The sequence below is a fragment of the Salipiger marinus genome (assembly GCF_035481585.1).
Taxonomy (GTDB): Bacteria; Pseudomonadota; Alphaproteobacteria; order Rhodobacterales; family Rhodobacteraceae; genus Salipiger; species Salipiger marinus.
The window spans coordinates 112500-165128 of sequence record NZ_JAYKSL010000003.1 but is presented as its reverse complement, the minus strand read 5'-3'; the positions used below and the strand labels follow the sequence as shown (position 1 = coordinate 165128).

At 66.1% G+C, this 52629-nt stretch carries 68 protein-coding genes and 2 tRNA genes (1 of these 70 cut by a window edge); 18 read left to right on the top strand and 52 right to left on the bottom strand.

Annotation, left to right across the window (positions count from 1 at the left end; all coding sequences use genetic code 11):
- Positions 1-193 carry the 3' portion of a cold-shock protein gene (locus VK682_RS05615; protein ID WP_089843501.1) on the top strand. 14 nt of this gene lie to the left of the window's left edge, so 193 of the gene's 207 nt are visible here — the last part of the coding sequence; its start codon lies beyond the left edge, outside the window; its stop codon occupies positions 191-193.
- 121 nt (positions 194-314) lie between these two features.
- Here VK682_RS05615 and VK682_RS05610 read toward each other — a convergent pair whose 3' ends face one another.
- Positions 315-476, bottom strand: coding sequence for a hypothetical protein (locus VK682_RS05610; RefSeq protein ID WP_165616720.1), 162 nt, complete (start codon positions 474-476; stop codon positions 315-317).
- A 208-nt stretch (positions 477-684) separates the two neighbouring features.
- Here VK682_RS05610 and VK682_RS05605 point away from each other — a divergent pair, with 208 nt between their 5' ends.
- Positions 685-1809: a geranylgeranyl reductase family protein gene (locus VK682_RS05605; protein ID WP_230795967.1), complete on the top strand. Its 1125-nt coding sequence runs from the start codon at positions 685-687 to the stop codon at positions 1807-1809.
- On the opposite strand, the gene VK682_RS05600 is transcribed toward VK682_RS05605, so the two are convergent.
- From VK682_RS05600 to VK682_RS05570, 7 genes are all read right to left on the bottom strand, one after another.
- Complete coding sequence (locus VK682_RS05600) at positions 1806-2411, bottom strand: CDP-alcohol phosphatidyltransferase family protein (RefSeq protein ID WP_230795969.1); 606 nt, start codon at positions 2409-2411, stop codon at positions 1806-1808. The genes VK682_RS05605 and VK682_RS05600 overlap by 4 nt on opposite strands.
- Positions 2412-2414: 3 nt before the next feature.
- Entirely contained in the window at positions 2415-3110 is a 696-nt protein-coding gene (locus VK682_RS05595) for a glycosyltransferase family 2 protein (RefSeq protein WP_230795971.1), read from the bottom strand.
- Positions 3107-3688: a DedA family protein gene (locus tag VK682_RS05590; protein WP_230795973.1), complete on the bottom strand. Its 582-nt coding sequence runs from the start codon at positions 3686-3688 to the stop codon at positions 3107-3109. Before VK682_RS05590 ends, VK682_RS05595 begins: the two co-directional genes overlap by 4 nt.
- Before the next feature lie 4 nt (positions 3689-3692).
- The gene (locus tag VK682_RS05585; protein WP_269061985.1) at positions 3693-4808 is read right to left on the bottom strand and encodes a ceramide glucosyltransferase; all 1116 of its coding nucleotides are present in this window, start codon (positions 4806-4808) and stop codon (positions 3693-3695) included.
- A 2-nt stretch (positions 4809-4810) separates the two neighbouring features.
- A complete protein-coding gene (locus tag VK682_RS05580) occupies positions 4811-5638 on the bottom strand; it encodes a UDP-2,3-diacylglucosamine diphosphatase (RefSeq protein ID WP_089843524.1) in 828 nt (275 codons plus the stop codon).
- Between the two features lie 210 nt (positions 5639-5848).
- Positions 5849-6628: an SDR family oxidoreductase gene (locus VK682_RS05575; protein ID WP_230795975.1), complete on the bottom strand. Its 780-nt coding sequence runs from the start codon at positions 6626-6628 to the stop codon at positions 5849-5851.
- Complete coding sequence (locus VK682_RS05570; protein WP_230795976.1) at positions 6625-6948, bottom strand: nuclear transport factor 2 family protein; 324 nt, start codon at positions 6946-6948, stop codon at positions 6625-6627. The genes VK682_RS05575 and VK682_RS05570 overlap by 4 nt, the downstream gene beginning before the upstream one ends.
- 99 nt (positions 6949-7047) lie before the next feature.
- Between VK682_RS05570 and VK682_RS05565 the strand changes: the two genes are divergently transcribed.
- Positions 7048-7962 (top strand): LysR family transcriptional regulator, encoded by a 915-nt coding sequence (locus VK682_RS05565; protein WP_230795977.1) that lies wholly within the window; start codon positions 7048-7050, stop codon positions 7960-7962.
- A gap of 159 nt (positions 7963-8121) precedes the next feature.
- Here the strand turns inward: VK682_RS05565 and VK682_RS05560 are convergent.
- The 4 genes from VK682_RS05560 to VK682_RS05545 all read right to left on the bottom strand — a co-directional run bounded on the left by VK682_RS05560 (position 8122) and on the right by VK682_RS05545 (position 11867).
- Positions 8122-8198: transfer RNA gene (locus VK682_RS05560), tRNA-Arg, on the bottom strand.
- Positions 8199-8294: 96 nt separating this feature from the next.
- Entirely contained in the window at positions 8295-9677 is a 1383-nt protein-coding gene (locus VK682_RS05555; RefSeq protein ID WP_089843540.1) for a sensor histidine kinase, read from the bottom strand.
- Between the two features lie 19 nt (positions 9678-9696).
- Positions 9697-11121 (bottom strand): dihydrolipoyl dehydrogenase family protein, encoded by a 1425-nt coding sequence (locus tag VK682_RS05550; RefSeq protein WP_230795978.1) that lies wholly within the window; start codon positions 11119-11121, stop codon positions 9697-9699.
- 17 nt (positions 11122-11138) lie between these two features.
- On the bottom strand, positions 11139-11867 hold the full coding sequence (locus VK682_RS05545) for a TVP38/TMEM64 family protein (RefSeq protein WP_324781547.1): 729 nt from the start codon (positions 11865-11867) through the stop codon (positions 11139-11141).
- A 297-nt stretch (positions 11868-12164) separates the two neighbouring features.
- Between VK682_RS05545 and rpmH the strand changes: the two genes are divergently transcribed.
- The 10 genes from rpmH to VK682_RS05495 all read left to right on the top strand — a co-directional run bounded on the left by rpmH (position 12165) and on the right by VK682_RS05495 (position 20293).
- Positions 12165-12299 (top strand): 50S ribosomal protein L34, encoded by a 135-nt coding sequence (gene rpmH, locus VK682_RS05540; RefSeq protein WP_008884025.1) that lies wholly within the window; start codon positions 12165-12167, stop codon positions 12297-12299.
- 16 nt (positions 12300-12315) lie between these two features.
- Entirely contained in the window at positions 12316-12768 is a 453-nt protein-coding gene (rnpA, locus tag VK682_RS05535) for a ribonuclease P protein component (protein WP_230795980.1), read from the top strand.
- Entirely contained in the window at positions 12765-12986 is a 222-nt protein-coding gene (gene yidD, locus VK682_RS05530; protein ID WP_089843553.1) for a membrane protein insertion efficiency factor YidD, read from the top strand. The genes rnpA and yidD overlap by 4 nt, the downstream gene beginning before the upstream one ends.
- A gap of 9 nt (positions 12987-12995) precedes the next feature.
- Positions 12996-13865: a tRNA 2-thiocytidine(32) synthetase TtcA gene (gene ttcA / locus VK682_RS05525; protein WP_089843556.1), complete on the top strand. Its 870-nt coding sequence runs from the start codon at positions 12996-12998 to the stop codon at positions 13863-13865.
- A 61-nt stretch (positions 13866-13926) separates the two neighbouring features.
- Positions 13927-15471, top strand: coding sequence for an EAL domain-containing protein (locus tag VK682_RS05520; protein WP_230795981.1), 1545 nt, complete (start codon positions 13927-13929; stop codon positions 15469-15471).
- Positions 15472-15614: 143 nt separating this feature from the next.
- Positions 15615-17435 (top strand): membrane protein insertase YidC, encoded by a 1821-nt coding sequence (gene yidC, locus VK682_RS05515; RefSeq protein WP_089843561.1) that lies wholly within the window; start codon positions 15615-15617, stop codon positions 17433-17435.
- Complete coding sequence (locus tag VK682_RS05510; RefSeq protein ID WP_324781545.1) at positions 17432-18175, top strand: MOSC domain-containing protein; 744 nt, start codon at positions 17432-17434, stop codon at positions 18173-18175. The genes yidC and VK682_RS05510 overlap by 4 nt, the downstream gene beginning before the upstream one ends.
- Positions 18172-18825 carry a ribosome biogenesis GTP-binding protein YihA/YsxC gene (gene yihA, locus VK682_RS05505; protein ID WP_089843569.1) on the top strand — a complete coding sequence of 218 codons (654 nt, stop codon included), beginning with the start codon at positions 18172-18174 and terminating at the stop codon, positions 18823-18825. The genes VK682_RS05510 and yihA overlap by 4 nt, the downstream gene beginning before the upstream one ends.
- A gap of 81 nt (positions 18826-18906) precedes the next feature.
- The gene (gene argB / locus VK682_RS05500) at positions 18907-19800 is read left to right on the top strand and encodes an acetylglutamate kinase (protein ID WP_089843574.1); all 894 of its coding nucleotides are present in this window, start codon (positions 18907-18909) and stop codon (positions 19798-19800) included.
- A gap of 7 nt (positions 19801-19807) precedes the next feature.
- Positions 19808-20293: a SixA phosphatase family protein gene (locus tag VK682_RS05495; RefSeq protein WP_089843578.1), complete on the top strand. Its 486-nt coding sequence runs from the start codon at positions 19808-19810 to the stop codon at positions 20291-20293.
- A 36-nt stretch (positions 20294-20329) separates the two neighbouring features.
- On the opposite strand, the gene VK682_RS05490 is transcribed toward VK682_RS05495, so the two are convergent.
- From VK682_RS05490 to rpsM, 13 genes are all read right to left on the bottom strand, one after another.
- Complete coding sequence (locus VK682_RS05490; RefSeq protein ID WP_324781544.1) at positions 20330-21121, bottom strand: amino acid ABC transporter ATP-binding protein; 792 nt, start codon at positions 21119-21121, stop codon at positions 20330-20332.
- 11 nt (positions 21122-21132) lie between these two features.
- Positions 21133-22449, bottom strand: a complete 1317-nt coding sequence (locus tag VK682_RS05485) for an amino acid ABC transporter permease (protein WP_089843586.1) — start codon at positions 22447-22449, stop codon at positions 21133-21135.
- A 1-nt stretch (position 22450) separates the two neighbouring features.
- Positions 22451-23683 carry an amino acid ABC transporter permease gene (locus tag VK682_RS05480; RefSeq protein WP_230795984.1) on the bottom strand — a complete coding sequence of 411 codons (1233 nt, stop codon included), beginning with the start codon at positions 23681-23683 and terminating at the stop codon, positions 22451-22453.
- Positions 23684-23824: 141 nt separating this feature from the next.
- On the bottom strand, positions 23825-24847 hold the full coding sequence (locus VK682_RS05475; RefSeq protein ID WP_089843594.1) for an amino acid ABC transporter substrate-binding protein: 1023 nt from the start codon (positions 24845-24847) through the stop codon (positions 23825-23827).
- A 197-nt stretch (positions 24848-25044) separates the two neighbouring features.
- The gene (locus VK682_RS05470; RefSeq protein WP_230795985.1) at positions 25045-25758 is read right to left on the bottom strand and encodes an ATP12 family chaperone protein; all 714 of its coding nucleotides are present in this window, start codon (positions 25756-25758) and stop codon (positions 25045-25047) included.
- A complete protein-coding gene (locus VK682_RS05465; RefSeq protein ID WP_230795986.1) occupies positions 25755-26432 on the bottom strand; it encodes an HAD-IA family hydrolase in 678 nt (225 codons plus the stop codon). The genes VK682_RS05470 and VK682_RS05465 overlap by 4 nt, the downstream gene beginning before the upstream one ends.
- Positions 26433-26435: 3 nt before the next feature.
- Positions 26436-27488, bottom strand: coding sequence for an RluA family pseudouridine synthase (locus VK682_RS05460; protein ID WP_230795987.1), 1053 nt, complete (start codon positions 27486-27488; stop codon positions 26436-26438).
- Positions 27485-27862 (bottom strand): fluoride efflux transporter CrcB, encoded by a 378-nt coding sequence (gene crcB / locus VK682_RS05455; protein ID WP_089843609.1) that lies wholly within the window; start codon positions 27860-27862, stop codon positions 27485-27487. The genes VK682_RS05460 and crcB overlap by 4 nt, the downstream gene beginning before the upstream one ends.
- A gap of 45 nt (positions 27863-27907) precedes the next feature.
- Entirely contained in the window at positions 27908-29284 is a 1377-nt protein-coding gene (locus tag VK682_RS05450; protein WP_230795988.1) for a trypsin-like peptidase domain-containing protein, read from the bottom strand.
- A gap of 116 nt (positions 29285-29400) precedes the next feature.
- Positions 29401-29826, bottom strand: coding sequence for a 50S ribosomal protein L17 (gene rplQ, locus VK682_RS05445; protein WP_089843613.1), 426 nt, complete (start codon positions 29824-29826; stop codon positions 29401-29403).
- A 128-nt stretch (positions 29827-29954) separates the two neighbouring features.
- Complete coding sequence (locus VK682_RS05440) at positions 29955-30971, bottom strand: DNA-directed RNA polymerase subunit alpha (protein ID WP_230795989.1); 1017 nt, start codon at positions 30969-30971, stop codon at positions 29955-29957.
- Positions 30972-31086: 115 nt separating this feature from the next.
- Positions 31087-31479 carry a 30S ribosomal protein S11 gene (gene rpsK, locus VK682_RS05435; protein ID WP_089843617.1) on the bottom strand — a complete coding sequence of 131 codons (393 nt, stop codon included), beginning with the start codon at positions 31477-31479 and terminating at the stop codon, positions 31087-31089.
- A gap of 15 nt (positions 31480-31494) precedes the next feature.
- A complete protein-coding gene (rpsM, locus tag VK682_RS05430; RefSeq protein ID WP_324781543.1) occupies positions 31495-31863 on the bottom strand; it encodes a 30S ribosomal protein S13 in 369 nt (122 codons plus the stop codon).
- Between the two features lie 280 nt (positions 31864-32143).
- Here rpsM and VK682_RS05425 point away from each other — a divergent pair, with 280 nt between their 5' ends.
- Positions 32144-32536 (top strand): BLUF domain-containing protein, encoded by a 393-nt coding sequence (locus VK682_RS05425; RefSeq protein WP_230795991.1) that lies wholly within the window; start codon positions 32144-32146, stop codon positions 32534-32536.
- Between the two features lie 47 nt (positions 32537-32583).
- On the opposite strand, the gene VK682_RS05420 is transcribed toward VK682_RS05425, so the two are convergent.
- From VK682_RS05420 to VK682_RS05310, 23 genes are all read right to left on the bottom strand, one after another.
- On the bottom strand, positions 32584-33234 hold the full coding sequence (locus tag VK682_RS05420) for an adenylate kinase (RefSeq protein WP_230795993.1): 651 nt from the start codon (positions 33232-33234) through the stop codon (positions 32584-32586).
- On the bottom strand, positions 33231-34595 hold the full coding sequence (secY, locus tag VK682_RS05415) for a preprotein translocase subunit SecY (protein ID WP_089843632.1): 1365 nt from the start codon (positions 34593-34595) through the stop codon (positions 33231-33233). Before secY ends, VK682_RS05420 begins: the two co-directional genes overlap by 4 nt.
- A gap of 109 nt (positions 34596-34704) precedes the next feature.
- Positions 34705-35169, bottom strand: coding sequence for a 50S ribosomal protein L15 (gene rplO / locus VK682_RS05410; RefSeq protein WP_089843635.1), 465 nt, complete (start codon positions 35167-35169; stop codon positions 34705-34707).
- A gap of 134 nt (positions 35170-35303) precedes the next feature.
- A complete protein-coding gene (locus VK682_RS05405; protein ID WP_324781542.1) occupies positions 35304-35876 on the bottom strand; it encodes a DUF2585 family protein in 573 nt (190 codons plus the stop codon).
- Positions 35877-35957: 81 nt separating this feature from the next.
- Positions 35958-36146, bottom strand: coding sequence for a 50S ribosomal protein L30 (rpmD, locus tag VK682_RS05400; protein WP_089843642.1), 189 nt, complete (start codon positions 36144-36146; stop codon positions 35958-35960).
- Between the two features lie 5 nt (positions 36147-36151).
- Positions 36152-36733, bottom strand: coding sequence for a 30S ribosomal protein S5 (rpsE, locus tag VK682_RS05395; protein ID WP_089843646.1), 582 nt, complete (start codon positions 36731-36733; stop codon positions 36152-36154).
- 187 nt (positions 36734-36920) lie between these two features.
- Entirely contained in the window at positions 36921-37280 is a 360-nt protein-coding gene (rplR, locus tag VK682_RS05390) for a 50S ribosomal protein L18 (protein ID WP_089843651.1), read from the bottom strand.
- 11 nt (positions 37281-37291) lie between these two features.
- The gene (gene rplF / locus VK682_RS05385; protein ID WP_089843655.1) at positions 37292-37825 is read right to left on the bottom strand and encodes a 50S ribosomal protein L6; all 534 of its coding nucleotides are present in this window, start codon (positions 37823-37825) and stop codon (positions 37292-37294) included.
- A gap of 10 nt (positions 37826-37835) precedes the next feature.
- Positions 37836-38228 (bottom strand): 30S ribosomal protein S8, encoded by a 393-nt coding sequence (gene rpsH, locus VK682_RS05380; RefSeq protein WP_089843660.1) that lies wholly within the window; start codon positions 38226-38228, stop codon positions 37836-37838.
- Positions 38229-38241: 13 nt separating this feature from the next.
- Positions 38242-38547: a 30S ribosomal protein S14 gene (rpsN, locus tag VK682_RS05375; protein WP_089843663.1), complete on the bottom strand. Its 306-nt coding sequence runs from the start codon at positions 38545-38547 to the stop codon at positions 38242-38244.
- A gap of 12 nt (positions 38548-38559) precedes the next feature.
- Positions 38560-39120: a 50S ribosomal protein L5 gene (rplE, locus tag VK682_RS05370; protein WP_089843670.1), complete on the bottom strand. Its 561-nt coding sequence runs from the start codon at positions 39118-39120 to the stop codon at positions 38560-38562.
- Complete coding sequence (gene rplX / locus VK682_RS05365; RefSeq protein WP_230795996.1) at positions 39113-39424, bottom strand: 50S ribosomal protein L24; 312 nt, start codon at positions 39422-39424, stop codon at positions 39113-39115. The genes rplE and rplX overlap by 8 nt, the downstream gene beginning before the upstream one ends.
- Positions 39424-39792 carry a 50S ribosomal protein L14 gene (rplN, locus tag VK682_RS05360; protein WP_038073566.1) on the bottom strand — a complete coding sequence of 123 codons (369 nt, stop codon included), beginning with the start codon at positions 39790-39792 and terminating at the stop codon, positions 39424-39426. The genes rplX and rplN overlap by 1 nt, the downstream gene beginning before the upstream one ends.
- Positions 39793-39866: 74 nt before the next feature.
- A complete protein-coding gene (rpsQ, locus tag VK682_RS05355; protein WP_089843676.1) occupies positions 39867-40097 on the bottom strand; it encodes a 30S ribosomal protein S17 in 231 nt (76 codons plus the stop codon).
- Positions 40098-40109: 12 nt separating this feature from the next.
- Complete coding sequence (gene rpmC, locus VK682_RS05350) at positions 40110-40316, bottom strand: 50S ribosomal protein L29 (RefSeq protein WP_089843680.1); 207 nt, start codon at positions 40314-40316, stop codon at positions 40110-40112.
- Between the two features lie 202 nt (positions 40317-40518).
- Positions 40519-41139, bottom strand: a complete 621-nt coding sequence (locus tag VK682_RS05345; protein ID WP_324781540.1) for a TIGR02466 family protein — start codon at positions 41137-41139, stop codon at positions 40519-40521.
- Positions 41140-41272: 133 nt separating this feature from the next.
- Positions 41273-41686 (bottom strand): 50S ribosomal protein L16, encoded by a 414-nt coding sequence (gene rplP / locus VK682_RS05340; RefSeq protein ID WP_089843687.1) that lies wholly within the window; start codon positions 41684-41686, stop codon positions 41273-41275.
- Positions 41687-41699: 13 nt separating this feature from the next.
- Positions 41700-42410: a 30S ribosomal protein S3 gene (gene rpsC / locus VK682_RS05335; RefSeq protein ID WP_089843691.1), complete on the bottom strand. Its 711-nt coding sequence runs from the start codon at positions 42408-42410 to the stop codon at positions 41700-41702.
- Complete coding sequence (rplV, locus tag VK682_RS05330) at positions 42410-42790, bottom strand: 50S ribosomal protein L22 (RefSeq protein WP_089843695.1); 381 nt, start codon at positions 42788-42790, stop codon at positions 42410-42412. The genes rpsC and rplV overlap by 1 nt, the downstream gene beginning before the upstream one ends.
- A gap of 3 nt (positions 42791-42793) precedes the next feature.
- Complete coding sequence (gene rpsS, locus VK682_RS05325; RefSeq protein ID WP_089843698.1) at positions 42794-43072, bottom strand: 30S ribosomal protein S19; 279 nt, start codon at positions 43070-43072, stop codon at positions 42794-42796.
- A gap of 3 nt (positions 43073-43075) precedes the next feature.
- Entirely contained in the window at positions 43076-43918 is an 843-nt protein-coding gene (gene rplB / locus VK682_RS05320; RefSeq protein WP_089843703.1) for a 50S ribosomal protein L2, read from the bottom strand.
- A gap of 367 nt (positions 43919-44285) precedes the next feature.
- A tRNA-Ser gene (locus VK682_RS05315) sits at positions 44286-44375 on the bottom strand.
- Positions 44376-44460: 85 nt separating this feature from the next.
- Complete coding sequence (locus tag VK682_RS05310) at positions 44461-46107, bottom strand: electron transfer flavoprotein-ubiquinone oxidoreductase (RefSeq protein WP_324781539.1); 1647 nt, start codon at positions 46105-46107, stop codon at positions 44461-44463.
- Between the two features lie 260 nt (positions 46108-46367).
- Here VK682_RS05310 and greA point away from each other — a divergent pair, with 260 nt between their 5' ends.
- The 4 genes from greA to VK682_RS05290 all read left to right on the top strand — a co-directional run bounded on the left by greA (position 46368) and on the right by VK682_RS05290 (position 48957).
- The gene (gene greA, locus VK682_RS05305; protein ID WP_089843712.1) at positions 46368-46838 is read left to right on the top strand and encodes a transcription elongation factor GreA; all 471 of its coding nucleotides are present in this window, start codon (positions 46368-46370) and stop codon (positions 46836-46838) included.
- A gap of 15 nt (positions 46839-46853) precedes the next feature.
- Positions 46854-47864, top strand: a complete 1011-nt coding sequence (locus VK682_RS05300) for a hypothetical protein (protein WP_089843716.1) — start codon at positions 46854-46856, stop codon at positions 47862-47864.
- Between the two features lie 68 nt (positions 47865-47932).
- On the top strand, positions 47933-48634 hold the full coding sequence (locus tag VK682_RS05295) for an AzlC family ABC transporter permease (protein WP_230795998.1): 702 nt from the start codon (positions 47933-47935) through the stop codon (positions 48632-48634).
- Positions 48631-48957, top strand: a complete 327-nt coding sequence (locus tag VK682_RS05290; RefSeq protein WP_089843722.1) for a branched-chain amino acid transport AzlD family protein — start codon at positions 48631-48633, stop codon at positions 48955-48957. Before VK682_RS05295 ends, VK682_RS05290 begins: the two co-directional genes overlap by 4 nt.
- Here the strand turns inward: VK682_RS05290 and VK682_RS05285 are convergent.
- The 4 genes from VK682_RS05285 to VK682_RS05270 are packed head-to-tail and all read right to left on the bottom strand — an operon-like array spanning position 48942 to position 52595.
- Entirely contained in the window at positions 48942-49577 is a 636-nt protein-coding gene (locus VK682_RS05285) for a hypothetical protein (RefSeq protein ID WP_207543539.1), read from the bottom strand. The two genes, VK682_RS05290 and VK682_RS05285, sit on opposite strands and share 16 nt — an antisense overlap.
- A 49-nt stretch (positions 49578-49626) precedes the next feature.
- Positions 49627-49761, bottom strand: a complete 135-nt coding sequence (locus tag VK682_RS05280) for an aa3-type cytochrome c oxidase subunit IV (protein WP_089843725.1) — start codon at positions 49759-49761, stop codon at positions 49627-49629.
- 24 nt (positions 49762-49785) lie between these two features.
- Positions 49786-50895: an MBL fold metallo-hydrolase gene (locus VK682_RS05275; protein ID WP_230796000.1), complete on the bottom strand. Its 1110-nt coding sequence runs from the start codon at positions 50893-50895 to the stop codon at positions 49786-49788.
- Positions 50895-52595: an acyl-CoA dehydrogenase gene (locus VK682_RS05270; protein WP_324781538.1), complete on the bottom strand. Its 1701-nt coding sequence runs from the start codon at positions 52593-52595 to the stop codon at positions 50895-50897. Before VK682_RS05270 ends, VK682_RS05275 begins: the two co-directional genes overlap by 1 nt.
- Positions 52596-52629 lie beyond the last annotated feature (34 nt).

The window sequence follows — 52629 nt, the reverse complement described above, 5'->3', positions numbered from 1 at the left end:
CGTGAAGTGGTTCAACACCACCAAGGGCTACGGCTTTATCGCTCCCGATGGCGGCTCCAAGGACGTTTTCGTCCACATCTCCGCGGTCGAGCGTTCGGGCCTTACCGGCCTGAAGGACAATCAGAAGGTCACTTATGACCTGCAGGCAGGCCGGGATGGCCGCGAAAGCGCCATCAACATCCAGCTCGCCTAATTCGGTTCAGGTGGGGCGCCCAGCCCCGCAAGGAAGGGGCGGTCCACCGGGGCCGCCCCTTCTGTTATAGCAAGGTGCCGGGTTTGACCACCGGTCAAAGCCGCGTTCTGAAAAAGAATGGTCAGAACTTGCGGCGCGCCAGCCGCAGCGCCTGCGACACAAGCTGCGCCTTACCGCTGCGCCCGCGCTTGACCGGCTGGTGCCGCACCGGGCGGTTCGCGCCGCGCATCTTATGGCTGGCAAAGGCCTGAGCGGCCCGGCGAACGATCTTTCCAAGCGACATGCGGATCTCCTTCCTGTGGATCTGCGGCCCCATGGGGGCGATGCCGATCAACGGCTGGATGCAGGAATGGGTTCCCCAAGGCCCAGCCCTGCCGAATTTCGGCGCAGACCCGCCGGAAAACGCTTCCCCCCGACCATGCCCATGCGCGAGATTGCGCGCAGAGAGCCCCGCATTTCGGCTCCCGCCCTTTTTCCGGAGCAGCCCCGCCATGTCCGCGCCCCGCTATGACCTTGTGGTGATCGGCGCCGGCCCGGCGGGATCGGCGGCGGCGCTTTGCGCGGCGCGGGCGGGGCTGCGCGTGGCGCTGGTGGACAAGGCGCGCTTTCCCCGGGTGAAGCTCTGCGGCGGGCTGGTCACCGGCCGCGCGCTGCGGGCGCTGCGCCAGCCGCTGCCCGCCGACCTGCTGGAACGCCGCGACAGCCTGTCGTTTTTCGACCGTGGCGCCCCGCTTGGCCAGATCACCGGCGGCCCGCCCGTCTACCTGACCACCCGGCTCGGGCTTGACGCGCATCTGCTGGCGCAGGCGCTGCAGGCCGGGGCGGAGGATTTCACCGGACATCCCGTGGCGGGCCTTGCGCCCGGTTTCGTGCAGCTGCGCAACGGCGCCGCGCTGCGGGCCCCGCTGATCCTTGGCGCGGACGGGGTGAACAGCGCGGTGGCGCGGCATCTGTTCGGGCGCGCCTTCGATCCCGCCACCATCGGCTTTGCGCTGGAAATCGAGGCGCCGCCGTCAGAGGATCAGAGCCTGCAGGTGGATTTTGGCGTGGCGGCATGGGGCTATGGCTGGCGCTTCGCCAAATCCGGCAGCACCACCATCGGCGTGGGCGGGCTGCAGGCGCGCAATCCTGACATGAAGGCGCGGCTGGCGGCCTATCTGGCGCTGCTCCCCGATCAGGCGGGGGCGCGGGTGATGGGCCATCACCTGCCCTTTGGCGAACTGCGCCGGGTGCCGGGGCACGGGCGGATGCTGCTGGCGGGCGATGCGGCGGGGCTGGTCGATCCGATCACCGGCGAAGGCATCGCCCATGCGCTCCTGAGCGGCCATCTGGCGGCAGAGGCGGTGATCGCCGCCTTGGCCGCAGGGCGCCCCGACAGCGCCCTGCCCCGCTATGCCCGCGCGCTGGCCCCCACGCTGCGCGCGCTGCGCCACGCCCGGATGCTGCGCCCGCTGGTGTTTTCCGACCGTTGCGGCGGGCTGTTCCGGCAGGCCTTTCGCGACTCCGCCACGATGAAGCTGCGCTACATGGATCTGCTGGCCGGAGAGGTGGACTATGCCGCTCTGCTGCGCCGGGCCGCGTGGCGCCTGCCGCTCCGGCTGCTGCGGGGGCGTTAGCCGAACATCCGCCAGCCCGCCAGCAGGCGCAGCGCCGTGGTAAAGGTGCAGGCCGCAGCAAAGATCAGCGCCAAGGGCGCAAAGGCCTGCGGAAACAGGCAGAAAGCCACAAAAAGCGCGATGGTCTCTGCCCCCTCGGTCAGACCGCCCAGATAATAAATGCCCTTGCTGGGATAGTCCGCCGCTTTCAGCCCGCGCCGGTCCGCGATCAGCGAAAAGGCCAGAAAGGACGATCCCGTGCCGATGAAGCTGGCGATCAGCACCGCCGCAGGCAGCGCGTTCGCGGCGGGATCGGCAAGCGCAAATCCCAGCGGGAACAGCGCGTAGAACAGGAAATCCAGCGCGATGTCCAGAAAGGCGCCGCGATCCGTGGGGCCTGCCAGCCGCGCCACGGCCCCATCCAGCCCGTCCGCCAGCCGGTTGGCCAGCAGCCCCGCCAGCGCCAGCAGCGGCAGACCCGCCGCCGCAGCCCCCACCGCCAGCAGCCCCAGCGCAAAGCCCGCCAGCGTAAGGGTGTCCGCCCGCACGCCCTGCGCATGCAGGTGCTGCGCCAGCGGCTGCAGCAGGCGCCGCTGCAGCGGGGCAAGCCTTGCGTCGAACATGGGTTACGGCAGGCGGCGGGCGCGCAGCGCCATGACCTGCCGCAGCGTCTCGCGCGGGGGCACGGTGCGGAAGATGTCGCCCAGCATCGCCACATCGGCGCGGATCCCCGCCACCCAGCCGCCGCGCTTGGCGTGTTTCCACGGGCTTTCGACCTCGGGCCAGCGCACCACGGCGACCTGCAGCCCCGCCTCCAGCCAGAGCCGGTTGATGAACACCTCCAGCCCGAAGCGCGGCAGGGCGCGCAGCCGGTCGGTGCGCCCGGTCAGCAGCGCGCGCGGCATCACCCGTTCGCCCGAGATGTAATCAATGCCGATCAGCCGCCAGATCAGCGGCGCGTTGCGGCGCAGGCTGATCGCGGCCCCGGCGCGGCCCGACAGCACCGGCTCTGCCAGCGCGGTGATCTGCGCGGCATCAAGGCCCAGCAGGTCACTGTCCAGCAGCAGCAGGCAGCGGCCCTCTGCCGCCTCGATGCCCGTGGCCACGGCGCGGCTCTTGCCGCCGTTCTGCGGCTGACGCAGCACGCGCAGCTGCGGATGCTGCGCCAGATACCGCTCCGCCACCTCCGCCGTCTCGTCCTGCGAGCCGTCATCCACCACGATCACCTCGGTGATGAGCGGATGCGCCAGCACCGCCTCCAGCACTGCGGCGATGCGCGGCGCCTCGTTATAGGCGGGGATGATGCAGCTCAGCTCGGTCACCGGCGCAGGCCCTTGACGCTTTTGCGGAACACCCATGCCGCCCCGGCCAGCACCATGGCCCCCAGCACCACCAGCGAGGCGCGGGCGATCCAGTTGTCGATCTGGCTGTAGGCGGAGCCCAGCGTGTAGCCCAGCACCACGAAGAACAGGCTTTTCGGGATGGTGGCCAGCAGGTTGACCCAGAAGAACCGCCACAGCGACATGCGCGCCAGCCCCGCCGCCACAAGGATCGGCGCCCCGGCGGTATGGGTCAGCTTGCCAAAGACCAGCGTACGACCACCCTTTTCGTGGAAATGTCCCGCCAGCGAGGCAAGCCGGACCCGGTTCAGCCCCAGCTTCACCAGCCAAGGCTGCGGCAGGCGGTTCAGCCCCCAGCGCCCCAGCGCGTAATACAGCATGTCGCCCACGATATCGGCGACGATGACCACGATGGCCACGCTCCAGATGTCCAGCAGGCCACGGCTGGCCAGCCATGCGGCGATGACCGTGACGATGGGGCCTTCCAGCATCGCGATGGGTGCAAGAATCGCGAGGCCGTCCTTCACGATCAGCGCGGTTACCGTTTCTAGTCCGATCACACCGTTACTCCGACGTGCCGGAAATCCGCTCCGGCGTCATATCCGTGCCGCGCCAGGTGATGCCGCGCCCTGCCCATGTGGCGATCCACAGCGGCAGCAGCAAGAGGTCACGCAAAATCATCGCGGCCAGATCCCGCGCCCCGGCGGGCCAGCCCGCAAGCCGGGCCAGTCCCAGTTCCGCCATATACCAGAGCAGCATCAGTCCTGCCAGAGCAGGCACCAGAGGCACAACGCCCGTCAGGCCAAGTCCCGCCACCGCGACCAGCGGCAGAACCGGGCCCTGCGCGATCTCGGCCAGAAACAGCATCGGGAAGCCGTCGCGCCGCACCCGCGACCAGCGCAGCTGCCGGTCCCAGACGCTGCGGGCGGTGCGATGCCCCACCGGCTGCGCAAAAAGCCGCTGCGCCAGCCGCACCCGCAGCCCCTGCGCGCGCACCAGCCGGGTGGAGGCCACGTCTTCGGCCAGCTTGCGCCCCAGCGCGGCCAGCCCGCCGCCCGCCTCCAGCACCTCGCGGCGCCAGAACAGCGTCTTGCCCTGCGCAAAGCCCTGCCCCAGCTCGTCCGCCGCCAGCTGCCAGCGCGCCTGGGAACTGTTCAGGAAGGCGCATTCCACCGCCCCCCAGAAATTCGCCGGGCGCGTGCCCACCGGCGGGGCCGAGACCAGCCCGGTATCCTCGCGCCAGACCGCCATCAGGCGGCGCAGATAATCGCGGTCCAGCAGCAGGTTGCTGTCGGTCATCACCAGCCAGTCGCTGGTGGCGGCCTCGTAGCCCTTGAACAGGTTGTTGAGTTTGGGATTGCCCGAAAGCCGCGTGTCGCCGATCAGAAGCTGCGCCCGCACCTGCGGATGGTCGGCGATCAGCCGCCGCACCAGCGGCACGGCGGCGTCACTGTCGCGCGCGGCGCAGAAGATCACCTCGTATTCGGGGTAATCCTGCTCGAAGGAGGACCGCAGGGTTTCCTCGTCAAAGGCATCCAGCCCGCAGATCGGGCGGATCAGCGACAGGGACGGCAGGTGCTGGGGGTCGGGCGGCTCGGGCCGCAGATAGCGCAGGGCGGCCAGTGCCGCGCTCAGCAGATGCACGGCAAGGGTGAAGGCCAGAATGCCCGCCAGCAGCAGCGTCACGTCGCAGCCCCCCCGGCCAGTGCGCCCCCTTCGGCAGAGGTGCCGCTGCTGGGGCGGCTTGCCGGAACCGGCACCCGCTCATAGGCCAGAAGCTGCAGGCGCCCGTCAAAATCCTCGACCAGCGCGGTCAGGCTGTCGACCCAGTCGCCGCAATTGGCATAGGTCATCTGGCCATGGGTGCGCACGCCCGGCTTGTGGGAATGGCCGCAGATCACCCCGGTGGCGCCTGCCGCCTCGGCAAGCTTGGTCAGCTTGGTTTCGAACCCGTCGCCCATGGCCAGCATGTTGTAGGACCACGCATAGATCCGGTCGATGAAGCTGCGTTCCCAGTCGGTGAGCCCGGCGCGGCGGCGCATCCAGCCATCCACCTGCCGCATGCTGGCATCGATGCGGCTGCCCAGCCGGGTCATCAGATGCCAGCGCAGGAAACGCGGATCGCACTGGTCGCCATGCAGCACCAGATAGCTGCGGCCATCGGCGGCGCGGTGCAGGGCGGCCTCGCAGATCTCCCAGCCTTCGACCCGGGCTCCGGGGGTGCGCATCGCCGCATCGTGGTTGCCGGGCAGATAGACCACCCGCGTGCCCCGGGCCGCGCGCGCGCGCAGATCGCCCAGCACTGCATCATGACGCGGGGTCCAGTGCAGGCGCCCGCCATGCCACAGGTCGAAGATGTCCCCCACCAGATAGATCGTCTCGGCCTCGACCCCGCGCAGAAATTCCTGAACCGGTCCGACCCGGCAGGCCCGCGCGCCCAGATGAAGGTCCGAGATGAAGAGACTGCGATACGATTTGGGGGCATTCCTGCCAACGGAACGGGATGGCATCCGGGCCTCTTCCTTCGTTATGCGCCCGCGTTATCGCGGCTTCGTGTATCGTGCATGTGACGATATCTGGCGAGAAACGCGAAGCCTTGTCCGTTGGTTCCGCACTGCGGCAAGATTTTCGCACCCACAGGACCGCCGAAAGGGCGCGCGGGGCATCCACCCCGCACGCCCCCGCAAAAGGAAACGCCCCGCCCGGCGCGGGGCCCTGCGTCACACCGTCGGCACCGTCCCGCCGTCGATGGTGTATTCCGTGCCGCTGATCGTGGGCGCGCGGTCAGAGACCAGAAAGGCGATGAGGCTCGCGACGTTCTCCGGGCTGGACGGGCGGCCAAGCGGAATGCCCCCCAGCGACTGCATGATCAGCGCCTTGCCGCCCTCGTAATCGGTGCCCGCTTCGGCAGCCAGCCGCTCGGCCAGCCGGACCGAGGCATCGGTCTCGATCCAGCCCGGAGAGACCCGGACCACGCGGACGCCTTTCGGGGCCACCTCTTTCGACAGGCTCTTGCTGTAGGTGGACAGCGCCGCCTTGGCCGCCGCATAGGCGGTGGTGGCTTCCGGCAGGGGCAGCACGCTCTGGATCGAAGTGACGTGGATCACCACCCCCCGCCCCCGCGCCACCATCCCGGGCAGCAGGACGCGGTCCAGCCTGACCGCCGGGAACAGGTTCAGATCCAGTTCGCGGTGCCAGATCTCGTCGGTCAGCGCGGCATGGCCGCCGCCCGGGGCAGAGGATCCACCCAGCATGTGCACCACGATGTCGATCTCTCCCAGCCGGTCATGGACGGCCTGCGCGACGCTGGCGCAGCCTTCGGGCGTGGTCAGATCGGCGGCCACGAACAGCGCCGGGTCAACCCCCTCCGGCAGCGTCCGCGCCGTGGTCAGCACGGTCGCGCCAAGCTCGCGCAGCAGCGCCACGGTGGCCGCGCCGGCGCCCTGCGTGCCGCCGGTGACCAGCGCCCGCGCCCCGGTCAGGTCGAGAAAGCCGCTCATCCGCGAATCTCCAGCCGCGAGATCCGGTCGCCCGCCAGCGCGAAGGTGAAGGTCAGGACCGCAGGGCTGCCCGGAAAGGTGCCGGTGACTTCGGCGCGGACCACCGACCCGCCCTCGGTGACGCTCTGTTCCAGCGGGGTGGCGGTGGCGGCATAGTCGGCCTTGGCCTTCTGCCACCACGCCCGGATCGCCTCCGGCCCCTCATGGGTCTTGCCTTCGTCATGGACGATGGCATCGGCGGCAAAGGTCTGGGCCAGCGCCGCGCCATCACCGCGCGCATCGGCCTCGAAATAGCTCTGAATCGGCTCGGGAAGGTTCATTGGTCCACTCCTTGTCTTGGTTGCCCTCACTATCTACCCCTTGCCCGGCATCCCGATTAGAGGGACAAAGCGGCATGCGCTGATGAGGGAACCGGGATAATGCGGGGCGTCGGGCTGAAAGATCTGGAGGCGGTGCTGGCCATCGCGCGCAACGGTTCGTTCCGGGCGGCGGCGCTGGATCTGGACATGTCCAGCACGGCGCTGTCCCACGCCATCGCGCAGCTGGAATCCGGGCTGGGGGTGCGCCTCTTCAACCGCACGACGCGCAGCGTGGCCCTGACCGAGGCGGGGCGGCAGTTCGTCGACCGGATCGGCCCCGCGCTGTCGGATATCGGCACCGCGATGGAGGAAGCGCGGTCGCAGGCCGAAACGCCCTCGGGCATGGTCCGCATCAATGCCTCGGCCTTGGCCGGGCAGCAGATCCTGTCCGGTCTGGTGCTGGAATTCCTGCGGCGCTATCCCAAGATGCAGGTCGATCTGGCCACGGACGAGCGGCTTGTCGACATCGTGGCGGAAAATTTCGACCTTGGGGTCAGGGTCCGCGATCTGGTGCCCAGCGACATGATCGCCCTCTCGCTCGGGCATCCGCAGCGCTATGCCGTGGTGGCCTCGCCCGACTACTTCGCCCGTCACCCGCCGCCACAGAATCCCGCCGACCTCAAATCCCATGCCTGCCTGCGGGCGCGCCTGCCCAACGGGGCGCTGTTCCGCTGGCATTTCGAACGGCAGGGCGAAACGGTGCTGGTCGACGTGCCCGGTCGGCTGACGCTGGACGAGGCCGGCGTGGCGCGGCGTGCCGTGCTGGAGGGGGCGGGAATCGGGATCTTCCTAGAGCAGAGCGTGACGGACGATCTGGCCGCCGGGCGGATGATCCGCTGTCTGGAGGACTGGACGCCGCCGCGGTCGGAGCTTTGCCTCTATTATCCCGGTCGGCGCCATCCCTCTGCCGGGGTCGCGGCCTTTCTCGCGCTGGCGCGCGAGGTCACGTCGCAGCAGCGCCCGCCACGCAGCTGATCCGGAAGGCCAGACAGCAAAAAGCCGCGCGGAGCACCGGCGCGGCGGATAGACTGTTATATGGAGGAGGGAATAAGTGTGCTGGATGTTTGGGAAATCTGCCTGACTATCGATCAGGCGGGCTTTCCCGTTTATTCCCGCCACCTTCCTGAAGGAAGGTGGCGGACCGAGGAGGATTCGAACCCCCGACCCCTTGATTCGTAGTCAAGTACTCTATCCAGCTGAGCTATCGGTCCGTGAGGGCGGGGAATAGACTCAGTGCGGAGGGGATGCAAGAGACAATCTGAAGGTTTTTTGAAAGAAGCTGCCTGCCCTTGCGGCAGCTTCTGCATTTATCCCACATCGCCCATGGGCAGGCGGATTTCAAAGCTGGTGCCGGTCTCGCCGGTGTCCAGCAGGCGCAGCGTGCCGCCATGATTGCGCACAAGCTCTGTCACGATGGCCAGACCCAGCCCCGCGCCCCCCTTGCGCGCGCCGCCCTGAAACGGCTGGAACAGATGTTCGCGCGCCTTCAGCGGCAGGCCGGGCCCGGTATCGGTCACGTCGATCACCCATGCGTCTTCCTCGACCCGCGCGGCAACCGAGATCTCGCCGCTCTGCCCCGAGCCCAGAATCGCCTGCCGCGCGTTGCGCACCAGATTGGCGATGGCGCGGTAGATCTGTTCGGGATCGCCGCGAATCTGCAGCGTGGCGGGAATATCCTCGGACAGCGACAGATCATGGTCGCCGATGGCCAGCCGCTCCGCCTCCAGCACCTCGTTGACCAGCTCCGCAAGGTTGAACTGGGTCAGCACCGGTGTCGGCTCTTCGGCCTTGCCGAAGGCCAGCGTGCTTTCGCACAGCGACACGGCACGGGTGATCGACCCCACCAGCTTCGGCGCCATGCGCTTGACCGCCGGATCCTCGGACATCTCGATACGGTCGGTAAAAAGCTGCGCCGAGGTCAGGATGTTGCGCAGGTCATGGCTGACCCGCGCCACGGCGCCGCCCAGCTGGGCCAGCCGTTCCTTCTGCCGCAGCGACTGCGACAGCTGGGTCTGCATGGATTGCAGCGCCTCCTCCGCCTCGCGCAGTTCGCGCACGCGCGACGTGGGCGAGATGATGCGCCGCATGTCTTCCGGCGCCTCGGCATAGCGCTGCATATGGCCCACCACGCTTTTGATCGGGCGCACCAGCAGGCGCTGCACCGCCAGAAACAGCAGCAGCGCCGCCACCAGAGAGATGAAGGCCGACAGCACCAGCACCCGCAGGCCATAATCCAGCAGCGCCTCGCGCAGCGGCGCGCTTTCCATCGTGACCTCGATCAGTTCGCCGCCATCCTGCTGCGGATAGCCCAGCACCCGGATCAGCCGCGGCCCCGGATCGGCCAGCCGCACCATCGCATCCTTCATCAGCGTGAAAGGCCCGTCCTGCCGCAGGTCATAGGTGACATCGACAGAGCCGGGCAGCGGCGAGGACAGCACCAGTTCGCGCGTGGCGTCGCGCTGCAGCACCACGTTATAGACGCCCGCGTTTTCCAGAAGCTCCCGTTCCAGATCGGGGTCGATCATGGCATCGGCCAGCAGCGCCAGCGAGGCGATCTGCGCCCGTTCCAGCCGGTCGAGCAGAAAATCCGCGCGGAACCGCGCGACCGAGGGCACAAAGATCAGCACTTCGGCCAGCATCACAAAGACCATTGTGAGGATCAGGAAGCGGCCGGACAGCGAATTGAACATCTGGATGCGTCTTGGACCTTCAGGGCAGCATGCGTTGCACCAGTCGTGTGGCAGATTTGACCACACGGGACTGGAACAATCGAGGAGCGAAATAGGTTCCTGCCGCGCGTTTGTTAAGCTCTGTCAGCGTGGGATAGGGCGCGACCATGCCCGCGACCTGCCCGATCTTCAGCCGCGCGGACAATGCCAGCGCCCAGAGCCCGATCAGCTCTCCGGCCTGCGCGCCCGCGATGGACACGCCCACCGGACGGCCCCGATGCACCATCAGCTTCAGCAGCCCGGTGGTCTGGCGCCCGGCGATGGCGCGGTCATTGTGATGCAGCGGCTCGCGGATCACCTGCAGCGCCGTGCCATACCGCAGGCGAGCCTGCGCCTCGGTCAGGCCGACCTGCGCCAGTTCGGGGCGGGTATAGGTGGCGCGCGGCACGATGTCGGGCCGCACCCGGGCGGGCAGGCCGAACAGCACCGCGCGCAGCACGATGCCCGCGTGATAGCCCGCCAGATGGGTGAACTGCCCCTGCCCCGCCACATCGCCCACCGCATAGACGCGGCGGTTGGTGCTGCGCAGCCGCGCATCGGTGCGGATGCCCTGCGGCCCGGTCTCGATCCCCGCGCGGTCCAGATCCAGCCCCTCCAGCGCAGGGCGCCGCCCCGTCGCCACCAGCAGATGCGAGCCCGCCACCTGCCGCCCGTCCGCCAGCCGCAGCGCCACGCCGTCTTGCTGCGCCGCGACTTCGGTCACCGCCTGCCCTTCCAGCAGCGTCACGCCATCGCCGCGCAGCGCGTCCAGCACGACCGCCGCCATCTCGCCATCCTCGCGGGCCAGCGCACGCTTGGCCTCCACCACCGTGACGCGGCTGCCCAGACGGCGGAAGGCCTGCGCCATTTCCAGCCCGATCGGCCCGCCACCCAGAATCAGCAGATGCTCGGGCAGCCGGTCCAGATCCCACAGCGTTTCATTGGTAAGGTAGGGCACCGTCTCCAGCCCCGGCAGCGGCGGGATCAGCGGCTTTGACCCGGTGGCCAGCACGATGCGGCGGGCGCGGATCACATGCGGCCCCGCCTGCACCTCGTCCCGCGACAGGAACCGCCCCGAATGGCGCAGCACGGTGACGCCCAGCCCCTCGAACCGCTCCTGACTGTCCATCGGCTCGATCCGGGCGATGCTGTCGCGGATATGCGCGCGCAGCCCGGCCCAGTCGATGCGCGCGGGCGGCAGGATCACACCGAACATGTCCGCCCCCACCGGCGCATGAGCCCGGTCGGCGGCGGCGATCAGCGCCTTCGACGGCACGCAGCCGAAATTCAGGCAGTCGCCGCCCATCAGCCCGCGTTCCAGCAGCACCACACGCGCGCCCATCTGCGCCGCCCCGGCCGCAACCGAAAGCCCGCCAGAGCCCGCGCCGATCACCAGCAGATCGGTCTCCATCCTGTGGCCTGTCATGCCTGCTCCTGCCTGCCTTACACCTGTCCGCGTCCGCGGATCATCCTGATCAACATGGGCAGTGCCGCCAGGAGGGCAAGCCCCAGCACCGGCCCCAGCACCGCGGGCGACCACAGGATCGACAGATCCGGCGTCTCGCCCCGGTCGAACACGGCGCCCACCCCCACGCCAAGCGAGGTGAAGACCAGCGCGCCCGGCACGATGCCCACCGCCGTGGTCCATGCAAAATTGCGCAGCCGCACCCCCACCAGCGCAGGCAGCAGATTCGCCACGAAAAACGGCACCACCGGCAGCAGGCGCAGCAGCAGCAGCACGCTGACCTCGTTTTCCGCCAGCCGGGTCTTCAGCCGCGCCAGCGTGCCGTCAGAGGCTGAAATCCGTGCCGCCAGCGCCCGCCCCAGCCCGGCCCGCGCCGCGACAAAGATCAGCACCGCGCCAATCGTGGCCGCCGTGACGTTCAGCGCCGTGCCCGCCGCCAGCCCGAACAGAAACCCGCCCGTCACCGACGCGACCGAGGCGCCCGGCAGCGAAAACGCCACCATCAGCACATAGGCTGCCAGAAACCCCGCCACGACCAGCGGGTAATTGGCATCGCGCAGCGCCAGCAGCCCGTCGCGATGCGTGCGCAGGGTGTCAAAGCTGATCTGGTCGCGCAGCAGCACCGCCCCCGTGACCGCCCCCACGGCGATCAGGACCAGCGGCAGATGCCGCAGCAGCGCCCACGACGAGGAAACGGTCTGGCTCATGCCGCGCAGGATGCGCCGCATCCGTCTTATGCGCGAGCCCCCTCACGCGAGCTTGATCGCGGCATGGCCAAAACCGCCATCTTGGCCAAGAATGTTGTCGCCCCCGCCCCGAAGAGGTTTGACATGCGGCGCCCGTCTCCCTATAGCCCAGTCCTCGAATGACATCGGGCCCGGCGATTCCGCTTCGGGCCCGCCTGCACAGGATGGCCGGAGACGGATCATGCGGTTCAGGCATCCCTGTAGACACGAAGACACCGCGGTCTCCCTCGGAGACCCGATCAGACGGAGAAGAGCGCGATGAAACGCACCTTTCAGCCTTCGAACCTTGTTCGCAAGCGCCGCCACGGCTTCCGCGCCCGCATGGCCACCAAAGGTGGTCGCGCGGTCCTGAACGCCCGCCGGGCGCGCGGCCGCAAGCGGCTCAGCGCCTGAGCCGCGCGCTCTGCCCATGGCGGAGCGAGGCCCCCATCCCTCCGCGAAGGCCGCTTCGGGCAGCACCCGGGCGGCCTTTCCGCTTGGCCTGCCCACGACCCCGGACCCGGAGCGCCCCTTGGTGACACCGCTGGAGATCCTGCGCAAACGCGCTGATTTTCTGGCAGCGGCACGGGCGCGGCGGATGCCCGTGACGTCGATGCTGGTGCAGGCGCGGTTCCGCGACGACGGATCGCCCGCGATCCGCGTAGGCTTCACCTGTTCCAAGAAGGTGGGCAACGCGGTGGCGCGCAACCGGGCCAAACGGCGGCTGCGCGAAGTGGCGCGGCTGGTGCTGCCCGGCCTTGGCCGCCCCGGCTGGGATTACGTGCTGATCGGACGCGCCGGCGCCACTGCCGAGCGCGATTTCCTGTTGATGCAGGGCGATGTGACCTTTGCCCTGCGCAAGCTGCACAAGCCGGGTCCATGACCCCGCTGGCGCGCCTTGCCGCCCTGCCCGTGCATGCCTACCGGCTGGTGTTTTCGCCTTGGGTCGGGCATGGCTGTCGCTATCAGCCGACCTGTTCCGCCTATGCGCTGGAGGCGCTGGACAAGCATGGCGCGCTGCGCGGAAGCTGGCTCGCGCTGCGCCGCATCCTGCGCTGCCACCCTCTGGGCGGGTCCGGCATCGACAACGTCCCCGACTGAGGTAGCCCCATGTTCGATGATGACGACGCCACCGACATCCACCCGCTGTTCTACGGCGCGCCCAAGACCACGGAATTCAAGAAGCTGCGCAAGCGCATCGTGCAGAACGTGCGCGAGGCGGTGGAACAGTATGGCATGGTGGAACCGGGCGCGCGCTGGCTGGTCTGCCTGTCGGGCGGCAAGGACAGCTACACCCTGCTGGCGATTCTCTATGAACTGAAATGGCGCGGCCTGCTGCCGGTGGATCTGCTGGCCTGCAATCTGGATCAGGGCCAGCCCGGCTTTCCCGCGACGGTGCTGCCGGAATTCCTGCAGCGCATGGGCGTGCCGCACCGGATCGAATATCAGGACACCTATTCCATCGTGGTGGACAAGGTGCCGCAGGGCCGGACCTATTGCGCGCTCTGTTCGCGGCTGCGGCGCGGCAACCTCTATCGCATCGCGCGCGAGGAAGGCTGCTCTGCCGTGGTGCTGGGCCATCATCGCGACGACATCCTCGAGACGTTCTTCATGAACCTCTTTCACGGCGGACGGCTGGCCACCATGCCGCCGAAACTGGTGAACGAGGAGGGCGACCTGTTCCTTTACCGCCCGCTGGCCCATGTCGCCGAGGCCGATTGCGAAAAATTCGCCCGAGCCATGCAATATCCCATCATCCCCTGCGACCTCTGCGGCAGTCAGGACGGGCTGCAGCGCCAGCAGGTGAAGCAAATCCTTGACGGGTGGGAGAAAAACTCTCCCGGACGGCGGCAGGTGATGTTCCGCGCGCTGACCAATATCCGGCCCTCGCACATGCTGGATCCGAAGATTTTCGACTTCCTCGGGCTGCAGCGCGATCTTTCTGAGAAAACTCCGAACGATATTCCCGATCTGCGTTAAGCTCCGGGTCACTCTGCTGTTCTAGTCCTGTTCGAGGACGGGACACATGCAGGGGGTCACCATGCCGCACCTCGCAGAACTGCTGACTCCGCTGCGGCGGCGGCTGCTGAAATGGCTCCACGGGCCGCATATGCTGGCCTTTCTGCCCGCGCTGTCGCTGGCCGGGTTCTGGCTGGGCGGAGAGGCGGGGCTGCTGACCGTCGCGCTGCTGCTGCCCCTGCTCTATCTGACCCTCGGGCGGCGCGGCGACGCGCTGCACCCGGTCGAACCCCGCAGCATCCTGCCCGGCCTTGCCGATGCCGCCATGGCACAGGACATGGCCGACCAGATGCTGCTGCGCGCCCGCGCCGCCAGTCTGGCCACCGGCTGCCTGATGCTGGAGGCGGAGGGGCTGGAAACCGTCGCCCGCCGTGCGGGCAGCGAAACCGCCGAAGAGCTGCGCGACCTGCTGCTGACCCGGCTGCGGGGGCTGCTGCGCCGGGATGACATCGCGGTGCGCACCGGCGATTCGCGCTTCATGGTGCTGTTCGGCCCGTCGCTGCGGCTGGATCTGGAGGCGCTGCTGGCGCTGGCCGACCGGATGCAGCGCGGGCTGGAAGAACCCGCCGAAACCGCCACCGGCGTGCATTACATCTCTGTCGCCATCGGCTTCTGCGGCATGAACCGGCTCAAGGACGGGGCCAGCGGCGCCCGGCTGATCGAGGCGGCGCAGATCGCCCTGACCGAAGCGCTGGCCAATGGCCCCTCGGCGATTCGCGCCTGGACCGAAACCATGCGCGCCGAACGCTCCGCCCGGCAGTCGCTGCTGCACGAGGTCGACCGGGCGCTGGCCAAGGGCCAGATCCAGCCATGGTTCCAGCCGCAGCTCTGCACCTCCACCGGGCGCATCAGCGGCGTGGAGGCGCTGGCGCGCTGGATCCATCCGGAGCGGGGCATCGTGCCGCCGGGGCAGTTCCTGCCCGCACTGGAAGCGGCGGGCCAGATGGACCGTCTGGGAGAGGTGATCCTGCAGCACAGCCTGACCGCGCTGCGCGGCTGGGACGATCAGGGCCTCGACATCCCCCGTGTCAGCGTGAATTTCTCCGCCGCCGAGCTGCGCAACCCGCATCTGCTGGACCGCATCCGCTGGGAACTGGACCGCTTCGGCTTGCCCCCCGCCCGGCTGGGGGTGGAGGTGCTGGAAACCGTGATCGCCGATTGCCCCGAAGGCGTGGTTGCCCGCAATATCATGGGCCTGTCCCGGCTGGGCTGCCAGATCGACCTTGACGATTTTGGCACCGGCCATGCCTCGATCACCGCGCTGCGCCGCTTTCCGGTCAACCGGCTGAAGATCGACCGCAGCTTCGTGTCGCGGGTGGACCGCGACGAGGACCAGCAGCGCATGATGGCCGCCATCCTTGGTCTGGCCGAACGGCTGAACCTGCAGACGCTGGGCGAAGGGGTCGAAGGCCTTGGCGAACACGCGCTGCTGGCGCAGCTTGGCTGCGATCATGTGCAGGGCTTCGGGGTCGCCCGCCCCATGGCCGCGGCGGCGCTGGCGGACTGGGCCCGGGCCCATGCCCGCCGCATCGCGGAGGCGCCTAACCTTGGCCGCGCCACCGGCTAGGCGCCGCAACCCACCCCCGCAGGCGCGGCATCCTTGCCCGCAACGGTCACTTTAGCGGATCTTCCCATGAATCGGCTTGACCTTTGGGGGTGCGGGCTGTTGAACCCGGCACTGACTTTCCAAAGGACTGGTGGCGGCCTCGCATGGACAATCAGAACAAGAACCTGCTTATCGCAACCGCGCTGAGCTTCGTGGTGATCCTCGTCTGGTTCCTCCTGTTTCCGCCCCCGGAAACGGCGGTGGATCAGGCCACGGCCCCGGCGACGGAGCAGACCGCCGATGCGCCCGCTGCGGTCAGCGTGCCCGGCGCGACCCCCGGTGCGGCTCCCGGCACCGCCGCCCCCGAGGCGGCGATTGAAACCGTCCGCGTGCCCATCGACACGCCGCGGCTGGACGGCTCCATCGCGCTGACCGGTGGCCGGCTCGACGTGCTGAACCTGCGCGATTACAACGTCACGATGGATCCCGGCTCGCCCAATGTGCAGGTGCTGGACCCGGTCGGCAGCGCCAATCCCTATTACGCCGTTTACGGCTGGGCCCCCGGCGCCGGCCTTGGCCCCGAGGACGTGCCCGGCCCCAACACCGAATGGCAGCTGGAACAGGGCGACACGCTGCGTGTGGACAGCCCCGTCACCCTGCGCTGGGACAGCCCTTCGGGCCTGATCTTCCGCCGCACCTTCGCGGTTGACGAGAATTTCATGTTCCGCGTCACGCAGGCGATGGAAAACACCTCTGACACCACGCTTGCCGCGGCCCCCTACGGCATCCTTGCCCGTCATGGCGAACCTGCGGATCTGAAGAATTTCTTCGTGCTGCACGAAGGCGCCATCGCCATGAGCGACGGCAAGCTGGAAGAGACCAAATACAAGAACATCCGCGATCTGGACGTGGTGCCCGCCGAGGGTGCGCGGGCCGAGGTCATGCAGGTCGCCGAAAACGGCTGGATCGGTTTCACCGAACATTACTGGATGACCGTGCTGATCCCCGATGCGGGCACCAGCTACCGTCAGGCGGTGAAATACAACGAAGGCCGCGACATCTATCAGACCGAGATCGTGCTGCCGACCCAGACTCTGGAACCCGGTGCCAGCGCGCAGGTCTCCACCCGGCTGTTTTCCGGCGCCAAGGTCTGGGAAACCATCCGCGACTATCAGGAAGCGGGCGTCGACCGCTTTGTCGACAGCATCGACTGGGGCTGGTTCTTCTTCCTGACCAAACCCATCTTCTGGGTGCTGCACCACCTGCACCAGTGGATCGGCAACATGGGCTGGTCGATCATCGCCCTGACCGTCATCCTCAAGGCGCTGCTCTTCCCGCTGGCCTATAAATCCTACGTCTCCATGGCGAAGATGAAGGAACTCCAGCCGGAGATGGAGAAGCTGAAGGAACGCGCGGGCGACGACCGCCAGAAGATGCAGCAGGAGATGATGGCGCTCTACAAGCGGGAAAAGGTCAATCCCGCCTCGGGCTGCCTGCCGATCCTGCTGCAGATCCCGATCTTCTTCTCGCTCTACAAGGTGATCTTCGTGGCGTTCGAACTGCGCCACGCCCCGTGGTTCGGCCCGTTCCAGGATCTGTCGGCGCCCGATCCCACCTCGCTTTACAACCTGTTCGGCCTGCTGCCCTGGGCCGCGCCCGAACCGGCCAGCACTCTGGCGCTGGTGTTCATCGGCATCCTGCCGATCCTGCTGGGCATCTCCATGTGGCTGCAGCAGAAACTGAATCCGGCGCCCACCGATCCGGCGCAGGCGATGATCTTTGCCTGGATGCCGTGGGTGTTCATGTTCATGCTGGGCGGCTTCGCCTCGGGGCTGGTGCTGTACTGGATCACCAACAACACCATCACCTTCAGCCAACAGTACATCATCATGCGCAGTCAGGGCTTCAAGCCGGACGTGTTCGGCAACATCAAGTCCAGCTTCAACCGCAAGAAGAAGACCGCCGGAAAGTCGGACAGCAAATGACCGGGCGTGTCACCTCGATCTGGCGCCATCCGATCAAGGCCCATGGCCGCGAGGCGCTGGATCGGGTGACGCTGCAGGCAGGCGCCTGCCTGCCCTGGGACCGGGCCTGGGCCGTGGCGCATGAGCTGTCCGAGGCTGATGGCACGGACTGGGTGCGCTGCGGCAATTTCAGCCGCGGCGCCAAGGCGCCGCAGCTGATGGCGATCAGTTCCACGCTGGACGAGGGAACGGGGCGCATCACCCTGCGCCACCCCGACCGGCCCGATCTGAGCTTTGACCCCGAGACCGAACAGGCGGCGTTTCTGGACTGGGTGCGCCCCCTGATGCCCGCAGACCGCGCGCAGTCGGCGCGGCTGGTGCGGGCGCAGGCGCGCGGTATGACCGACGCGCCCTTCGCTTCGGTGACGCTGTGCAACATGGCCAGCCACCGCGCTGTCGAAGAGCGGATGGGCCAGCCCCTGTCGATCCATCGCTGGCGCGGCAATCTCTGGATCGAGGATCTGCCCGCATGGGCGGAATTCGACTGGATCGGGCGCGAGGTCCAGCTGGGCGAGGCGGTGCTGCTGGTGCGCGAACGCACGGGCCGCTGTGCCGCGACCACCGCCAACCCAGAAACCGGCCTGCGCGACGCGGATACGCTTGGCACGCTGAAAAGCTGGGGCCATACCGATTTTTCGGTGCAGACCGAAGTGATACGGGGCGGCACCATCGCCCCCGGCGACAAGGTGACCCTGCTGTGACTTCCCTGCCCTTTCCTCTGGCCGAACTTCCCGATGACGCTGCCACCGAAGCGGCGCGCAAGCTCTTTGCGGGCGAGGTGACCTTTCTCAAGGGCGTGGTGGCCATGGACGGCTTGCCGCCTGACGACCGGCCCGAGGTCTGTTTCGCGGGCCGCTCCAATGTCGGGAAATCCAGCCTGATCAATGCCCTGACCGGGCGCAAGGGGCTGGCCCGCGCCTCCAACACGCCGGGCCGCACGCAGGAGATCAACTTCTTCACGCTGGCCGAAAGCCATTACCTCGTCGACCTGCCCGGCTATGGCTTTGCCAATGCGCCGGTGGCGATCGTGGAGAAATGGCAGCGCCTGCTGAAACAGTATCTGTCGGGCCGCGCCTCGCTGCGCCGCGCCTTCGTGCTGGTCGATGCGCGCCACGGCATCAAGTCGGTGGATGAAGAGATCATGACCCTGCTCGACCGCTCCGCCGTGACCTTTCAGGCGGTGCTGACCAAGACCGACAAGCTGAAGGCCAGCGAGCTGGACAAGGTGCTGGATCAGGTGCGCGGCAAGCTGGCCAAACACCCCGCCGCCTATCCGGAACTGGTGCTGACCAGTTCGGAAAAGGGTGACGGCATCCCGCTGTTGCGCGCCATCATCGCCGGGCTGGCCTGAGAGTTTCCGCGAAACTTCTTGCGTGACGGCCCGTTGTTTTCCAGACAGAGCCTCAAGCCCCCACCCGAGGATGCAGCCAGGATGAAGAAGCAGACCATGAACCGAGACTGGATCGCCACCGCCCGCACTCTGAACGAAGCCCTGCCCTATCTGCAGCGCTATACGGGCGCGGTGGTGGTCGTGAAATTTGGCGGCAACGCCATGGGCGACGAGGAGGCGATGGCCGAATTCGCCCGCGACATCGTGCTGATGCGGCAGGTGGGCGTGAACCCGGTCGTGGTGCATGGCGGCGGTCCGATGATCAACGACATGCTGAAGCGGCTGAACATCGAATCACGCTTCGTGCGCGGCAAGCGGGTCACCGATCAGGCCACTGTCGAAGTGGTGGAAATGGTGCTGACCGGTCTGGTCAACAAGCGCATCGTGCAGGCCATCATGGACGAGGGTGGCCGCGCCGTCGGCCTGTCCGGCAAGGATGACGATCTGATCGTCTGCGAGGCGGACGACCCCGAACTGGGCTTTGTCGGCAACCCGGTGGAATGCAACGTGCAGGTGCTGCGCGATCTTTTTGCCGCCGGGATCATTCCCGTGGTGGCCCCTGTCGCCACCGGCATGGATTATCTGGAAACCTTCAACGTCAACGGCGACACCGCCGCGGGCGCGCTGGCCGCAGCGCTCAAGGCCGACCGGCTGCTGCTGCTCACCGATGTCTCCGGCGTGAAGAACGCCGAGGGCGAGGTGGTCACGCAGATGACCCCCGAGGATGTGCGCGCGATGATCTCTGACGGCACCATCGCGGGCGGCATGATCCCCAAGACCGAAACCGCGCTGAAGGCGGTGGAGGAAGGCGTGCGCGCCGTGGTGATCCTTGACGGGCGGGTGCCCAATGCCTGCCTGCTGGAGCTGTTCACCGAACATGGCGCGGGCTCGCTGATCCGCCGCGCCGACCTGCCCCCCGTCAAGGCGCGGAGCTGAGGCCGCGATGAAACGGCTGATTCTGGTCCGGCACGCCAAATCCGACTGGTCCCTTGGCATGGCGGATCACGACCGTCCGCTGAATGTGCGCGGGCGGGCCAGCGCTGCGGCCATCGGGCGCTGGCTGCGCGAAAAGAACCTGCGCCCGGATCAGGTGCTGTGTTCCACCGCGACGCGCACGCGGGAAACGCTGGATCTGCTGGATCTGGACGCCCCCGCCCGTTTCGAGGACCGGCTCTATCACGCAGCGCCAGAGGTCATGCTGTCCAGCCTGCAGACGGCGCGGGGCGATGTGGTGCTGATGCTGGGGCATAATCCCGGTATCGCGGAATTTGCGGCGCGTCTGGTGGCGCGGCCACCGGGCCATCCGCGCTTTGCCGCCTACCCTACCGGGGCCACGCTGGTGGCGCAGCTTGACATCGACAGCTGGGCCGAAGCCCGGATGGGACAGGCCGAGGCGCTGGAGTTCATCGTGCCGCGCGACCTGATCTGAAAGACGCGGCGGGCCCGCAGGCCCGCCGAGCCACGCTCAGTGCCCGAGGATCTGGCTCAGGAACAGCTTGGTCCGCTCGTGCTGCGGATTGTTGAAGAAGGCTTCCGGCTCGTTCTGTTCGACGATCTGCCCCGCATCCATGAAGATCACGCGGTTGGCCACCTGACGGGCAAAGCCCATCTCGTGGGTCACGCAGATCATGGTCATGCCCTCCTGCGCCAGCTCCACCATGGTGTCGAGAACCTCCTTGATCATCTCGGGGTCAAGCGCCGAGGTCGGTTCGTCGAACAGCATGATGCGCGGCTTCATGCAGAGCGACCGGGCGATTGCCACCCGCTGCTGCTGGCCGCCGGACAGCTGGCCCGGGTATTTATCGGCCTGCTCGGGGATCTTCACCTTTTCAAGGAAATGCATCGCCGTGGCTTCGGCTTCGCGCTTCGGGATCTTGCGGACCCAGATCGGCGCCAGCGTGCAGTTTTCCAGAATGGTCAGGTGCGGGAACAGGTTGAAGTGCTGGAAGCACATCCCGACCTCGGACCGGATCTTGTCGATGTTCTTCAGATCCGAGGACAGTTCGGTGCCATCCACCATGATGGTGCCCGACTGGTGTTCCTCCAGCCGGTTGATGCAGCGGATCATCGTCGACTTGCCAGAGCCCGAAGGCCCGGCAATCACGATCCGCTCGCCGCGATAGACGGTCAGATCGATGTCGCGCAGCACATGGAAGGTGCCGAACCACTTGTTCATCTTGGTGATCTGGATGGCCACCTCGTCGGAGACGGTCATCTGGCTCCGGTCGATCTGCCGGTCGAGGGCAAGGTCAGACATGCGGGCTCTCCTTAACGATGCTCACGGCGGAGCTTTTTTTCTAGAAACAGGGAATAGCGGCCCATGCTGAAGCAGAAGACGAAGAAGCAGAGGCCGATGAAGACGAAAAGCTCCCAGTAGACGCCGTTCCAGTCGGTGGTGGCGCGGATCGCGTTCGCCAGAAACAGCGGGTCCATCATGCCGATGATCATCACCAGCGTGGTGTCCTTGAAGAGCCCGATGAAGGTGTTGACGATGCCCGGGATGGAGATTTTCAGCGCCTGCGGCAGGATGATCAGCCGCATGGAGTTCCAGTAATCCAGCCCCAGCGCGCCCGCCGCCTCGTATTGCCCCTTGGGCAGGGCCGCGAGACCGCCGCGCACCACCTCGGCGATATAGGCAGAGGCAAAGAGCGTCACCATGATGATGACCCGCAGCATCAGGTCAAAGTTCGTGCCCGGCGGCAGGAAGTAGTTCAGCAGCAGGGAGGCGGTGAACAGCCACACGATCAGCGGCACGCCGCGGATCGTCTCGATGAAGGTGACCGAGACCTTGTTGATCAGGAACATGTCCGACTGCCGCCCCAGCGCCAGCAGGATCCCCAGCGGCAGCGACAGCACGATGCCCGACACGCCGATGACCAGCGCCAGCATGAAGCCGCCGATGTCCTTGGACCCGACCGGGGTGATCCCCAGCGGCAGGATGTCCTGCAGCAGCCCCGCCAGCGGCGCGGCCACCAGCAGCCAGTAGACGATGGGGGCGAGGATGGTCGCGATGACCCCCGGCAGCACGCCGATGACCGGCGTCAGATAGCGGGTGACCGCCCAGCCCACCACGAAGCCAAGCGCGATGGCCACCGGCCCCCAGATCGACCCGCCCCAGATCAGCCAGAAGATCACGAAGGGCGAAAGCAGGGAAAAGCCCAGCATCTTCTTGGGCAGGCCTTGGAACAGGACCGGTGCGATGGCCACAAGGAACAGCACGAAGGCCAGCACCGGGCGCCAGTACAGATCCTGCGGGTAGAAGCCGAACAGCAGCTGATTCCAGCGTTCGGTGATGACGGCCCAGCAGGCGGCGCTGACATCGGGGCCGTAAAGCTCGTCGCGGATGGCCCGGCATTGGGCCAGACTGTCCGCCTGCCAGATGCCGCGCAGCATCCATGGCAGCAGGTGGCTGAGCGCGGCCCAGATGAACCACAGCGAGGCCAGCGTCAGGATGATGTTGAGCCATGAGGAGAACAGGTTCTCCCGGACCCATTTCACCGCGCCGGACTGGCTGACGGGGGGATCCTGCTGCTGGATCATGCTGTCGCGCACGAAGGCGGCGGTCTGTGCGTGGGTGTCGCTCATGTCACCGCTCCTTCAGCTTGACGCTGGCGTTGAAGATGTTCATCGCCGCCGAAATGATGAGGCTGAGCACGAGGTAGAACAGGCCCAGCAGCAGCATGCCTTCAAGTTCGCGCCCGGTCTGGTTGATGGTGATGCCGCCCAGTGTGGAACGCGCATCCATGTAGCCCACCGCGATGGCCAGCGAGCTGTTCTTGGTCAGGTTCAGATATTGCGAGATCAGCGGCGGGATGATGACCCGCAGCGCCTGCGGCAGGATCACGAGGTTCATCGTGGTGCTTGGCCGCAGCCCAAGGGCAAAGGCGGCCTCGGACTGGCCCTTGGAAATGGCAAGGATGCCGCCGCGCACGATTTCGGCGATGAAGGCGCCGGTGTAAAGCGACAGCGCCAGCCACAGCGCGATCAGCGAGTTGCGCAGATGCGTGCCGCCCGCGAAGTTGAAGCCCTGCAGCGCGGGAAGGTCCAGATAGGCGCCCATGGTGACCAGCAGCGCACCCACCGGCACGATCAGCAGGCCCAGCGTGTAATGCCATGTGGCGGGCCGGACGCCGGTGGCTTCCTGCGTGGCGGTGGCCCAGCGTTTGATCCGCGTGATGGCGAAGATCGACAGGGCCAGAACCAGCAGGATCACCCCCCATGTCACCGCGCCATTCTGGCTGAGCGGCGAGGCGAAGTGCAGCGCGGGGATATAGACGCCGCGATTCGTCACCGCCACCGCATCAAGGAACATCGAGGAGGTGGGTTCGTCGCCCCGGAAGGCGTTGGGGGCGGGCGTGCTTTCGGTCAGCAGCGCGAAGATCAGGATGATCCACAGCAGCAGCGGCACGTTGCGGAAACCTTCCACATAAACCGCCATCAGCCGCGACACGATCCAGTTGGACGACAGCCGCAGCACCCCTGCGATGACGCCCAGAATCGTGGCAAGGATGCAGCCCAGCAGGGCCACCAGCAGCGTGTTCAGGATGCCGACCACCGCCGCGCGGCCATGGGTCGCCTGACTGTCATAGGAGATCAGCCGCTGGTTGATGTCATATCCGGATGGCTGCCAGAGGAAGCCGAAATTGATGTCCTTCCCCAGCGCCGCAAGGTTCTGGATCGTGTTCGAGACCAGCCAGGACATCATCAGCGCCAACAGGATCATCGCCACGACCTGGATCGTCAGCGAGCGGTAGCGCGTATCGTAAATAAGCTGGCTCAGCCGGAAGCCATGCTCCGGCGGATCGGTCAAGGTCGCCATATGTTCTCCCCGGTGGTTTCCGTTCTTCCCGGATCCCGTGCCGGGTTTGCCCGACCTCTGTCCGCCTTCGGAAACTCTGGTATTGCTCTGATTGAGGGGAAAGGGGCGCGGATGAACCGCGCCCCTTTCCGTGATCCGATCTTAGCGGAAGGGCGGTGCGTAAAGCAGGCCGCCTTCGGTCCACTGCGCGTTCAGGCCGCGCGACAGGCCGATGGGGGTGTTTTCACCGATGTTCTTTTCGAACACTTCGGCATAGTTGCCCCCGGCCATGATGGCGTTCTTGGCCCATGCGGCATCCAGACCCAGCATGGCGCCCAGTTCACCTTCGGTGCCCAGCAGACGGTTGATTTCGGGATTGTCGCCCGCAGTCGTCGACAGCTCGCCGATATTGGCAGAGGTCACGCCATATTCCTCGGCCGCGACGAGCGCGTTGAGGGTCCAGCGCACGACATCGCCCCACTCGCTGTCGCCATGGCGAACAAGCGGGCCCAGCGGCTCTTTGGAGATGATCTCGGGCAGGATGACGTGATCGCCCGGGGCTTCAAAGGTGGCGCGGGTGGCGGCAAGGCCAGACGCGTCGGTGGTGTAGACGTCGCAGGCGCCAGCCAGATACTGCTGCTGCGCTTCGGCGTTGGTTTCGATCGGCACCGGCTCGTAGCTGAGGTTGTTGACGCGGAAGAAGTCCGCAAGGTTCAGTTCGGTGGTGGTGCCGGTCTGGATGCAGACGGTCGCGCCGTCCAGTTCCTTGGCCGAAGAAACGCCAAGCGCTTTCGGGATCATGAAGCCCTGACCGTCGTAATAGTTCACGCCGACGAATTCGAATTTCAGGTCCACATCGCGCGAGAAGGTCCAGGTGGTGTTCCGGGCCAGCATGTCGATTTCACCCGAGGCCAGCGCGGTAAAGCGGGTCTGCCCGGTGGTCGGCACAAATTCCACGGCCATCGGATCGCCCAGAACGGCGGCGGCCACAGCGCGGCACAGCGCCACGTCGAACCCCTGCCACACCCCGTTCGCGTCCGGAGCGGCAAAACCCGGCAGGCCGGTTGCCACGCCGCAGTTCAGGGTGCCCCGTGCCTTGACATCATCGAGAGTTGCCGCACCGGCAGCTCCCGCCGCCGTCAGGCCGGCAACCGCAAGCGCGCCAAGAGTTACGGTTCTTTTCATGTTAACCTCTTCCTGTTGTCCAGCCCCTTATGGGCCGGTTCCGTGGCCTGTCCCGGCCGCTGTCCATGGGCAGGAGTGATCCTGCCCGCAGTAACCGGAGTTTGGGAGGAATCCCGCCAACAGGTCAAGCCATGCTCACATGAAAACCGACTTTGCCTGCCCGCTTCTTACGCAAGGAGAGCCTTTAAGAGAGAGGATTAGGCAGTGCGGCAGTGCGCAAAGAAGCGGTGAGCGTGCAGAAATGCTTGAAGTTTCACCTCTGCGGCGGCCTGCGCCTCTTCGTCTTCGCCCCAAAGTTCCTGCTGGAAGGTTTCATCAAGGCGCGACAGGGCCCAGATCGCTTCGGCGGAGTGGTCCGGGACGGTGGCCGCGAATCCCAGCACCAGCGAGCCGCTGAGCGCCACCAGATCGTGAAAGGCCGCCAGTTCGAACGGGGTCAGCGCATGGGTGCGCGCGCGCAGCACCTCCACCGCCTCGGCGGGCTGCGGGCGGTGCATCAGCCCGGTGACCGGATGCAGCCGCGCGCCAAGCTGCGCTTCGGCCCAGTCCAGCATCGGATCCCAGCCCGCCGCCTGCCGCGCCACCAGATCGGCGGGGCTTTCGGCGCGGTAGCAAAGAAGATCGCAGTCGCCATATTCGGCCAGCATGTCCGCCACTTCGGCATGCTGCGGCGCCACCTTGTCGATGGCGGTGTTGGCGGTGCGGGTAAAGGGCATCGTGCGCGGGTCGATCTTTTCCGGCTGCGCCTGCCATTCCTCGGCCATGGCCTCGGCAAGCCCGCGGGTCGGCACCACCAGCGGCGCCTTGCCCGGCGTGCGCAGCGGCCGCGCGTCCAGATGCAGGATGAACCCGCCGTCGGTGTCGACGACATGGGCCTGAGTGTAGAAGCGGCGGGGGGCCCATTCGCTCATGCGGCAATCTCCCAGAGGGTCTGTAGCAGCCCCGGCAGGGCCCGGATGTCATCAATCATGCTGCGGGCGGCGCCCAGCCGGTCCAGCGGGTGATAGCCCCAGCTGACCCCGATGCCATGCACGCCCGCCGCCTGCGCCATCTCCATGTCGAAGCTGGTATCGCCCACCATCACCGCCGCCTCCGGCGCCACGCCCGCATCGGCCAGCGCCGCCTGCAGCATGGCGGGATGGGGTTTGGACGGATGGTCGTCGGCACAGTGCTGCGTGACGAAAAGCCGCCGCAGGTCATGTTCGTCCACCAGCCGGTTCAGCCCGCGCCGCGACTTGCCGGTGGCGATGCCCAGCAGCCAGTCGGGGCGCGCGTGCAGCGCCTCCAGCACCTCGCGCACATGCGGATAAAGCGGCGAGGAGGCGTGCTCCCCCGCCGCGTCGCGCCGCGCTGCATAGCTGGCCTTGTAGGCGTCGGCCATCACGCCATGGGTCTGCGGATCTTCTTCGGGGGCCAGCCTCGCCACGGCCAGCGGCAGCGACAGCCCGACAATGCCAAGGATCTCGTCGCGCTGCGGCGCGGTCTTGCCCACGGCGGCAAATCCCGCCTGCATGGAGGCGACGATATCGGCCTGACTGTCCACCAGCGTGCCGTCCACGTCAAAGATCACCAGCTTCAGCGTCATGGCTCAGTGCAGCTCTGCAAAGGGGTCGTCGCTGGCCAGATCCTCGGTCCAGCCAAAGGTGTCCCAGCTTTGCGCCATGTGATCCGGCAGCGGCGCCGTCACGGTCATGGTCTTGCGGGTGACCGGGTGCTGAAAGGTCATCGACCGCGCATGCAGGTGCAGCTTCTTGGAGATGATGCCCCCCAGCTGTGCGCCCCAGCCATCGCCCATGTTTTCCTGCCCGGAGCCGCCATATTTGCCGTCGCCGATGATCGGATGGCCGATTTCGGCCATATGCGCGCGCAGCTGGTGGGTGCGCCCGGTCAGCGGCTCCATCGCCACCCAAGAGGCACGGCTCGCCACACGGTAAAGCGTGGCGTAAAGACTGTGCGCGCGCTTGGCGCCCGGCGTGCTGTCGATGTCGCGCGGATGCACGGCGAGCATTTTTTCGCCCTCGCCGCCGCCGCCCCGGCCCGGTGCCTTCACCAGCCCGTATTTGATCTCGCCCAGATAGGGCACCGGCACGCCCGCCACCAGCGCCCAGTAAATCTTGCGCGTCTCGCGGTGGCGCAGCGCGGCGGTCAGCCCCTGCGCCGCCTCGCGGGTGCGCGCCAGCAGCAGCAGGCCCGAAGTGTCCTTGTCCAGCCGGTGGACCAGCCGCGGCTTTTCCTCCAGCCCGAATTTCAGCGCCTCGGACAGCCCGTCGACATGGCGGGTCTGCTTGCTGCCGCCCTGTGTCGGCAGGCCCGGCGGCTTGTTCAGCGCGATGATGTGGTCATCCTTCCACAGCACGCAGGACTGAATCAGCGCCACATCGGCGTCAGAAATGCGGCTGCGCGCGGGCGTGGCATTGCGCGCCACCTCCTCGGGTTCCGGCAGCGGCGGGATGCGGATCTGGTTGCCCACCTCGATCCGGTCCGAGGCTTTCACCCGCCCGCCATCGACGCGGATTTCGCCCTTGCGGCACATCTTTTCGATGCGCCCCTGCGCCAGATGCGGGAAATGGCGTTTCAGCCAGCGGTCAAGCCGCTGGTCGCCGTCGCCGGGGCCTACGGTCACGGTCTGCACTCGGCTCATGCGAGGATACTCCGGGTCAGGAAAAGGCCGGCGAACAAGGCTGCCAGCGACACGCCCACCGAGGCGGCAACATAGATCGCCGCCTGCCCCACGTCACCCCGTTCATAGAGCGTGGCAACATCCAGCGAAAAGGCCGAGAAGGTGGTGAACCCGCCCAGCACCCCGGTCATCAGAAACGGCGCCAGCCGGTTCGCCGACAGCTGCGCCAGCGCGACCACCAGCACCCCCATGGCAAAGGAGCCAAGGATGTTGACGGCCAGCGTGCCCCAGGGAAAGCCGCGCCCCAAGAGCCGGGCCATGGCGAGCCCGGTCAGATAGCGCCCGCTGGCACCAAGCGCGCCGCCAAGCGCGACCTGAAAGAGGGTGAGGATCATGGCGCGGAAATGAGCCTCGGGCGCCCTGTTGTCAAGCGCTGCGGGTCAAAGCCGCACCCGCAGCGCAAGCCTTGTGCCGCCGCGCAGCGCGTCGATCTGCAGCCGGGGCGCCGCGCGGCGCAGCAGCGGATCCACATCGCCCGGCGCCTTCACCTCGCGGCCATTGACGGCGCGCAGGATGTCGCCGCGCTGCAGCCCGATGCGGGCGCCCCATGGCCCCGGATCCAGCACCACCACGCCCTCGGGCCCGTCCACCTGCCCAAGCTCTGCCAGCACCGCCGGATTGACCCGCGCCACGGTCAGGCCCGGCAGCACGGCGCGCTCGTCCAGCGTGGTGCGGTCCTGCGGCGGCGAATCCGGCGGGGCGATCATCGTCACCTCTGCCTCGCGCGGGGTGCCGTCGCGCAGATATGCGACCCGCGCGGCATGGCCCAGCCCGCGCACCGACATGCGGAACAGCATCTCTGGCGGGGTGTTCACCGGCAGCCCGTCCACCGCGCGCACCACGTCCCCCACCTGCAGACCGGCGCGGGCAAAGGGGCTGGCGGGGTGCATCTGCGCGATCACCACGCCGCCGGGGCGCGACAGGCCAAGGCTTTCCGACAGGTCGGCATCGACGCTCTGCCCGGTCATCCCGGCCCATGGCCGCTCGAAGCTGGTCTTGCCCGCGCGGGCCTGATCGACGAACTGCGCCACCAATGCGGACGGAATGGCAAAACCGATGCCGTTCGAGCCGCCCGACCGGGTCAGGATCGAGGTATTGACCCCGATCAGACGCCCCGCCACATCCACCAGCGCGCCGCCGGAATTGCCCGGATTGATCGGCGCATCGGTCTGGATGAAATAGCCGCGCGCATTGCCGGTGGCGGTGCCCGACCGCGCCAGCCCCGACACGATGCCAGAGGACACCGTCTGCCCCACGCCGAACGGATTGCCGATGGCGAGCACCAGTTCCCCCACCTCGACCGTGTCGCTGTCGCGCAGCGGCAGAAAGGGCATGTCCGCCGCGTCTTCCAGCTTGAGGATGGCCAGATCCGCCTCCTCGTCGCCCAGCAGCACGCGGGCGGCATATTCGTCGCCGGTGTTCAGCACCACGCGGATGTCGGTCGCCTGCCCCACCACATGGTAGTTCGACACCACGATGCCATCCGCCGACAGGATGACCCCGGAGCCGAGCGAGTTCTGCACCTGCGGACGCCCGCGCATGTCGCTGAACATCCGGTCAAACAGCGGATCCCCGGCAAAGGGGCTGCGTGCCTGCACCACGCGGCGGGCATAGATGTTGACCACGGCGGGGGCGGCCTGCTTCACCACCGGCGCAAAACTCAGTGAAATCTGCGCCGCATCCTGCGGCACCTGCGGCGGGGTCTGCGCGGCCAGCGGGCTGGCGGCCAGCGCCAGAAACAATAGGGCACGGAGCATGGTCTGGTCCTCCTGCGCGCCGATATGTCCCCGCCCCCGCCGCTTTGCAAGCCGCAGAACGGCAAAGGGCCCCGCCGTTCCCGGCAGGGCCCCCGATCACATCACCTGCGCGCGGATCATTCCGCGTCGGCAAGCGCCTCGTCAGCTTCAAGACGCGCGCGGTCCACGGCGCCTTTGGCGTCGACATCGCGGTCGACCAGTTCGATGATCGCCATGGGCGCCATGTCGCCGTAGCGGAAGCCGGCCTTCATGATGCGCACATAGCCGCCCTGACGTTCGGCATAACGCGGGCCAAGGATCTCGAACAGCTTGGCAACGTGCTTGTCCTGCTTCAGCTGGGAATCGGCCTGACGACGGGCGTGCAGGTCACCGCGCTTGCCCAGCGTGATGAGCTTTTCCACGATGCGGCGAAGTTCCTTCGCCTTGGGCAGGGTGGTCTTGATCTGTTCGTGCTCGATGAGCGAGCCAGCCATGTTCGCCCACAGCGCCTTGCGGTGCTCGTGGGTGCGGTTGAGGCGGCGGTAACCGGAAGCGTGACGCATTTTCTATCTCCAAGCGTTTTTTGCTTTGTCCGGGGCTCCATGCGTGCGGAACCCTCTCCTTGGGGCGGAATGCCCGTTTGCGGGGCGCAAGGGCCATGCCGGGTGGCACGGCCCTCGCACGGGGTGGCTCAGAACTGGTCTTCCAGTTTCTTCGCCAGATCCTCGATGTTGTCCGGCGGCCAGTCCTCGACATCCATGCCAAGGTGCAGACCCATGGAGGACAGCACTTCCTTGATCTCGTTGAGCGACTTGCGGCCAAAGTTCGGCGTGCGCAGCATCTCTGCTTCGGTTTTCTGGATCAGATCGCCGATATACACGATGTTGTCGTTCTTGAGGCAGTTGGCCGAACGGACCGACAGTTCCAGCTCGTCGACTTTCTTGAGCAGGAGCGGGTTGAACTCCAGCCCGTCCTCGTCGTCGTGCCGCATCGCCGATTCCGGCTCTTCGAAGTTGACGAAGATCGACAGCTGGTCCTGCAGGATGCGCGCCGCATACGCGATGGCATCCTCCGGAGTGACCGAACCATCGGTTTCGATCTTCATGGTCAGCTTGTCATAGTCCAGAACCTGACCTTCCCGGGTGGGCACAACCTCATAGGCGACTTTCTTGACCGGCGAATAGATCGCGTCGATCGGAATGAGGCCGATGGGGGCATCCTCGGGCTTGTTCTTGTCGGCAGAGACATAGCCCTTGCCGGTGTTCACGGTCAGCTCGACGTAGAAATCCGCACCCTCGTCGAGGTGGCAGATCACGTGGTCCTTGTTCAGCACCTCGATGCCGTTGGATTCGGTGATATCGGCCGCGGTCACGACCCCCGGACCCTTGGCATTAAGGCTGAGGCGCTTCGGCCCCTCGACTTCCATGCGCAGCGACACACCCTTGAGGTTCAGGATGATGTCGGTCACGTCCTCGCGGACGCCTGCGACGGAGGAAAATTCGTGCAGCACATTGTCGATCTGTACCGACGTGATCGCCGCGCCCTGAAGGCTCGACAGCAGCACGCGGCGCAGAGCATTCCCGAGCGTCAGGCCGAAGCCCCGTTCCAGCGGTTCGGCCACAAGGGTCGCAACGCGGGTCGGATCGGCGCCGGGGCGAACCTCCAGCTGGGTCGGCTTGATAAGTTCAGCCCAGTTCTTGTGGATCATGCGTCCCTCCATTCCAGTCCGTGCCCCATGTCCAAAGGCGCAGACGCCCGAGGTTGAAATGACGAAAGCAGGGCCCCGCGCCAACGGCAGGGCCCCGCCTATAAAGTTTTAGCGGTCAGACGCGGCGACGCTTCGGCGGGCGGCAGCCATTGTGGGCGATCGGCGTCACGTCACGGATGGACGAGATGCTGAAGCCCACGGCAGCCAGCGCGCGCAGAGCCGATTCACGACCCGAACCCGGGCCCTGCACTTCGACTTCCAGCGTCTTCACACCATGTTCCTGCGCCTTGCGGCCTGCGTCTTCGGCAGCCAGCTGGGCGGCATAGGGGGTCGATTTCCGCGACCCCTTGAAGCCCATGGTGCCTGCGGACGACCAGGCAATCGCATTGCCCTGCACGTCCGAGATCAGGATCTTGGTGTTGTTGAACGACGAGTTCACATGCGCCACACCAGCGGCGATGTTCTTGGAGACCTTCTTCTTGCCTCCGCGACGGGTATCACGTGCCATTGAATCAGCCCTCCCTTACTTCTTCTTGCCGGCGATCGGCTTCGCCGGGCCCTTGCGGGTGCGGGCGTTGGTGTGGGTCCGCTGACCGCGGACCGGGAGGTTGCGGCGGTGACGCAGGCCACGGTAGCAGCCCAGATCCATCAGGCGCTTGACGTTAATCTGCACTTCGCGGCGCAGGTCGCCTTCGACAGTGAAGTTGGCGTCAATGTGCTCGCGGATGGCAAGCACTTCGGCATCCGACAGCTCGTTCACGCGACGGGTGGCGTCGATGTTCACGGCTTCACAGATGGCCTTGGCCGAGGTGTGGCCGATTCCGGTGATATAGGTGAGGGCGATGGGCACCCGCTTGTTCGTCGGGATGTTCACGCCGGCAATACGTGCCAAGTCTCTTTTCCTTTCGTTGCGGTTCCGTAGTGCCAGAACCTTTTTTCACAACATGAGCCCGAGGGGATGCGACCCACGGGCTTTCCGCTGATGAGGTGATCTGCGTCAGGGAGCGACCCAGCCGCAAGACGATTCTCGTGATGAGATGGCGGTGGGTAAGAGAATTTGCCAGGCGCGTCAAGAGGCACAGGCGCGGAACCTGACATTGCGTCCATGAGTTTAAAGACAGACGCCACCGTCTGCAAGCCTTGACGGACAGCCCCGGCGCCGGAGACCCGAGATGATCCATCAGATGCTTTTCACCAGCCTGTCGCGGCATCCGCGCGGCCATGGAAGCGATATCGACATCCTGAGCGCTGCGATGACCCGCAACCGCCAGATCGGCATCACCGGCTTCCTGCTGCGCGAGAGCACCGGATTCTGTCAGGTGATCGAGGGCACGGAAGTGGCGGTCCGGGCGCTGTTCGCGCTGATCGAAAGCGATCCGCGGAACTTCTCCGTCACACAGCATGTTCAGCGCGATGTGCCGACCCGAATGTTCCCCGGCTGGTCCATGGCCTATGGCGCGCTGTCGGCGGAGGACCGCGCCTTCCTGTCCCGCAGGAAGGTCGCGCGCAGCGGCGGCGTGGTCATCGCCTTCCGCCCCCGCGCTGCGGGATGGGCGCCCGCCTGAGCGCCCCCCGCTCCCCTGCCCCGGCCTGAACCGGGGCAGAACGCGCCTCAGGCGCTGGTCTGCAGCTTCTCCGCGATCGCGGCCTTGACCTCGTCGATCTCGCCCAGACCGTCCACACGGCAATGCTGGCCCTTGGCGTAGTAATAGCCGATCAGCGGCGAGGTCTGCTTGTAATATTCCATCAGCCGCTTCTGCAGCGCAGCCTCGGTATCGTCGGCCCGGCGCTTGAATTCGGTGCCGCCGCAATGGGTGCAGACGCCATCCGCCGGAATGGGCTTGGTGATGTCGTTATAGACCTCACCGCAGGTCGCACAGGTCGAGCGGGCCGTGATTCGGCTGACCAGCGCGGTGTCGTCCACCCGCAGTTCCACCACACGATCCAGCACCTGCCCCTGCTCGGACAGCAGATCGGCCAGCGCATCCGCCTGTTTCAGCGTCCGCGGGAAGCCGTCGAAGATGTAGCCCGCATCAGGAGCCGCCTCGAGCTTCTCGCGGATCAGGCCGATCACGATCTCGTCGGTGACCAGTTCCCCGCGCGCCATGACCTCCGCCACGCGCTTGCCCATCTCCGTTCCGCTGTCTTTCGCCTCGCGGAGCATGTCGCCGGTGGAGAGCTGGGTCATGCCCCGCTCCTCCACCAGAATGCGCGCCTGTGTGCCTTTGCCCGCGCCCGGCGGCCCTAGAAGAATGATGTTCATCGGCGTACCGGTCCCCTCCGTTTCCGGGTCTTACCCTTGCCGCGAAGCTGGGATTTCTGAATAAGACCTTCGTATTGATGCGCGAGCAGATGGCTCTGGACCTGCTGGATGGTGTCCATCGTCACCGACACCACGATCAGCACCGAGGTGCCGCCGAAGTAGAACGGGATCGCGAACTGGGCGCGCAGCACTTCGGGCAGCAGACAGACCGCGGTCAGATAGGCCGCCCCCAGAACCAGCACGCGGTTGACCACGTATTCCAGATGATCTGCGGTTTTCTTGCCCGGACGGATGCCGGGAATGAAGCCGTTCTGGTTCTTCAGGTTCTCGGCCACGTCATCGGGTTTGAACGACACGTTGAACGTGTAGAAATAGGCGAAGAACACGATCATCGCCGCGAAGAACAGCAGATACAGCGGCTGGCCCGGCCCGAAATAGGCAAGGATGGTCGACATGATCGGCCCGGTGGACCCGGCCTGGCTGAAGGTGGCGATGGTCGTCGGCAGCAGCAGCAGCGACGAAGCAAAGATCGCCGGGATCACGCCTGCGGGGTTCACCTTCACCGGCAGATGGCTCTGCTGCGCTTCGGTCATGCGCATGCCGACCTGACGGCGCGGATACTGGATGGTGATCTTGCGCAGCGCCCGTTCCATGAAGACCACGAACATGATCACCGCGATGACCATGACGATCACCCCAAGGATCACCGCAGGGCTGATGGCGCCCGACCGGCCAGAGGCAAAGAACTGTGCCAGAGCGGCGGGGATTTCGGCGATGATGCCGACAAAGATGATCAGCGAGATGCCGTTGCCGACGCCGCGCGCGGTGATCTGTTCGCCCAGCCACATAAGGAACATGGTGCCGCCGACCAGCGTGATGACCACGGCAGAGCGGAAATACCAGCCCGGATCATGGGCAAGATCGCCCGCCTCCAGCGAGACCGCCAGACCGTAGGCCTGAAACAGCGCCAGTGCCACGGTGCCGTAGCGCGTGTACTGGTTGATCTTCTTGCGGCCCTGTTCGCCCTCTTTCTTCAGCTGCTCCAGCGCCGGCACCATGGCCGTCAGAAGCTGCACGATGATCGAGGCAGAGATGTAGGGCATGATGCCAAGGGCAAAGATGCCCATGCGCCCCAGCGCGCCGCCGGTGAACATGGAAACCATGCCGCCGATGCCCTGTCCGGCCTGCTCCATGAAATCACGAAGGGCGGCGCCGTCGATTCCCGGCACGGGAATGAACGTGCCCAGCCGGTAGACGATCAGCAGCCCGAGCGTGAACAGGATGCGATTGCGAAGGTCCGTCGCCTTGCCGAGCGCCGCCCAGCTGGTGTTGGCGGCCATTTGTTCCACAGCGGAAGCCATGAGGGTCCTCTCTCAGACGAAACGCCGCCGGGGCGCTTTCCGGCTCCGGCGGCGTTCGTGGAAAACATGGGGCCTTATGTAAGCGGCGCAGGCGCCGCTCACAAGCCGCTTATTCGGACGCAGCAGCGACCGTCAGCGCACCACCTGCCTTCTCCACCGCCTCGATGGCGGATTGGGAGGCGCCGGTGACGGCAATGGTCAGGGCCGCAGTGATCTCGCCCTTGGCCAGAACGCGGATACCGTCCAGCTTGCGGCGCACCAGACCCGAAGACACCAGCGTCTCTTCGGTGATGGAGCCCGCTTCCAGCTTGCCCGCGTCCACGAACTTCTGGATCAGGCCAAGGTTGACCACGGCATAGGATTTCCGGTTCGGCTTGGTGAAGCCACGCTTCGGCAGGCGCTGGTAGAGCGGCATCTGGCCGCCTTCGTAGCCATTGATGGCCACACCCGACCGGGACTTCTGACCCTTGATCCCGCGACCGGCGGTCTTGCCCTTGCCGGAGCCGGGGCCACGCGCGAGGCGCTTTTTGGTGCGGGTTGCGCCGGGATTGTCGCGCAGTTCGTGCAGTTTCATTGTCGCTTCTCCTTGCCGGATGTGCCCCCCAGCGACGGATGGGGCAAACGCGGCTCAACTGGTTTGGAATCGTGTGGCGCCGGGCCACCGGGGGCGTATAGCGGGCAGGGCTTCGCTCTGCAAGTCCCGCGCCGTCAGGGCCGGGCGGGCCGGATCGCTTCCTGCCAGTCGGCCACCGCCTGCTGCGGCGCCACCACCTGCAGCGTGCTCAGCGTCAGGCTGTCCCGGGCGATCAGGCTGCTGGCAAGCTCCAGCACCGCCACAAGCGCCAGCGCGGCCCCCACCGGCAGCGCGCGGGCCAGCGCCACCCCGGCCAGCATGAAGACGTAATCCATCACGGCGTTGAGGACGGTATCGCCCAGATAGCCCTGATACAGCGTCGTGGCGCGGAAGCGGTCCAGCACAAAATCCGTATGCTCCGCCAGTTCCCAGCCAACCCCGATCGCGAAAGCCGACCACAGCAGCACGGTGTCGGGACGGCGCAGCGGCAGCGCGCGCAGCAGCAGGGCCAGCAGCATGCCCTGCACCAGATGCGAAACCGAATACCAGTCCGCCACCTGCTGCGAGGTTTCCGGCGACCAGATCGAATTGACCCAGAGCCGGATCTCGCCCGAGGCACTGACCAGCGGCTGCCCCCACAGCGCCAGCGTGACCGCGATCACACCCGCGCCCGCGACCAGCAGCAGCGCCGCGCCTGTCCTGTTCATGGTCATCCTGCCCCCCTGCCCCACGGAAAACGCCCCGCAGATCGCTCTGCGGGGCGCCTGTTCACCTCATCGGAACGCGGGTCAGTCGCGCTCTTCGATGATCTGCACCAGATGCGGGATCTTGTTGACCATGCCGCGCACGGACGGCGTGTCTTCCAGTTCCCGGGTTTTGTGCATCTTGTTCAGCCCGAGGCCGATCAGCGTCTTGCGCTGAACTTCCGGGCGGCGGATCGGAGAGCCGATCTGCTTGACAACGATGGTCTTAGCCATGGGTCTCAGGCCTCCTCAGCCACTTGGGACGATTCCGCCGGAGCTTCGTCGCGCTTGGGCAGGATGTCGGCCACTTTCTTGCCACGACGCTGGGCGACGTTGCGGGGCGACTGTTCCAGACCAAGACCGTTCAGCGTGGCGCGGATCATGTTGTAGGGGTTCTGCGAGCCCAGCGACTTGGCGACCACGTCGTGAACGCCCAGCATCTCGAACACGGCGCGCATCGGACCACCGGCGATGATCCCGGTGCCCTGCGGGGCGGTGCGCATCACGACGCGGCCCGCACCATGGCGGCCTTCGATGTCGTGGTGCAGCGTGCGGCCTTCGCGCAGCGGCACGCGGATCATCTTGCGCTTGGCCTGCTCGGTGGCCTTGCGGATCGCCTCGGGGACTTCCTTGGCCTTGCCCTTGCCGAAGCCGACGCGGCCCTTCTGGTCACCCACAACCACGAGAGCTGCAAAGCCGAAGCGCTTGCCGCCCTTCACGGTCTTGGAGACGCGGTTGATCGCGACAAGGCGATCAGCGAATTCGGGGGTCTCGTCACGTTCGCGACGGTTGCCACCACGACGGTTTTCACGTTCTGCCATCAGGCATCCCTTTATAATGACGTCGGTCCGGGCAGAGCCCGGGATCCGGTTTTCTCCAATCCAGGTGATCCGGCCAGAGGCCGGGATCCCGGATCATCGAGGCGTTGCCGCCTTCAAAAGCGCAGGGCGGGACAAACGCCCGCCCTGCGGAACCCATCCAGAGGCGGACCGGAGCCCGCCCGCAGGATCAGATTTTCAGACCGCCTTCGCGAGCGGCTTCTGCCAGTGCCTTGACGCGGCCGTGGAACAGAAAACCGCCACGGTCGAAATAGGCTTCCTCGACGCCAGCCGCCTTGGCCCGCTCGGCGAGGGCCGCACCGACCTTCTGCGCGGCTTCAAGGTTGCCCTTGCCCACAACGCCCAGATCCTTCTCGAGCGAGGAGGCTGCGGCGAGCGTGACGCCACGCACATCGTCGATCAGCTGGACGCTGATGTTCTTGTTGGAGCGGTGCACCGAAAGCCGCACGCGGCCTGCGTTCACCTTGCGAAGCTTGTTCCGGACGCGCAGGCGGCGCTTTAGGAACAGTTCCCGTTTGCTGAGTGCCATTGTCTGCGTCCTTACTTCTTCTTGCCTTCCTTGGCGAAGATGTATTCGCCCTTATAGCGAATACCCTTGCCTTTGTAGGGCTCGGGGCGGCGCCAGTCGCGGATGTTTGCCGCAACCTGACCAACCTGCTGCAGGTCATGCCCTTCGACGATGATTTCCGTGGGCTTCGGCGTGGTGACCGTGATGCCTTTCGGAATGTCGAAGATCACATCGTGGCTGTAGCCCAGGTTCAGCTTCAGGGTTTCGCCCTGAACTGCCGCGCGGTAACCCACGCCCTGAATTTCCAGCTCTTTCTTGAACGTCTGCTGAACGCCGAAGACCATGTTCGCGACGATCGTGCGCGACATGCCCCACTGCTGCAGCGCCCGCTTGGACGTGCCGCGCGGCGTGACAGAAATGACGTTGTCCGCGACGGTGATCGTCACGTCGTCGGTGGCGCGGAAGGTCTGGGTGCCTTTCGGACCCGTCACTTCGACGGTCTGACCGGAGACGGATGCGGAGACACCCGACGGCAGCTCGACCGGTTTTTTCCCAATACGAGACATCAGTCCCTCCTCAGAATACCGTGCAGAGCACCTCGCCACCAACATTGGCAGCGCGGGCGTTTGCGTCCGACATCACGCCCTTCGGCGTGCTGACAATCGACACACCCAGACCCTGACGGACCGAGGGGATGTCCTTGACGCTCATGTAGACGCGACGACCGGGCTTGGAGACCCGCTTCAGTTCGCGAATGACAGGCGCGCCATCATAGTATTTCAGGCTGATTTCCAGCGTCGGGTGGCCGTTCACGTCGGTCCCCGATTCGTAGCCCCGGATGTAGCCTTCCTCGACCAGCACATCGAGCACCCATGCACGCAGCTTGGAGGCGGGCGTGGACACGACCGACTTGCCGCGCATCTGGGAGTTGCGGATGCGGGTGAGCATATCGCCGATAGGATCGTTCATCTCACGTCTCTCCTTACCAGCTCGATTTGACCATGCCGGGCAGCTGACCCGACGAGCCCAGTTCGCGCAGCATGATCCGGGAGATCTTCAGCTTGCGGTAATAGGCGTGGGGACGACCCGTCAGCTGGCAGCGGTTGTGCAGCCGGCTCGGTGAGGAATTGCGGGGCAGCTTCGCCAGCTTCAGGCGCGCCTTGAACCGCTCTTCCATCGGTTTGCTTTCGTCGTTCGCGATCACTTTGAGCGCAGCACGCTTGGCGGCATATTGATCCACCAGCTTCTGACGCTTCTTTTCGCGTTCGATCATGGATTTCTTGGCCATGTGTCTCGCTCCTCAGGCGGTGAAGGGCATGTTGAAATGCTTCAACAGCGCCTTGGCTTCCGCGTCGGTCTTGGCGGTGGTGGTGATGACGATGTCCATGCCCCAGACTTCATCGACCTTGTCGAATTCGATCTCGGGGAAGACGATGTGTTCCTTGAGGCCCATGGCGAAGTTGCCGCGCCCGTCAAAGGACGGCTTCACGCCACGGAAGTCGCGGATGCGGGGCATCGCGATGGTGATGAGGCGGTCAAGGAATTCGTACATCCGGTCACCACGCAGGGTCACCTTGGCACCAAGCGGCATGTCCTCCCGGACGCGGAAGCCGGCGATCGACTTCTTTGCCATGGTGGTCACGGCCTTCTGACCGGCGATCGTCCCCAGATCTTCGACTGCGGACTTTGCCTTCTTGGAATCGCGAACAGCTTCTGCACCGCAGCCGATGTTCAGAACGATCTTGTCCAGACGCGGGATCTGCATGTCGTTCTTGTAGCCGAACTCTTCCTTGAGCTTGGCTTTGATCGACGAGCGGAATTCCGTCTTGAGACGCGGGGTGTAGGCAGCAGCATCAAGCATCGATCACGTCCCCCGTGGTCTTGGCGAAGCGGACTTTCTTGTCCCCTTCCATGCGGAAGCCGACGCGGGTCGCTTTGCCGTTGGCATCGACGATGGCGAGGTTCGACAGGTCGAGCGGCACGGCGATCGGCGTACGGCCACCCTGCGCGGTCTGCGACTGGCGACGGTGACGGATGGCCATGTTGACACCACCGACCACGGCCTTGCCGGATTTGGGGTCGACGGACTCGATGGTCCCGGTCTTGCCCTTGTCCTTGCCGGTCAGCACGATGACCTTGTCACCCTTGCGGAGTTTGGCAGCCATTACAGCACCTCCGGAGCAAGCGAGATGATCTTCATGAAGTTCTTCGCACGCAGTTCGCGAACCACCGGCCCGAAGATACGGGTGCCGACAGGCTCGCCCGCGTTGTTCAGGATGACGGCTGCGTTGCGGTCGAAGCGGATGGCGGTGCCATCTTCACGACGGACTTCCTTGGCGGTGCGCACGACGACGGCCTTGCGGACGTCACCTTTCTTCACGCGACCACGCGGAATGGCCTCTTTCACCGAGACGACGATGATGTCGCCGACCGATGCGTAGCGGCGATGCGAGCCGCCGAGGACCTTGATGCACTGAACTCTCCGGGCTCCGGAGTTGTCAGCCACATCCAGATTGGTCTGCATCTGGATCATTTGGTTTCTCCCGACCTTTGGGGGTTGTTCTAGGTCTACCCCCCAGGGTTTCGATCAGACTGGAAACTGGCCGATTACTCGGCGATCACTTCCCAGCGTTTCGTCTTCGACTTCGGCGCGCATTCGATGATGCGGACGCTGTCGCCGACTGCGAACTTCTCCGCCTCATCATGAGCGCGGTATTTCTTGGACTTCCGCACGGTCTTTTGCAGGACCGGGTGCTTGAAGCGGCGCTCGACCGAAACGGTGACGGTCTGGGCGTTGGCAGTCGAGGTCACGGTGCCTTGGAGGATACGCTTGGGCATGTCTAAGGCTCCTTATTCGGCCACAGCCGCGCCAGCGGCTTTCTTGTTCAGAACGGTTTTCACGCGGGCCACGTCACGGCGCACCTGACGGATGCGCGAGGTGTTCTCCAGCGCGCCGGTCGCTTTCTGGAAGCGCAGGTTGAACGCCTCCTTCTTCAGCGCGACGAGCTCGTCCCGGAGCTGGTCCGGGGTCTTGTTCGCAAGTTCCTTGGCGTCCATCGCCTTGTTCCTTTTGGCTTTCACCAGAGGGCCCCGGGCAATTGCTCCCGGGTCACCCTGCATCTGGTGACCTTCAGACAAAACCGGAGAGGAGCCCATACCGGGCGCACCGATTCCGATCTTTCGTGCATGAGCGCCGCGTATACGCCGCGCGGCCCTGTCTGGCAAGGGGTTTTGCGGCAGATCGCCCTGCCCCGCCGCCCTAGCGCCAGGCGTAGTTGAAGCTGACCGAAATCCGCTCGTCTTCGGCCATGTTCATGGGCACCTCGTGGCGCAGCCACGATTCCCACAGCAGCACGTCCCCGACCTTCGGCGCCTCATAGACGAAGCTGCGCAGTTCGTCCCGGCAGCCCTTGCGGCGCGGCGGGGCGGCCATCATCATCGGCAGGCGCGGATCCTCGAGCTTCAGCGCAGAGGTGCCGTCGGGCATCGCCACATAGGTGGTGCCGGAAATCACCGAATGCGGGTGGATGTGGCTGGCATGGCTGCCACCCTCGGGCAGGACGTTGATCCAGATGTCTTCAAGCCGCAGCGGCGTGTCGCCCAGATCAAACTCCAGATCCTCGGCAAAGGCCGCCACATGCTTGTCGAGCGCGGCCACCACCTGCGCAAAGATCGGGAAGCGCCACGGCAGATCGGTCAGCGAGGCATAGGAGGTATAGCCGGGATAGCCATTCTCCTCGCACCACGTCTGCCCCGCCTCGTCATCCTCGGCGATGGAATAGCAGGACGCGGCCAGTTCGGCCAGGTCGATGGCATCGCCGAAGGCGTCAAGCCCGGCGCGGTAAAGGCGGGTCGCAAACAGCGAACGGATCTGGGTCATGCCCGCCTCATACTGCGAGTCGCCCGCTCTGGCGAGGGGTCTCGCGCAGCCCGGCTTGCGCGCAGGCAAAAGCCCCCGCCAGTCACCCGGCGGGGGCCTTCCTATCAGTCCCGGAGCCGTAGCTCCGAAGGGCTTACCAGTCTTCGCGAACGATGAAGCGGGTCTTGATCGGCAGCTTCATCGCGGCAAGGCGCATGGCTTCGCGCGCGATCTCTTCGGACACGCCGTCGATCTCGAACATCACCCGGCCGGGCTTGACCTTGCAGGCCCAGTAATCGACCGAACCCTTACCCTTACCCATCCGGACTTCGGTGGGCTTGGAGGACACGGGCGTATCCGGGAAGATCCGGATCCAGACCCGGCCCTGACGCTTCATGTGACGGGTCATCGCGCGGCGGGCCGCTTCGATCTGACGCGCCGTGACACGCTCGGGCTGGAGAGCCTTCAGGCCGTAATGGCCGAAGTTGAGATCAGAACCGCCTTTTGCCTCGCCGGAAATCCGGCCCTTGAACATCTTGCGGAATTTTGTGCGTTTCGGTTGCAGCATCTGTCAAACCTCCTCAGCGCCGGCCGCCCATGGCGCCGCGCGGAGCCGGACCGTCCTGCAGTTCCTGCGACTTGCGGTCGCGGGCTTGCGGGTCATGCTCCATGATTTCACCTTTGAAGATCCAGACCTTGATCCCGATGATGCCATAGGGGGTCGTGGCTTCGATTGTGGCGTAATCAATGTCGGCGCGCAGGGTGTGAAGCGGCACGCGGCCTTCGCGATACCACTCGGTCCGTGCAATTTCTGCACCGCCCAGACGGCCTGCGACGTTCACCCGGATCCCGAGGGCCCCGATGCGCATGGCGTTCTGCACGGCACGCTTCATGGCGCGACGGAAAGAAACCCGGCGTTCCAGCTGCTGTGCGATGCTTTCACCGACCAGACGGGCGTCCAGTTCGGGCTTGCGCACTTCAACGATGTTGAGGTGCAGCTCGCTGTCGGTCATCTTGGCCAGCTTCTTGCGAAGCACCTCGATGTCCGCGCCCTTCTTGCCGATGATGACACCGGGACGGGCCGAGTGGATCGTGACGCGGCACTTCTTGTGCGGACGTTCGATGATCACACGGGCAATCCCGGCCTGCTTGCACTCTTCATGGATGAAATCGCGGATGGCGAGATCTTCCAGAAGCAGGTTGCCGTAGTCCTTGGTGTCGGCATACCAGCGGCTGTCCCAGGTGCGGTTGACCTGAAGACGCATGCCGATCGGATTGGTCTTGTTACCCATTAGGCTTGCTCCTCGACCTGACGCACCTTGATGGTGAGTTCCGAGAACGGCTTGTTGATGCGGCCAAAGCGGCCACGTGCCCGCGGACGGCCACGCTTCATCACAAGGTTCTTGCCCACATAGGCTTCGGCGACGACCAGCTCGTCCACGTCCAGCCCGTGGTTGTTCTCGGCGTTCGCGATGGCGGACTGAAGGCACTTCTTCACGTCTTCCGCGATCCGCTTCTTGGAGAAGGTCAGGTCCGTGAGGGCCCGTTCCACCTTCTTGCCCCGGATCAGCGCGGCCACCAGGTTCAGCTTCTGGGGAGAGGTGCGCAGCATGCGCAGCTTCGCCATTGCTTCGTTGTCCGCCACGCGGCGCGGATTCTTATCCTTGCTCATGGCTTACTTCCTCTTGGCTTTCTTGTCCGCAGCGTGACCGTAATAGGTCCGCGTCGGGGAATATTCCCCGAACTTCTGACCGATCATGTCTTCCGTGACGTTCACGGGGACGTGCTTCTGGCCATTGTAGACCGCAAACGTCAGACCCACGAACTGGGGCAGGATCGTCGACCGGCGCGACCAGATCTTGATGACTTCGTTCTTGCCCGACTCGCGAACCTTTTCGGCCTTTTTCAGGACGTAGGAATCGACGAACGGACCCTTCCAGACAGAGCGCGACATGGATTACCGCCCTTTCTTCTTGGCGTGACGCGAGCGGATGATCAGCTTGCTGGACGCCTTGTTGGGGTTGCGGGTCTTCTTGCCCTTGGTCGGCTTGCCCCACGGGGTCACCGGGTGACGGCCACCGGAGGTGCGGCCTTCACCACCGCCGTGCGGGTGGTCGATCGGGTTCATGACGACGCCACGGACGGAAGGACGCTTGCCGTAATGGCGGTTGCGCCCGGCCTTGCCGAGGTTCTGGTTGCTGTTGTCGGGGTTCGACACGGCACCAACGGTGGCCATGCATTCCTGACGCACCATCCGCAGTTCGCCCGAGGACAGGCGGATCTGCGCGTAACCACCGTCACGGCCAACGAACTGGGCATAGGTGCCTGCCGCGCGGGCGATCTGGCCGCCTTTGCCGGGCTTCAGCTCGATGTTGTGGACGATCGTCCCGATCGGCATGCCGGAGAAGGGCATCGCGTTGCCGGGCTTGATGTCGGCCTTGGCCGAGGCCACGACGCGGTCGCCGATGGCGAGACGCTGGGGCGCAAGGATATAGGCCTGCTCGCCGTCATCATACTGGACCAGTGCGATGAAGGCAGTTCTGTTCGGGTCATATTCGATCCGGGCCACGGTGGCCGTGACATCGAACTTGGAGCGTCGGAAATCGACGATCCGGTAGAGACGCTTTGCGCCACCGCCGCGGCGGCGTGCCGTGATTCGTCCGGTGTTGTTCCGGCCGCCCGATTTCGTCAGACCCTCGGTGAGGGCTTTGACGGGGCGTCCTTTATACAGCTCCGAACGGTCGATCAGCACCAGCCCGCGCTGGCCCGGCGTCGTCGGCTTGTACGACTTAAGTGCCATGCTTCTGTCTTCCGTTTTGCAGAGGGGCGGATTGCTCCGCCCTATGTGTGAGCCCCCTCGACTTGCGTCCGCAGGTGGCCGGTCGTCTAGGCCCCCGAAGGTGCCCGGTTCGATATCCGGAACCATCGGCCCCGAACAAAAGCAGAGCCCCGGACGAATCCGGGGCTTCTGCGGATGCCGCTGGATAAGGGCAGCGCCCTCTCAGGTCAAGCCGATTATCCCTGACCCGCAAAGCCCCGCCCCGAAGGCGGCGCGGAGCGGCTGCGCCCCGCGTCGCCGGATCACGGCAAGCGCCAGAGCCAAACCCATGAGGCAAAAAGCAAAAAGACCCCTCGCGGGGCCCTTGGCCATATTCCCAAAGTGAATATGGCGGAGAGGAAGGGATTCGAACCCTCGAGACGGTTCCCCGCCTACACACTTTCCAGGCGTGCGCCTTCGACCACTCGGCCACCTCTCCGCCGACCGCTTTACCGGAAAGTCACAACCGGGTTCAAGTGGGGAAACGCAGAAAAAAAGCCCCGGTCTCCCGGGGCTTTGCTGGATCACATATTGGGGTAGTTCGGGCCGTCCCCGCCCTGTGGCACGGTCCAGTTGATGTTCTGGGCCGGATCCTTGATGTCGCAGGTCTTGCAGTGCACGCAGTTCTGGAAGTTGATGACGAACTGCTGCCGCCCGTCCTTTTCCACGAATTCATAGACCCCCGCCGGGCAGTAGCGGGCCGAGGGGCCTGCGTATTTCGGCAGGTTGTCCAGCACCGGCACCTTCGGATCCTTCAGCTTCAGATGGGCGGGCTGGCTTTCCTCGTGGTTGGTGAAGGAAAACGCCACATTGGTCAGCCGGTCAAAGCTGAGCTTGCCGTCCGGCTTGGGGTAGTCGATGGGCTGGTGCTGCGCCGCAAGCTCGGTCGAGGCGGCATCGGATTTCCCATGCCCCAGCGTGCCGAACAGCGAAAAGCCGAAACGGTTGGTCCACATGTCGAGCCCGCCCAGCGTCAGCGACCCCAGAAGCCCGTAGCGTGTCCAGATCGGCTTGACGTTGCGGACCTTCCACAGATCCTTGCCGATGGCGCCCTCGCGCACCTCGGTCTCGTAGTCGGCCAGCTCGTCCGAGGCGCGGCCTGCCGTGATCGCGGCAAAGGCCGCCTCCGCCGCCGCCTTGCCCGACAGCATGGCGTTATGGTTGCCCTTGATGCGCGGCACGTTGACCATGCCCACCGAACAGCCCAGCAGGGCCACACCCGGCGCCACCATCTTCGGCATGGACTGGTAACCACCTTCGGCGATCGCCCGCGCGCCATAGGCCACGCGCTTTCCGCCCTCCAGCAGCTCGGCCACATAGGGGTGATGCTTGAAGCGCTGGAATTCCATGTAAGGGTAAAGATGCGGGTTGCGGTAGTTCAGATGCACCACGAAACCCACATAGACCTGATTGTTGTCCAGATGGTAGATGAAGGCCCCGCCCCCGGCATTGCCGCCCAAGGGCCAGCCCATCGTATGCTCGACGCGGCCGGGATGGTGCTTTTCGGCCGGGATCTCCCAGATCTCCTTCATGCCAAGGCCGAACTTCTGCGGGCACTTGCCTTCGGAGAGGTTGTATTTCGCCATCACTTCCTTGGCGAGCGAGCCGCGCACGCCTTCGGACAGGAAGACGTACTTGCCCAGCAGTTCCATGCCCGGCTCGTAATTCGGGCCCGGCGAGCCGTCGGCCTCGCGGCCGAATTCGCCCGCGACCACGCCCCGCACTTCGCCAGTCTCGCCATAGACAAGCTGCGAACAGGACATGCCGGGGAAAATCTCGACCCCCAGCGCCTCGGCCTGCTCGGCCATCCAGCGGCAGACATTGCCCATGGAGACGATGTAATTGCCCTCGTTGGACATGAAGGGCGGCATCGGCCAGTGCGGGATGGAGACTTTGCCCCCCTCGCCCAGCAGATAGAACTTGTCCTCGGTCACCGGCACGGTGAGGGGGGCGCCCTTTTCCTTCCAGTCGGGGATCAGCGCGTCCAGCCCGCAGGGATCCAGCACCGCGCCCGACAGGATATGCGCGCCGACCTCCGATCCTTTTTCCAGCACGACCACGGCCAGATCGGCATCAAGCTGTTTCAGGCGGATCGCCGCAGACAGGCCCGCTGGCCCCGCCCCCACGATCACCACATCATATTCCATCGACTCGCGCTCGATCTCGGCCATGCCGGGCTCCTTCGCTGGCTTTCCCGCAATTTTCTTGCGCATCCGCGTAGCGCGACGGTGCGTCAAAGGTCAATTGCAAGTCCACGTTAAAGCGGAAAATCCCCTGATCGCCAAGGGGACACGCTGCCGCGCAGCGCAGCGCCACTTGCCAAAGCAGAGCGGAATGCTCACTCTTGCACGAAGGCACGACACATGGTTTGAGAAGCCAAAGACGCAACGGGGCCGGGGAGTTTGCCCCGCGACAGTTCCGGAAAGATCCAATGGAAAAGATACCGATGACCCGCGCGGGCTTCACCGCGCTCGAAGCCGAATTGAAGACGCTCAAGTCCGAGGAGCGGCCCGCCATCATCAAGGCGATCGCCGAGGCACGCGAGCATGGCGACCTGTCGGAAAATGCCGAATACCATTCCGCGCGCGAGAAGCAGAGCTTCATCGAGGGCCGAATCAAGGAGATCGAGGGCGTCATATCGCTGGCCGAGGTGATCGACCCCAGCAAGCTGTCCGGCTCGGTCAAGTTCGGCGCCCGCGTCACCGTGGTGGACGAGGATACCGACGAGGAAAAGACCTGGCAGATCGTCGGCGAACACGAGGCCAATATCGAAAAGGGCCTGCTGAACGTCCGCTCGCCCATCGCCCGCGCCCTGATCGGCAAGGATGAAGGCGATACGGTCGAAGTGCGCACCCCCGGTGGGGAAAAAAGCTACGAGATCCTCCGCATCGACTACACGTGACAGGGGGCACCCCCGATGGCCGAGAGCAATGACAGCCGCCCGACCGCGTTCGGCCCGCTTGCCCCGGACAGATCGCCGGGCATCACCGGGATCGAAGTGGTGGCCGGGGGCCTGACCCTGCTCTGGCTGCTGCTGTCGGGGGGATTTGTCCTGATGACCGGCGCCGCCGGACTGGACGGGCAGAGCCTGCTGCTCAGCGGCATGGTGGTGTGCTTTCCCGTGGCGCTGATCTGGGTGGCGGCGCTGACCGCCCGTGCCAGCCGCACGCTGCGCGAGGAAAGCGCCCGCCTGCAGGCCGCCATCGACGCGATCCGCAACGCCTATATCGCGCAGGCGCAGGGCGGACGCGGCGATCCGGGCCTGTCCGCGCTGTCGCGCAAGCTTGACGAAATCGCAGGCGCGCAGCGCAAGGCGGAAACCACGCTGGCCATGCTCGCCTCTTCCCGCGCGGCAGAGGCGGCGCTGGCGCAGGGGTCCAACCCGCCGGTGACCGTCACTCTGGCCGAGGACCAGCCCACCCTGTCGCTTGGCACCCCCGCCGAGGCGCTGCGCCCGCCCGTGGCCAATGCCGATTACATCCGCGCACTGAACTTCCCCGAAAACGCCGAAGACCGCGACGGCTTTTCCGCCCTGCGCCGCGCGCTGAAGGACCGGCAGGCGGCGCAGCTTATTCAGGCGGCGCAGGACGTGCTGACCCTGCTCAGTCAGGACGGCATCTATATGGACGACCTGCGCCCCGACATGGCCCGCCCCGAGATCTGGCGCGCCTTTGCCAAGGGCACGCGCGGACGCGCCATCGCGGCCTTGGGCGGCGTGCGCGACCGGTCCTCGCTGGCGCTGACCGCAGGCCGGATGAAGCAGGATCCGATCTTTCGCGACGCGGCCCACCATTTCCTGCGGCTCTTCGACCGGGGCGTGGCGCGGTTCGAACCCAATGCCAGCGATGCCGAACTGCAGGATCTGGCCAACACGCGGTCCTCGCGCGCGTTCATGCTGCTGGGCCGGGTGGCGGGCACCTTCGACTGAGCCCGCCCGGCGTTGCATCCCTCCTGCGGCTTGAGTAGGTCTGACCGGACCCGACCGGAGAACCGCTGATGCCCGCCCCCTCGCTTTCGTCCTTTTACTGGCAGGGGCTGCGCGCGGGCGCGCCGTTCTTTCTGGTGATCGGGCCCTTTGGCCTGCTGTTCGGAGTGCTTGCCGCCGAAGCCGGGCTGAACCTGTTCGAAACCCTGTCCTTTTCGGTCGTGGTCATCGCGGGTGCCGCGCAGTTCACTGCGCTGCAGCTGCTGCAGGATCAGGCCCCCACCCTTGTGGTGCTGGCCTCGGCCCTGGCGGTAAACCTGCGGATGGCGATGTATTCCGCCTCGATCACCCCGCATCTGGGCGGGCTGCCGCTGTGGAAACGCGCCATTGCCGCCTATTTTCTGGTGGACCAGACCTATGCCACCGCCTCGATCGCCTTCGAGCGGCGGCCAGAGATGACGCTGTCGCAGAAATTTGCCTTCTTCATGGGGGTGATGACGCCGATCTGCCCGCCTTGGTATGCGTTCAGCCTGCTGGGCGCGCTGGTGGGGGAAAGCATCCCGCCGGAATACGGGCTGGATTTTGCGCTGCCCATTGCCTTTCTGGCGATGATCGCCCCGGCGCTGCGCAGCGGCGCGCATGTGGTGGCAGCGCTGGTGGCCACGCTTGGCGCGCTGCTGCTGGCCTTCATCCCCTATAACCTTGGCGTGCTGCTGGCGGCGCTCTTCGGCATGATGGCGGGTGCGGAAACCGAACGGAGGATGGGCGCATGATCGACCGTCTGGATCTGTGGGTCGTCATCATCGGGCTGGGGCTGGGCAGCTTCGGCCTGCGCTTCGTGTTTCTGGGGCTGGTGGGTGACCGCCCCCTGCCCGCATGGCTCAGCCGGCATCTGCGCTATACCGCCGTGGCCGTCATGCCCGCCATCGTCACGCCGCTGGTGATCTGGCCCAATGCCACCGACGGGCAGACCGATCCCGCCCGGCTTCTGGCGGCAGCGGTGACGCTGGGCGTGGGCTATGTGACCAAGAACGTGATCCTTGCCATCCTGACCGGCGCGGTCACGCTGGCGGCATCGATCTACGGTCTGGGCTGAGCGGCGCCGGTTTCGAACTGCGCGACCGCCAGCGTCTTGTCATCGGCGTCATCCTCGCGCAGCACGCGCTCGGTCACGCCGGGCAGGGTCGCCATCTGATCGGCCAGAGTGTTCGGGAACCATGTCTGGCGCAGCGCGCCGAAGCCCGGCAGCTGCCGCAGCACGCCGGATGTGGCCTGCGTGCACTGCGCCTGCCCCACCGCGCCATGCGACTGCGCCAGAGCGATGGCGCGTTCGGCCACCTGCGGCGGCACGTCGATGCGCTGGATGCGCACGCGGAAGCTTTCGCGCGCATGGGCCCGTTCGTAGAAATCGGCGACGGCGGGGGTGATGCCGTAAAGCACGTCCTGAATTTCCGGCACACCCTTGGCCCGCACCGATCCGGCAGGGTCAAAGATCACGCGCTGCGACGGCGCGGAAATCATCATGCTGGAATGCGCCCCCGCACCGGAGCGGTTGTTGATCATCGTATAAAGCGTGATCGCGCTCGGGCCGGGATGGGCATAGCGGGCCGCGGCGGCCTCTTGCGGGGAGGAATCGGGCTGCCGCATGGCGGGCGTGGCGCAACCTGCCACCGCAGCCACGGACAAGGCGGCCAGCAGCAGGACGCAACGCTTCATCGACAGTCTCCGGGTCTTCGGGCGGTGTCGGCCACCGCCCGCAGCGGCATCAGGTGTTGAACACCGCAAGGAACAGAAGAATGCCGATCACCACGATGACCGTGCGCATGCTGAATTTGACGAATCCCTCAAAGGTCTTTTCCTGAGCGGAAATGTCCATGCTGCCGTGCTTGTGCTCTGCCATGTGTTGCGTCCATCATTCGGGCGTTTATCCTGCCCGGGAGTTAGCGGATTTTGCAGACGGTGTCACGCCTTCAGATGCCGCATCCGGGCGCAGACTGTCGCAGGCCCGCGAAGCCTGCCACAGCCACGCGCCCCCGGGGCCGGGCTGGCGGGTGGCACGGCCCGTCAGATGCAGGTGCTGGCAATGCGCCATCGCCTCGACCAGCGCCAGGCCGTATTCCGCATCGCCGATCCGGCGCTTGAACAGTGGCGCAAAACAGTCGCCCGCAGCCTGGGGCTGATCCAGATGCGCCTCCAGCCGGTCCAGCGCCGAATGGTGGTTGTCGATCAGCTGGCGCAGCCGGAACGGCAGGCCGGTGAAGGGCAGCTTGTGCCCGCCCAGCACCAGATGGTCGGCCCGGGCATGGGGCAGCAGCCTTTCGCAGGAGGCAAGCCAGTCGCCCACCGGATCGGCCTGCGGTTCGGTGGCATAGACGCCAAGGTTGGAACTGATGGTGGACAGCACCTGATCCCCGGCCAGCACCAGCGCATCGTCGCGTGACCACAGCGTGGCATGTTCCGGCGCGTGGCCATGGCCGATGCGGATGTCCCAGTCGCGCCCGCCTGCGCGCAGCACGTCACCTTCGGCGATCCGGGTGAAGCCAAGCGGCAGCGGAAACACGCAGTCGGCGAAGTTGAAGGGTCGCTCGCCGCTGCGGCGGGCCAGAATCTCGGGCGCCATGCCGCAGCGCTGCCAGAAGGCGATCTGTTCGGGCGGCGGCGTCTCCTGCGCGTCAAGCTGCAGCATCCGCGCAAACAGCCACGCGGTGCGCGTGGTCACAAGCTCGGCGCCCTGCTGCTGGAACCAGCCCGCAAGGCCGATATGGTCGGGGTGGTGATGGGTGACCACGACCCGCCGCACCGGCCTGCCCGCCAGCGGCCCAGCCAGCAGCCGGTCCCAGAGGCCACGCGCCAGCTTGCTGTTCATGCCGGTGTCGATCAGGGTCCAGCCGTCGCCGTCATCCAGCGCATAGACGTTCACATGGTCGAGCTTCATCGGCAGCGGCAGACGCATCCACAGCACGCCTTCGGCCACCTCCCGCGCCGCACCGGGCACGGGCGGCGTGTCGAACGGGTATCGCAGCCCCTCCGCCATCAGACCGCCAGATCCGCGACGGTAAGCGCCATCAGCGGGGCGTCGCCGGCCCGCACCTCGGCCAGCAGGGCGCCATGTTCGGGCAGCATCCGCGTGATGTAGAACCGGGCCAGCCGCCCATGCGCGCCCTCGGGATCGGCAAGCGCCGCGCGCAGATGGTAATGCGCGCCCAGCACCCGCGCCGTGGCGCGCAGATAGGGCACCGCCACGCCGTAACGGTCCGCGACCGGCAGGCGCAGCAGCGTGTCCGTGGTCTCGCGCAGGGTTTCCGCCGCCTGCCACACCGCCTCGGCCAGATCGGGCAGGCTGGCGCGGGCGTCTTCGGCGCAGGCCTCGATCTCGTCCAGCAGGCGGCCCGCCGCCTCGCCGTGATCCATCAGCTTGCGGCCCACCAGATCCATCGCCTGAATGCCGTTGGTGCCCTCGTAGATCGCCGTCACCCGCACGTCGCGGTAGAACTGCGCGGCGCCGCTTTCCTCGATGAAGCCCATGCCGCCAAAGACCTGCACCCCGGTTTCGGCTACGGCAGAGCCGGTTTCGGTGCCAAAGGCCTTGGCGATGGGGGTCAGAAACGCCGCGCGCGCCGCCCAGTCCGCCGCCCCGGTGGCCCGCGCCATGTCCAGCGCCACGCCGCAGGCCAGCGCGATGGACCGCGCCGCATGAATCTCGGCCCGCATCCGCGCCAGCATCCGGCGCACATCGGCATGGCCGATGATGGTGCCCTCGGCGGTCCTGCCCTGCCTGCGCTCCTGCGCATAGGCCAGCGCGTGCTGATAGGCGGCCTCGGCCACGCCGATGCCTTCGGCCCCGACCCCCAGCCGGGCGTTGTTCATCATGGTGAACATGGCGCGCATGCCGTCATGCGGCGCCCCCACCAGCCAGCCCGTCGCGCCCTCGAAGCTCATGACGCAGGTGGGGCTGCCATGCAGGCCCATCTTGTGCTCAAGGCTCAGCACCTTCAGGTCATTGGCAATGCCGGGATTTCCCGCCGCATCGGGCAGGTATTTCGGCACCAGAAACAGGCTGATGCCCTTGGTGCCCGGCGCCCCGTCGGGCAGCCGCGCCAGCACCAGATGGCAGACATTCTCGACAAAATCCGCATCCCCCCACGAGATGTAGATCTTCTGCCCGGTGATCGCATAGGTGCCGTCGCCACGCGGCTCGGCCCGGGTGGACAGCGCGCCCACATCCGACCCGGCCTGCGGTTCGGTCAGGTTCATCGTCCCCGACCACGCGCCGGAAATCAGCTTCGGCAGATAGAGCGCCTTCAGGTCGTCGCTGGCATGGTGATCCAGCGCGTCGATCTGGCCCTGCGTCAGCAGCGGATTCAGCTGCAGCGCCAGACAGGCGCCGGACATCATGTCATTGATTGCGGTGGCCACGGCCATGGGCAGGCCCATGCCGCCATGCTCGGGCGGGGCGGCCACGGCCACCCAGCCGCCTTCGGCAATGGCGCGATAGCCTTCGGCAAACCCCGGAGAGGTCCGCACCACGCCGTTTTCCAGCACCGCGCCGCGCAGATCGCCCGCCCGGTTCAGCGGCGCCATCACCCCGTCACAAAGCTTGCCCGCCTCGGCGAGCACCGCCTGCACCATGTCGGGCGTGGCCTCGGCGAAGCGGTCGGTGGCGGCCACCGCGTCATACCCCACCACATGCTCCAGCAGGAATGCGATTTCGGGCACAGGTGCGCGGTAAGCCATCAAACAATCTCCGATCCCGGTTGGCAAATCCCGG

Excerpts from the sequence above, each read along its gene's own strand:
- VK682_RS05610 (WP_165616720.1), bottom strand. The coding sequence starts at position 476 with ATGTCGCTTGGAAAGATCGTTCGCCGGGCCGCTCAGGCCTTTGCCAGC.
- VK682_RS05605 (WP_230795967.1), top strand. The coding sequence starts at position 685 with ATGTCCGCGCCCCGCTATGACCTTGTGGTGATCGGCGCCGGCCCGGCG.
- VK682_RS05600 (WP_230795969.1), bottom strand. The coding sequence starts at position 2,411 with ATGTTCGACGCAAGGCTTGCCCCGCTGCAGCGGCGCCTGCTGCAGCCG.
- VK682_RS05580 (WP_089843524.1), bottom strand. The coding sequence starts at position 5,638 with ATGCCATCCCGTTCCGTTGGCAGGAATGCCCCCAAATCGTATCGCAGT.
- VK682_RS05575 (WP_230795975.1), bottom strand. The coding sequence starts at position 6,628 with ATGAGCGGCTTTCTCGACCTGACCGGGGCGCGGGCGCTGGTCACCGGC.
- VK682_RS05570 (WP_230795976.1), bottom strand. The coding sequence starts at position 6,948 with ATGAACCTTCCCGAGCCGATTCAGAGCTATTTCGAGGCCGATGCGCGC.
- VK682_RS05565 (WP_230795977.1), top strand. The coding sequence starts at position 7,048 with ATGCGGGGCGTCGGGCTGAAAGATCTGGAGGCGGTGCTGGCCATCGCG.
- VK682_RS05555 (WP_089843540.1), bottom strand. The coding sequence starts at position 9,677 with ATGTTCAATTCGCTGTCCGGCCGCTTCCTGATCCTCACAATGGTCTTT.
- VK682_RS05550 (WP_230795978.1), bottom strand. The coding sequence starts at position 11,121 with ATGACAGGCCACAGGATGGAGACCGATCTGCTGGTGATCGGCGCGGGC.
- VK682_RS05545 (WP_324781547.1), bottom strand. The coding sequence starts at position 11,867 with ATGAGCCAGACCGTTTCCTCGTCGTGGGCGCTGCTGCGGCATCTGCCG.
- rpmH (WP_008884025.1), top strand. The coding sequence starts at position 12,165 with ATGAAACGCACCTTTCAGCCTTCGAACCTTGTTCGCAAGCGCCGCCAC.
- rnpA (WP_230795980.1), top strand. The coding sequence starts at position 12,316 with ATGGCGGAGCGAGGCCCCCATCCCTCCGCGAAGGCCGCTTCGGGCAGC.
- yidD (WP_089843553.1), top strand. The coding sequence starts at position 12,765 with ATGACCCCGCTGGCGCGCCTTGCCGCCCTGCCCGTGCATGCCTACCGG.
- ttcA (WP_089843556.1), top strand. The coding sequence starts at position 12,996 with ATGTTCGATGATGACGACGCCACCGACATCCACCCGCTGTTCTACGGC.
- VK682_RS05520 (WP_230795981.1), top strand. The coding sequence starts at position 13,927 with ATGCCGCACCTCGCAGAACTGCTGACTCCGCTGCGGCGGCGGCTGCTG.
- yidC (WP_089843561.1), top strand. The coding sequence starts at position 15,615 with ATGGACAATCAGAACAAGAACCTGCTTATCGCAACCGCGCTGAGCTTC.
- VK682_RS05510 (WP_324781545.1), top strand. The coding sequence starts at position 17,432 with ATGACCGGGCGTGTCACCTCGATCTGGCGCCATCCGATCAAGGCCCAT.
- argB (WP_089843574.1), top strand. The coding sequence starts at position 18,907 with ATGAAGAAGCAGACCATGAACCGAGACTGGATCGCCACCGCCCGCACT.
- VK682_RS05495 (WP_089843578.1), top strand. The coding sequence starts at position 19,808 with ATGAAACGGCTGATTCTGGTCCGGCACGCCAAATCCGACTGGTCCCTT.
- VK682_RS05490 (WP_324781544.1), bottom strand. The coding sequence starts at position 21,121 with ATGTCTGACCTTGCCCTCGACCGGCAGATCGACCGGAGCCAGATGACC.
- VK682_RS05485 (WP_089843586.1), bottom strand. The coding sequence starts at position 22,449 with ATGAGCGACACCCACGCACAGACCGCCGCCTTCGTGCGCGACAGCATG.
- VK682_RS05480 (WP_230795984.1), bottom strand. The coding sequence starts at position 23,683 with ATGGCGACCTTGACCGATCCGCCGGAGCATGGCTTCCGGCTGAGCCAG.
- VK682_RS05475 (WP_089843594.1), bottom strand. The coding sequence starts at position 24,847 with ATGAAAAGAACCGTAACTCTTGGCGCGCTTGCGGTTGCCGGCCTGACG.
- VK682_RS05470 (WP_230795985.1), bottom strand. The coding sequence starts at position 25,758 with ATGAGCGAATGGGCCCCCCGCCGCTTCTACACTCAGGCCCATGTCGTC.
- VK682_RS05465 (WP_230795986.1), bottom strand. The coding sequence starts at position 26,432 with ATGACGCTGAAGCTGGTGATCTTTGACGTGGACGGCACGCTGGTGGAC.
- VK682_RS05460 (WP_230795987.1), bottom strand. The coding sequence starts at position 27,488 with ATGAGCCGAGTGCAGACCGTGACCGTAGGCCCCGGCGACGGCGACCAG.
- crcB (WP_089843609.1), bottom strand. The coding sequence starts at position 27,862 with ATGATCCTCACCCTCTTTCAGGTCGCGCTTGGCGGCGCGCTTGGTGCC.
- VK682_RS05450 (WP_230795988.1), bottom strand. The coding sequence starts at position 29,284 with ATGCTCCGTGCCCTATTGTTTCTGGCGCTGGCCGCCAGCCCGCTGGCC.
- rplQ (WP_089843613.1), bottom strand. The coding sequence starts at position 29,826 with ATGCGTCACGCTTCCGGTTACCGCCGCCTCAACCGCACCCACGAGCAC.
- VK682_RS05440 (WP_230795989.1), bottom strand. The coding sequence starts at position 30,971 with ATGATCCACAAGAACTGGGCTGAACTTATCAAGCCGACCCAGCTGGAG.
- rpsK (WP_089843617.1), bottom strand. The coding sequence starts at position 31,479 with ATGGCACGTGATACCCGTCGCGGAGGCAAGAAGAAGGTCTCCAAGAAC.
- VK682_RS05425 (WP_230795991.1), top strand. The coding sequence starts at position 32,144 with ATGATCCATCAGATGCTTTTCACCAGCCTGTCGCGGCATCCGCGCGGC.
- VK682_RS05420 (WP_230795993.1), bottom strand. The coding sequence starts at position 33,234 with ATGAACATCATTCTTCTAGGGCCGCCGGGCGCGGGCAAAGGCACACAG.
- secY (WP_089843632.1), bottom strand. The coding sequence starts at position 34,595 with ATGGCTTCCGCTGTGGAACAAATGGCCGCCAACACCAGCTGGGCGGCG.
- rplO (WP_089843635.1), bottom strand. The coding sequence starts at position 35,169 with ATGAAACTGCACGAACTGCGCGACAATCCCGGCGCAACCCGCACCAAA.
- VK682_RS05405 (WP_324781542.1), bottom strand. The coding sequence starts at position 35,876 with ATGAACAGGACAGGCGCGGCGCTGCTGCTGGTCGCGGGCGCGGGTGTG.
- rpmD (WP_089843642.1), bottom strand. The coding sequence starts at position 36,146 with ATGGCTAAGACCATCGTTGTCAAGCAGATCGGCTCTCCGATCCGCCGC.
- rpsE (WP_089843646.1), bottom strand. The coding sequence starts at position 36,733 with ATGGCAGAACGTGAAAACCGTCGTGGTGGCAACCGTCGCGAACGTGAC.
- rplR (WP_089843651.1), bottom strand. The coding sequence starts at position 37,280 with ATGGCACTCAGCAAACGGGAACTGTTCCTAAAGCGCCGCCTGCGCGTC.
- rplF (WP_089843655.1), bottom strand. The coding sequence starts at position 37,825 with ATGTCTCGTATTGGGAAAAAACCGGTCGAGCTGCCGTCGGGTGTCTCC.
- rpsH (WP_089843660.1), bottom strand. The coding sequence starts at position 38,228 with ATGAACGATCCTATCGGCGATATGCTCACCCGCATCCGCAACTCCCAG.
- rpsN (WP_089843663.1), bottom strand. The coding sequence starts at position 38,547 with ATGGCCAAGAAATCCATGATCGAACGCGAAAAGAAGCGTCAGAAGCTG.
- rplE (WP_089843670.1), bottom strand. The coding sequence starts at position 39,120 with ATGCTTGATGCTGCTGCCTACACCCCGCGTCTCAAGACGGAATTCCGC.
- rplX (WP_230795996.1), bottom strand. The coding sequence starts at position 39,424 with ATGGCTGCCAAACTCCGCAAGGGTGACAAGGTCATCGTGCTGACCGGC.
- rplN (WP_038073566.1), bottom strand. The coding sequence starts at position 39,792 with ATGATCCAGATGCAGACCAATCTGGATGTGGCTGACAACTCCGGAGCC.
- rpsQ (WP_089843676.1), bottom strand. The coding sequence starts at position 40,097 with ATGCCCAAGCGTATCCTCCAAGGCACCGTGACCTCGACTGCCAACGCC.
- rpmC (WP_089843680.1), bottom strand. The coding sequence starts at position 40,316 with ATGGACGCCAAGGAACTTGCGAACAAGACCCCGGACCAGCTCCGGGAC.
- VK682_RS05345 (WP_324781540.1), bottom strand. The coding sequence starts at position 41,139 with ATGACCCAGATCCGTTCGCTGTTTGCGACCCGCCTTTACCGCGCCGGG.
- rplP (WP_089843687.1), bottom strand. The coding sequence starts at position 41,686 with ATGCTGCAACCGAAACGCACAAAATTCCGCAAGATGTTCAAGGGCCGG.
- rpsC (WP_089843691.1), bottom strand. The coding sequence starts at position 42,410 with ATGGGTAACAAGACCAATCCGATCGGCATGCGTCTTCAGGTCAACCGC.
- rplV (WP_089843695.1), bottom strand. The coding sequence starts at position 42,790 with ATGAGCAAGGATAAGAATCCGCGCCGCGTGGCGGACAACGAAGCAATG.
- rpsS (WP_089843698.1), bottom strand. The coding sequence starts at position 43,072 with ATGTCGCGCTCTGTCTGGAAGGGTCCGTTCGTCGATTCCTACGTCCTG.
- rplB (WP_089843703.1), bottom strand. The coding sequence starts at position 43,918 with ATGGCACTTAAGTCGTACAAGCCGACGACGCCGGGCCAGCGCGGGCTG.
- VK682_RS05310 (WP_324781539.1), bottom strand. The coding sequence starts at position 46,107 with ATGGCCGAGATCGAGCGCGAGTCGATGGAATATGATGTGGTGATCGTG.
- greA (WP_089843712.1), top strand. The coding sequence starts at position 46,368 with ATGGAAAAGATACCGATGACCCGCGCGGGCTTCACCGCGCTCGAAGCC.
- VK682_RS05300 (WP_089843716.1), top strand. The coding sequence starts at position 46,854 with ATGGCCGAGAGCAATGACAGCCGCCCGACCGCGTTCGGCCCGCTTGCC.
- VK682_RS05295 (WP_230795998.1), top strand. The coding sequence starts at position 47,933 with ATGCCCGCCCCCTCGCTTTCGTCCTTTTACTGGCAGGGGCTGCGCGCG.
- VK682_RS05290 (WP_089843722.1), top strand. The coding sequence starts at position 48,631 with ATGATCGACCGTCTGGATCTGTGGGTCGTCATCATCGGGCTGGGGCTG.
- VK682_RS05285 (WP_207543539.1), bottom strand. The coding sequence starts at position 49,577 with ATGAAGCGTTGCGTCCTGCTGCTGGCCGCCTTGTCCGTGGCTGCGGTG.
- VK682_RS05280 (WP_089843725.1), bottom strand. The coding sequence starts at position 49,761 with ATGGCAGAGCACAAGCACGGCAGCATGGACATTTCCGCTCAGGAAAAG.
- VK682_RS05275 (WP_230796000.1), bottom strand. The coding sequence starts at position 50,895 with ATGGCGGAGGGGCTGCGATACCCGTTCGACACGCCGCCCGTGCCCGGT.
- VK682_RS05270 (WP_324781538.1), bottom strand. The coding sequence starts at position 52,595 with ATGGCTTACCGCGCACCTGTGCCCGAAATCGCATTCCTGCTGGAGCAT.